The organism is Haloarcula rubra, from assembly GCF_019599465.1.
Taxonomy (GTDB): domain Archaea; phylum Halobacteriota; class Halobacteria; order Halobacteriales; family Haloarculaceae; genus Haloarcula; species Haloarcula rubra.
Window position 1 is genome coordinate 1 of sequence record NZ_RKLR01000018.1, and the last position, 56,805, is coordinate 56,805.

48 protein-coding genes, 2 tRNA genes and 1 pseudogene (1 of these 51 only partly in view) are annotated in these 56,805 nt (G+C 67.0%); 27 read left to right on the forward strand and 24 right to left on the reverse strand.

What is annotated here, in order from left to right:
• Nucleotides 1-115, forward strand: a pseudogene (locus tag EGH21_RS21940) (IS630 family transposase); the annotation flags it as partial.
• A 31-nt stretch (nt 116-146) separates the two neighbouring features.
• Here the strand turns inward: EGH21_RS21940 and EGH21_RS21945 are convergent.
• Entirely contained in the window at nt 147-782 is a 636-nt protein-coding gene (locus tag EGH21_RS21945) for a hypothetical protein (protein ID WP_220620545.1), read from the reverse strand.
• A gap of 296 nt (nt 783-1,078) precedes the next feature.
• On the opposite strand from EGH21_RS21945, the gene EGH21_RS21950 reads away from it, so the two are divergent.
• From EGH21_RS21950 to EGH21_RS21960, 3 genes are all read left to right on the forward strand, one after another.
• Nucleotides 1,079-2,527 carry an MSCRAMM family adhesin SdrC gene (locus EGH21_RS21950; RefSeq protein WP_220620546.1) on the forward strand — a complete coding sequence of 483 codons (1,449 nt, stop codon included), beginning with the start codon at nt 1,079-1,081 and terminating at the stop codon, nt 2,525-2,527.
• Nucleotides 2,520-4,547, forward strand: a complete 2,028-nt coding sequence (locus tag EGH21_RS21955) for a UvrD-helicase domain-containing protein (RefSeq protein ID WP_220620547.1) — start codon at nt 2,520-2,522, stop codon at nt 4,545-4,547. Before EGH21_RS21950 ends, EGH21_RS21955 begins: the two co-directional genes overlap by 8 nt.
• Nucleotides 4,548-4,621: 74 nt before the next feature.
• Entirely contained in the window at nt 4,622-5,926 is a 1,305-nt protein-coding gene (locus tag EGH21_RS21960) for a hypothetical protein (RefSeq protein ID WP_220620548.1), read from the forward strand.
• Here EGH21_RS21960 and EGH21_RS21965 read toward each other — a convergent pair whose 3' ends face one another.
• The 3 genes from EGH21_RS21965 to EGH21_RS21975 all read right to left on the reverse strand — a co-directional run bounded on the left by EGH21_RS21965 (nt 5,927) and on the right by EGH21_RS21975 (nt 7,888).
• Entirely contained in the window at nt 5,927-6,082 is a 156-nt protein-coding gene (locus EGH21_RS21965; protein WP_220620549.1) for a hypothetical protein, read from the reverse strand. It abuts the gene before it with no gap.
• Between the two features lie 194 nt (nt 6,083-6,276).
• A complete protein-coding gene (locus EGH21_RS21970) occupies nt 6,277-7,332 on the reverse strand; it encodes a tyrosine-type recombinase/integrase (RefSeq protein ID WP_220620550.1) in 1,056 nt (351 codons plus the stop codon).
• Nucleotides 7,319-7,888, reverse strand: a complete 570-nt coding sequence (locus EGH21_RS21975) for a hypothetical protein (RefSeq protein ID WP_220620551.1) — start codon at nt 7,886-7,888, stop codon at nt 7,319-7,321. The genes EGH21_RS21970 and EGH21_RS21975 overlap by 14 nt, the downstream gene beginning before the upstream one ends.
• Before the next feature lie 342 nt (nt 7,889-8,230).
• Here EGH21_RS21975 and EGH21_RS21980 point away from each other — a divergent pair, with 342 nt between their 5' ends.
• The 3 genes from EGH21_RS21980 to EGH21_RS21990 are packed head-to-tail and all read left to right on the forward strand — an operon-like array spanning nt 8,231 to nt 13,783.
• The gene (locus EGH21_RS21980; RefSeq protein WP_220620552.1) at nt 8,231-9,046 is read left to right on the forward strand and encodes a hypothetical protein; all 816 of its coding nucleotides are present in this window, start codon (nt 8,231-8,233) and stop codon (nt 9,044-9,046) included.
• The gene (locus EGH21_RS21985) at nt 9,043-10,284 is read left to right on the forward strand and encodes a PD-(D/E)XK nuclease family protein (protein WP_220620553.1); all 1,242 of its coding nucleotides are present in this window, start codon (nt 9,043-9,045) and stop codon (nt 10,282-10,284) included. The genes EGH21_RS21980 and EGH21_RS21985 overlap by 4 nt, the downstream gene beginning before the upstream one ends.
• Nucleotides 10,277-13,783, forward strand: a complete 3,507-nt coding sequence (locus tag EGH21_RS21990; protein WP_220620554.1) for a UvrD-helicase domain-containing protein — start codon at nt 10,277-10,279, stop codon at nt 13,781-13,783. Before EGH21_RS21985 ends, EGH21_RS21990 begins: the two co-directional genes overlap by 8 nt.
• Nucleotides 13,784-13,824: 41 nt before the next feature.
• Here the strand turns inward: EGH21_RS21990 and EGH21_RS21995 are convergent, their stop codons facing one another.
• From EGH21_RS21995 to EGH21_RS22005, 3 genes are read right to left on the reverse strand one after another with little or no spacing between them, the layout of a single operon-like run.
• A complete protein-coding gene (locus EGH21_RS21995; RefSeq protein WP_220620555.1) occupies nt 13,825-14,871 on the reverse strand; it encodes a GldG family protein in 1,047 nt (348 codons plus the stop codon).
• Entirely contained in the window at nt 14,864-15,808 is a 945-nt protein-coding gene (locus EGH21_RS22000; RefSeq protein WP_220620556.1) for a S49 family peptidase, read from the reverse strand. The genes EGH21_RS21995 and EGH21_RS22000 overlap by 8 nt, the downstream gene beginning before the upstream one ends.
• A gap of 60 nt (nt 15,809-15,868) precedes the next feature.
• The gene (locus EGH21_RS22005) at nt 15,869-18,451 is read right to left on the reverse strand and encodes a PKD domain-containing protein (protein ID WP_220620557.1); all 2,583 of its coding nucleotides are present in this window, start codon (nt 18,449-18,451) and stop codon (nt 15,869-15,871) included.
• Between the two features lie 230 nt (nt 18,452-18,681).
• Between EGH21_RS22005 and EGH21_RS22010 the strand changes: the two genes are divergently transcribed.
• Nucleotides 18,682-20,115 (forward strand): polysaccharide deacetylase family protein, encoded by a 1,434-nt coding sequence (locus EGH21_RS22010; RefSeq protein WP_220620558.1) that lies wholly within the window; start codon nt 18,682-18,684, stop codon nt 20,113-20,115.
• Here the strand turns inward: EGH21_RS22010 and EGH21_RS22015 are convergent.
• Both EGH21_RS22015 and EGH21_RS22020 read right to left on the reverse strand, forming a co-directional pair.
• On the reverse strand, nt 20,112-22,361 hold the full coding sequence (locus EGH21_RS22015; protein WP_220620559.1) for an amino acid permease: 2,250 nt from the start codon (nt 22,359-22,361) through the stop codon (nt 20,112-20,114). The genes EGH21_RS22010 and EGH21_RS22015 overlap by 4 nt on opposite strands.
• Entirely contained in the window at nt 22,358-22,783 is a 426-nt protein-coding gene (locus tag EGH21_RS22020) for a universal stress protein (RefSeq protein WP_220620560.1), read from the reverse strand. The genes EGH21_RS22015 and EGH21_RS22020 overlap by 4 nt, the downstream gene beginning before the upstream one ends.
• Before the next feature lie 189 nt (nt 22,784-22,972).
• On the opposite strand from EGH21_RS22020, the gene trkA reads away from it, so the two are divergent.
• Genes trkA through EGH21_RS22035 form a run of 3 tightly spaced genes read left to right on the forward strand, consistent with a single transcriptional unit; the run spans nt 22,973 to nt 26,271 of the window.
• A complete protein-coding gene (trkA, locus tag EGH21_RS22025) occupies nt 22,973-24,304 on the forward strand; it encodes a Trk system potassium transporter TrkA (RefSeq protein ID WP_220620561.1) in 1,332 nt (443 codons plus the stop codon).
• A gap of 2 nt (nt 24,305-24,306) precedes the next feature.
• Nucleotides 24,307-25,878: a TrkH family potassium uptake protein gene (locus EGH21_RS22030; RefSeq protein WP_220620562.1), complete on the forward strand. Its 1,572-nt coding sequence runs from the start codon at nt 24,307-24,309 to the stop codon at nt 25,876-25,878.
• A gap of 45 nt (nt 25,879-25,923) precedes the next feature.
• A complete protein-coding gene (locus tag EGH21_RS22035; RefSeq protein WP_220620563.1) occupies nt 25,924-26,271 on the forward strand; it encodes a DUF7344 domain-containing protein in 348 nt (115 codons plus the stop codon).
• A 5-nt stretch (nt 26,272-26,276) separates the two neighbouring features.
• Here the strand turns inward: EGH21_RS22035 and EGH21_RS22040 are convergent, their stop codons facing one another.
• Nucleotides 26,277-27,812, reverse strand: a complete 1,536-nt coding sequence (locus EGH21_RS22040) for a TrkH family potassium uptake protein (RefSeq protein ID WP_220620564.1) — start codon at nt 27,810-27,812, stop codon at nt 26,277-26,279.
• Nucleotides 27,813-28,053: 241 nt separating this feature from the next.
• Between EGH21_RS22040 and phoU (EGH21_RS22045) the strand changes: the two genes are divergently transcribed.
• The gene (gene phoU, locus EGH21_RS22045; protein WP_220620565.1) at nt 28,054-28,722 is read left to right on the forward strand and encodes a phosphate signaling complex protein PhoU; all 669 of its coding nucleotides are present in this window, start codon (nt 28,054-28,056) and stop codon (nt 28,720-28,722) included.
• A gap of 103 nt (nt 28,723-28,825) precedes the next feature.
• Nucleotides 28,826-29,506 (forward strand): phosphate signaling complex protein PhoU, encoded by a 681-nt coding sequence (gene phoU / locus EGH21_RS22050; RefSeq protein ID WP_220620566.1) that lies wholly within the window; start codon nt 28,826-28,828, stop codon nt 29,504-29,506.
• On the opposite strand, the gene EGH21_RS22055 is transcribed toward phoU (EGH21_RS22050), so the two are convergent.
• A complete protein-coding gene (locus EGH21_RS22055; RefSeq protein WP_328765742.1) occupies nt 29,500-30,696 on the reverse strand; it encodes a mechanosensitive ion channel family protein in 1,197 nt (398 codons plus the stop codon). The two genes, phoU (EGH21_RS22050) and EGH21_RS22055, sit on opposite strands and share 7 nt — an antisense overlap.
• 100 nt (nt 30,697-30,796) lie before the next feature.
• Nucleotides 30,797-31,504: a DNA repair and recombination protein RadB gene (gene radB, locus EGH21_RS22060; protein ID WP_220620567.1), complete on the reverse strand. Its 708-nt coding sequence runs from the start codon at nt 31,502-31,504 to the stop codon at nt 30,797-30,799.
• 243 nt (nt 31,505-31,747) lie between these two features.
• Between radB and EGH21_RS22065 the strand changes: the two genes are divergently transcribed.
• Nucleotides 31,748-32,515, forward strand: a complete 768-nt coding sequence (locus tag EGH21_RS22065) for a hypothetical protein (RefSeq protein WP_220620568.1) — start codon at nt 31,748-31,750, stop codon at nt 32,513-32,515.
• Here EGH21_RS22065 and larC read toward each other — a convergent pair.
• The gene (gene larC / locus EGH21_RS22070) at nt 32,512-33,801 is read right to left on the reverse strand and encodes a nickel pincer cofactor biosynthesis protein LarC (RefSeq protein WP_220620569.1); all 1,290 of its coding nucleotides are present in this window, start codon (nt 33,799-33,801) and stop codon (nt 32,512-32,514) included. The two genes, EGH21_RS22065 and larC, sit on opposite strands and share 4 nt — an antisense overlap.
• Before the next feature lie 46 nt (nt 33,802-33,847).
• Complete coding sequence (locus EGH21_RS22075; protein WP_220620570.1) at nt 33,848-34,264, reverse strand: universal stress protein; 417 nt, start codon at nt 34,262-34,264, stop codon at nt 33,848-33,850.
• Between the two features lie 260 nt (nt 34,265-34,524).
• Between EGH21_RS22075 and EGH21_RS22080 the strand changes: the two genes are divergently transcribed.
• Nucleotides 34,525-36,750, forward strand: a complete 2,226-nt coding sequence (locus EGH21_RS22080) for a CDC48 family AAA ATPase (protein WP_220620571.1) — start codon at nt 34,525-34,527, stop codon at nt 36,748-36,750.
• 364 nt (nt 36,751-37,114) lie between these two features.
• Here EGH21_RS22080 and EGH21_RS22085 read toward each other — a convergent pair whose 3' ends face one another.
• The gene (locus EGH21_RS22085) at nt 37,115-38,257 is read right to left on the reverse strand and encodes a CBS domain-containing protein (RefSeq protein WP_220620572.1); all 1,143 of its coding nucleotides are present in this window, start codon (nt 38,255-38,257) and stop codon (nt 37,115-37,117) included.
• Between the two features lie 107 nt (nt 38,258-38,364).
• On the opposite strand from EGH21_RS22085, the gene EGH21_RS22090 reads away from it, so the two are divergent.
• Both EGH21_RS22090 and EGH21_RS22095 read left to right on the forward strand, forming a co-directional pair.
• Nucleotides 38,365-38,673 carry a lycopene cyclase domain-containing protein gene (locus tag EGH21_RS22090; RefSeq protein WP_220620573.1) on the forward strand — a complete coding sequence of 103 codons (309 nt, stop codon included), beginning with the start codon at nt 38,365-38,367 and terminating at the stop codon, nt 38,671-38,673.
• A gap of 190 nt (nt 38,674-38,863) precedes the next feature.
• Nucleotides 38,864-39,355, forward strand: a complete 492-nt coding sequence (locus EGH21_RS22095) for an HTH domain-containing protein (protein ID WP_220620574.1) — start codon at nt 38,864-38,866, stop codon at nt 39,353-39,355.
• A 2-nt stretch (nt 39,356-39,357) separates the two neighbouring features.
• Here the strand turns inward: EGH21_RS22095 and EGH21_RS22100 are convergent, their stop codons facing one another.
• The 3 genes from EGH21_RS22100 to EGH21_RS22105 form a co-directional block, all read right to left on the reverse strand.
• Nucleotides 39,358-39,714, reverse strand: a complete 357-nt coding sequence (locus EGH21_RS22100) for a helix-turn-helix domain-containing protein (RefSeq protein WP_220620575.1) — start codon at nt 39,712-39,714, stop codon at nt 39,358-39,360.
• Nucleotides 39,715-39,785: 71 nt separating this feature from the next.
• Complete coding sequence (locus EGH21_RS24515; RefSeq protein ID WP_268899104.1) at nt 39,786-39,914, reverse strand: hypothetical protein; 129 nt, start codon at nt 39,912-39,914, stop codon at nt 39,786-39,788.
• A tRNA-Val gene (locus tag EGH21_RS22105) sits at nt 39,878-39,952 on the reverse strand. Before EGH21_RS22105 ends, EGH21_RS24515 begins: the two co-directional genes overlap by 37 nt.
• 178 nt (nt 39,953-40,130) lie before the next feature.
• Between EGH21_RS22105 and trpD the strand changes: the two genes are divergently transcribed.
• The 4 genes from trpD to trpG are packed head-to-tail and all read left to right on the forward strand — an operon-like array spanning nt 40,131 to nt 44,015.
• On the forward strand, nt 40,131-41,126 hold the full coding sequence (gene trpD, locus EGH21_RS22110; protein ID WP_220620598.1) for an anthranilate phosphoribosyltransferase: 996 nt from the start codon (nt 40,131-40,133) through the stop codon (nt 41,124-41,126).
• On the forward strand, nt 41,123-41,770 hold the full coding sequence (locus tag EGH21_RS22115) for a phosphoribosylanthranilate isomerase (RefSeq protein ID WP_220620576.1): 648 nt from the start codon (nt 41,123-41,125) through the stop codon (nt 41,768-41,770). Before trpD ends, EGH21_RS22115 begins: the two co-directional genes overlap by 4 nt.
• Nucleotides 41,767-43,398 (forward strand): anthranilate synthase component I, encoded by a 1,632-nt coding sequence (gene trpE, locus EGH21_RS22120; protein WP_220620577.1) that lies wholly within the window; start codon nt 41,767-41,769, stop codon nt 43,396-43,398. The genes EGH21_RS22115 and trpE overlap by 4 nt, the downstream gene beginning before the upstream one ends.
• Complete coding sequence (trpG, locus tag EGH21_RS22125; protein WP_220620578.1) at nt 43,395-44,015, forward strand: anthranilate synthase component II; 621 nt, start codon at nt 43,395-43,397, stop codon at nt 44,013-44,015. The genes trpE and trpG overlap by 4 nt, the downstream gene beginning before the upstream one ends.
• On the opposite strand, the gene EGH21_RS22130 is transcribed toward trpG, so the two are convergent.
• Complete coding sequence (locus EGH21_RS22130) at nt 44,012-44,203, reverse strand: DUF8029 family protein (protein WP_220620579.1); 192 nt, start codon at nt 44,201-44,203, stop codon at nt 44,012-44,014. The genes trpG and EGH21_RS22130 overlap by 4 nt on opposite strands.
• 495 nt (nt 44,204-44,698) lie before the next feature.
• Here EGH21_RS22130 and EGH21_RS22135 point away from each other — a divergent pair, with 495 nt between their 5' ends.
• Complete coding sequence (locus EGH21_RS22135) at nt 44,699-47,839, forward strand: adenosylcobalamin-dependent ribonucleoside-diphosphate reductase (protein WP_220620580.1); 3,141 nt, start codon at nt 44,699-44,701, stop codon at nt 47,837-47,839.
• A gap of 65 nt (nt 47,840-47,904) precedes the next feature.
• Here the strand turns inward: EGH21_RS22135 and EGH21_RS22140 are convergent, their stop codons facing one another.
• Nucleotides 47,905-48,195 carry a DUF7526 family protein gene (locus EGH21_RS22140; protein WP_220620581.1) on the reverse strand — a complete coding sequence of 97 codons (291 nt, stop codon included), beginning with the start codon at nt 48,193-48,195 and terminating at the stop codon, nt 47,905-47,907.
• A gap of 39 nt (nt 48,196-48,234) precedes the next feature.
• A complete protein-coding gene (locus tag EGH21_RS22145; RefSeq protein ID WP_220620582.1) occupies nt 48,235-49,755 on the reverse strand; it encodes a molybdopterin-dependent oxidoreductase in 1,521 nt (506 codons plus the stop codon).
• An 86-nt stretch (nt 49,756-49,841) separates the two neighbouring features.
• Between EGH21_RS22145 and EGH21_RS24520 the strand changes: the two genes are divergently transcribed.
• On the forward strand, nt 49,842-49,964 hold the full coding sequence (locus EGH21_RS24520) for an HVO_2523 family zinc finger protein (RefSeq protein ID WP_268899105.1): 123 nt from the start codon (nt 49,842-49,844) through the stop codon (nt 49,962-49,964).
• A 46-nt stretch (nt 49,965-50,010) separates the two neighbouring features.
• Nucleotides 50,011-52,977 carry a hybrid sensor histidine kinase/response regulator gene (locus EGH21_RS22150; protein ID WP_220620583.1) on the forward strand — a complete coding sequence of 989 codons (2,967 nt, stop codon included), beginning with the start codon at nt 50,011-50,013 and terminating at the stop codon, nt 52,975-52,977.
• On the opposite strand, the gene EGH21_RS22155 is transcribed toward EGH21_RS22150, so the two are convergent.
• The gene (locus EGH21_RS22155; protein WP_220620584.1) at nt 52,952-53,614 is read right to left on the reverse strand and encodes a TVP38/TMEM64 family protein; all 663 of its coding nucleotides are present in this window, start codon (nt 53,612-53,614) and stop codon (nt 52,952-52,954) included. The genes EGH21_RS22150 and EGH21_RS22155 overlap by 26 nt on opposite strands.
• 74 nt (nt 53,615-53,688) lie before the next feature.
• Between EGH21_RS22155 and EGH21_RS22160 the strand changes: the two genes are divergently transcribed.
• A complete protein-coding gene (locus EGH21_RS22160) occupies nt 53,689-54,057 on the forward strand; it encodes a DUF5830 family protein (protein WP_220620585.1) in 369 nt (122 codons plus the stop codon).
• A gap of 134 nt (nt 54,058-54,191) precedes the next feature.
• On the opposite strand, the gene EGH21_RS22165 is transcribed toward EGH21_RS22160, so the two are convergent.
• On the reverse strand, nt 54,192-55,172 hold the full coding sequence (locus EGH21_RS22165; protein ID WP_220620586.1) for a DUF7115 domain-containing protein: 981 nt from the start codon (nt 55,170-55,172) through the stop codon (nt 54,192-54,194).
• 134 nt (nt 55,173-55,306) lie between these two features.
• Here EGH21_RS22165 and EGH21_RS22170 point away from each other — a divergent pair.
• Nucleotides 55,307-55,450 (forward strand) — tRNA-Met (locus EGH21_RS22170).
• A gap of 197 nt (nt 55,451-55,647) precedes the next feature.
• Here the strand turns inward: EGH21_RS22170 and EGH21_RS22175 are convergent.
• Nucleotides 55,648-56,028, reverse strand: a complete 381-nt coding sequence (locus EGH21_RS22175; RefSeq protein WP_220620587.1) for a nuclear transport factor 2 family protein — start codon at nt 56,026-56,028, stop codon at nt 55,648-55,650.
• Between the two features lie 74 nt (nt 56,029-56,102).
• Between EGH21_RS22175 and EGH21_RS22180 the strand changes: the two genes are divergently transcribed.
• Nucleotides 56,103-56,805, forward strand: partial view of a zinc-dependent alcohol dehydrogenase family protein gene (locus EGH21_RS22180; RefSeq protein WP_220620588.1) — the 5' portion only. The gene runs 338 nt beyond the window's last position; the window shows 703 of its 1,041 coding nt (coding positions 1-703); the start codon lies at nt 56,103-56,105; the stop codon falls past the right edge of the window.

Sequence of the window (56,805 nt, forward strand, 5' to 3'; positions counted from 1 at the left end):
GCAACTGCAAAAGGCTCTTAGCAACCGTTTCTTTGACTCGCTCGACGAGCTAACAGCAGCGATCGACGCCGCTCTCGACAAACTCTCTGTTCCTAAAGTGAGTAATTACTTCTAGTGTCTACTATAGAAACAGGGGACATTCGTACTCACTCATCGAAGGAAGGCTCCGATCTGTCTTTAGACGTGATCATGTTCCACGTTCGATTCGCGTCCTTCACAGTCGCCTGAACCGGATCGTCGAGGAGTCGCCGACTACGGGCGGTGAGATCATAGATCTCTCCTTCAGACGTGACTGCGCGATCCAGAAGATCGAAAAAATACAGTTCGTATAGAATTCCCTGTGTCGCATAGAGGTTCGTCCCGAACCGATCTGCCGCTTCTTGCGGGGATATCCTACTGTGGTTCTCCAGTTTCTGAAGCAGGTCATACGCCTGTTCGGTCACAACTACGATATCGTCCGGTGTAACCTCCTCGTCAGCTTCCGCCGATAACTCACGGGATAGTTCGACAGCCGACTCGACGAGCTCGCCAAACAGTTCGGATTGCCGCCGTTCGTATTTCTCCTGTTTCGAGAGGACAAACTCTCCTTTCTCCGTCGTGACGTGCATCCCGGAGTTCTCGGCCGGACCGGGTTGTTCGAGCATTCCCATCTCATTGAGCTTCGAGAGCTCTTTCGAGATGTAGTTCGGTGTCTTGTCCAGCGCTGCGGCGATGTTCTTGCGCGTTTCGCGGTCCTCGCTACAGAGGTCGAGGATCCCCCAGTCGGTATCTGAAAGCTCCATATAGCAGTCTCCTATACCCCTATTGTAATAGTTATTATGGACTGATGTAGAATACTAATTCTACACCGAACCAGAATAGGTTTACTGTAAAACTTTATAAGTAGCGAAGCCATAGCGGGGGGTAGACACGATCTGACGGGCCCAGAACGAAGGTGGCGTCGGGACGAAGTGAGCGTCCCGCGCCTTTGGGTCTCTCGTCGTGCAGCACGAGGTGAATACAGTATGCGACCCAGCTCAACGTACGCGTTAAGGCTACTAAAAGAACCGGGAAGTCACCCAACTCACGGTGGTGATCGATGAGCGAAAACGGCGACAACGCTTCTGATACTGCCGATCAGGAGCCTGACGCTGATGCCGACACCACCGATGACGAGGAGGTGACTCCCGACCAGCAACTTGCCGAGATCTGGACCAAGTACGAGACTGAACTGCGGGACTTGGACGGCGGGCAGGGAACGCGGAAAGCAATCGAGATGATCGAAGAGATGTCGGCGATCCAGGCCGACGTCGAGGTGAATGGTTCCGACAGCGGTGACCGGATCGAGTTGATCATCGAGGGGTACGTCAACCAGATCGCCGACCGAAAATCGTACCTCACTCGCACCTCGCTCAAGGAGATCTGGGAGGAGGAGGTGAGCCGTGCGAAGTCCGCAGCGAGCGTGGACGACGAGCTCCCTACGCAGTTCTGTCCTCTCATCAGGGAAACGCTGGAAAGCGTCGAGAAGAAGGTCACGCGCGACAGCGACTCGTCCGAGGCCGAGTACACGCTCGCCTTCGACGACGGCCGAGACACGAACTTCTCCGTCCCGCGTGGCAGCCTGTTCAGCGAGAAGAAGTTCTGGGAGGCATACACCAGCGCCAGCGGGCAGTACCCGCTTCGACCTGACTTGGAGGATGCGGAGTGGGGCAACTTCATCGGGTCAGTCATCGAACCACTGGAGGAGACGACCTGGGAAGACGGCCCGCGAACCACCGCGTTCTACCAGCTAGAGAATCTCGTGGCGAGCTCGGTCGCGTACGGCACCCTCTCGGACGCCGTCGAGCATGGAGGTGTGTACGTCGATGATGAGCCTCCGAATCACACGGAAGTCTGGGTACTGCGGGAGGACATCGCCCGAATCCTGCAGACCCACGACATCTCGGACCGCGCGTTGCAGATCGAGATCTCCTCCCGAGACGCGCACGCCGCAGCCGCTCGGAACGATCCCGACGACGAGGACAGCACTGGCGGCGGTGAGTCCGTCAGTTACTCAACGCACGTGAACGGGCTGTGGCAAACGTTCTGGCAGCTGGACGCCGACTCGTTCGACGAACCAGACGCGTACGTCGAGGATCCAGACGACCGCCGAGACCGTGAAGACGCGGCCATCGACGCAGCGACTGGGACGAACACAACTGGCGACAGCAATGAGGCGTCCTCCGATAGTGTGGATGAGGACAGCAACGATGATGGTGAGTCGAATGACGACGACAACGATAACGAGGTAGACCACACTCCAGGTGAAGGCCACTCCTCCGAGGCACATGACGAAGATGAACGGCGTGACGACGCTGTCGGTAGGAGTGCTGATGATCAATCTGAGGATGTCGGTGACACTATTCGACCAACAGAAACAGGAGACGGCGAGTGTACCGACCGTATAGACGAAACAGACAACGATTCGAACGACGACTACGGTATTACTGGTCGGTACGGGCCGGGTAGTGACGAAGAGGACGGAAACGGAGGTGAGTCAGATGCGTGAGGGGGACTCGCTGCCCGAGTGGTGGAGTCGTGCTGTTGCAGCTCCGGGCGAAGTGCTGTCGATGCCCGACGGCTGGGAAGATATGGCGCTCCCGCTTGACCTCGTCCGCCGGCTCCCCGAAAAGTTGCGGAACGCGGTGATTCGGGAGGGCGACGTCCATCCACCGACCGACAGCGTGCGCCTCAATGGACCGCCGGGTACCGGGAAGACTACGCAGATTGCCCTCCGGTTGGCCGTCCTCATCGACGTCGAGGGCATCGACCCGGCGGAGATGACCGTCGTGACGTATCGGGTCGATCTCGCGGACGCGGTGAAACGTAAACTCCGTGCGTGGGGCGTCGTTCCCGACGACGCCGAACTGGAGTTCTTCTGCACGATGCACGCGGCAGCGAACAGAGCGACCGGGCTGTTACAGCGCGATCCGCGAGAGGCAGTTCGTGACGGGAACCTCGGAAACGCGATGGGCTACCGCGAGCGGGCGTTCTACTGCAAGAAGCAGGACATCCAGTTCTACCCGCCGAAGAACCGGCCGTGGGAAGACACGCGCGGCCAGTTGCTGCTCGGCCTGTTCGACTACATGCGGAACAACCTACTGGACCCGACGGATGAGGCGGACGTCCGACAGTGTCCCTCTTACGACGACTTGCGAGAGAAGTGGCCTGGCGTCGATGTCCAGGCGGAGTGGGAGAAGTACCAGGACTTCAAGGCCCAGCGCGGCTGGCACGACTTCTGGGAACTCCTCGAAGCAGCGCTGGACGGCTCGTCGCTCCCGCCGACACGGGTCGTGGTCGTCGATGAGTACCACGACGCGACGCCCTTGATGGCAGCTGTCGCCGAAAAGTGGTTCGAGCACGCGGATACCGCCATTGCCGCCGGTGACCCGCTACAGGTGGTCAATCAGTACGCCGGCTCCCATCCCCGGTTCTTCACGGAGCGGTTGGACCACCTGCCGGAGATCCTGCTGGATAGAACCTACCGCGTCGGTGAGGAGCACTGGCAGTCGGCCACGCGGATGCTCCAGAAAGAATTCACGCCACCACCGGTCGAGCGCACCGGTCGGTCGGAGCTCCTGACGTACAACGCGCCGCCGATCAAACCGCCGGAAGGCCGGACCAGTGACTGGACGACGCCGAGTGAATCCACGCCCGGGTCGCCAGCGTGGCTGTACAACGAGTTCATCGCCGACACGGAGCGGTCGATCCTGTACCTCGCCCGAACGCGACGATGGGCGCGGGGCGTGTCGGTGGCGCTGGATCGCGCCGGCATCATCCACGACGGCCAGCGCGGTCCCGGCGGCTGGGGATGGGACGGCCATCGCCTCGACGTCTTCAATGCGCTGAAGAAACTGGAGCGGGTTCCGGCGACGTACGGCGACGCACACCACGGCCGCGGACTCGACGAGTACGCCACCGACGCCGCCGACGCAATCAACCTCCGGTTCACAGCCGACGAGTTCGCTGAACTTCTCGATCACGCCAACGCGCGGACGCTCACCCTGTCCCGTGACGACGCTGAGGACCTGGCTGCGGAACATCGCCGCGAGGAACGCGTGGCGACCATCCGTGACGTCGAGGAGATAGCGACGTCGGAGTTCTGGCAGGAGTACACCACTGGTGCTGCGAGCGTGAAGCGGCTCACCAAGGGCGACCTGACCGATCACGACCTGAAGGCACTCCGTCGAGCACTCCCGCGGTACGACGACGTCGTCGAAGACACGCATCACGTTCGCGTCCTCACCATCCACGCGAGCAAGGGAGCTGAGGCCACGGACATCTGCTGTTTCGATGGAATCACAGGGAAGATCGCACGCGAGATGGATCGGTCGGAGGAGACGCGCCAGAACGAAGCTCGAACGTGGTACGTCGGCCTGAGCAGAGCATCAGAGCGACTGCACCTAATGTACGACGCCTTCCCTGGATCCATCGATCATCTGCCGGGGAATCTCGCGCCGCAGGCGGCGGCGTCCGCTCGGCGGCAGGCGAGCGAAGCGATGACGGACGGGGGTGCTGACGACCGATGACAACGGAGAGGAGTGCGTCGACACGGCCTCCAGACACGTCGGCGGTCACGGGGAGTCCGGTACGCGTTGACGAGATGACTGACGAGCACGTCGTGTTGGAGCTACCTGACTCGGTGCACGACGCCGACCGTGTGATTCCACAGGACCTGATCGAGTTCGGGCAGACGGCCCGGAACTGGTTCTGCTGGGATCTGGAACAGAAGCAACCGCGTGCCCCGTTCAACGACGGCTATGCAGGGACAGTAAAGTGGGGTCGGGATTCGGTTTCGTGGGACAACCGAGTTGGTGGACGGTTCGGCGACGTGATGGAGGCGCTGAACGGAACGGTGAACGGCCACGTCGATCCGACGTGGTACTGGGGGATGACAGACAACGGAGAGGCTGTAGAGCCGCATCCATTATACCCGATGGTGATCGTGCCCCATGCAGACTTCCAGCCCGACGACGGACCTCTCATGCTCGTCGATCTGGACGACGTGATCGACGTTCAGGACGACGGGACGGGTGTGATGACCCGAGAGGTGTGGGATATCATTCAGTCACTCGGTGGATACGCGGAGTTGTCACGGTCGATGACCGGTGCGCACGTCTTCGTGAAGGGAAGAATTCCCGGCGACGTCGATGGACGGGAAATAATGGAGGACCTGAACGATGGTGGGCAAGTCGAGATTTACGGATACCCGGCCAACGGTCGAGTGATCGGAACGACGTGGCTACACATCGAGGACACACCACGGCATGCTGTTCCCGAGGCGCAGGACGTGATTGACGAGTTGGTTGATGAGTACGTCGATGACGAGGATCAGCTGAGCGATCAGGAGCAGGCTGATGCCGTGATAGAACGGTATACGTCCCAGATCCGGGGCGGCCAGAGTAGCAGTAGTCGGTCGAAGTACTACGATCTCGATCCAGTTCCGATAGCGAACACTGGACCGTTCCGGAAATATGGGAAGAACGGTCAGGGCCCGCATCCCGTCCACGGTGCGACAACGTCCCACGACAATCCCGGGCCGGACGACAAAGATAGCACGAACTTCGGTGTCGATAGTCAAAATGGGTGGAAATGCTGGGCTCACGACGACGGTGGTGGTGCGCTCCAGTTGATTGCGGTCCTCGAAGGCATCAGGGATTGCGGGAGCGCGGCGGACGTGATGCAGGATCCGGAGGATGCGCTTCGAGTTTGTTTGGCAGCGCGTGACGAGTACAGTTCTGACTTGGATGACGCAGCTCCGCCCACAGTGGCGTTGAAAGGTGTGTGTACGGTGCAGAATCTAGACTTTCCTGACGATGGGCCTCTTGATAGTGGTACGTATGAAATTGCGCGGGGACTATTCGATGCGATGAACTTCTCTTCCAGAGATGAAGAGGAAAGGTGGTAGCTATTCTTCTTCAGGAGGATTTGGCATGCTTACCCCTTCAACGCCTTCCATAGTTTCGTCATAGAACTCCAACTCGATGGTCAGATTATCCGTTTCCGGATTAACCACTGTTGCGAGAGATTTTGTCGGAGTCCCATTTGAGTCCGCAGTTGTCATATATTCACCAACTTAGAGTGAGTTGATAAGGCTTTTGAGGATATCTACTCAGACGAGACTCCGGAATAGATTCCCTGTTTGATGGGGTGCTCATAGGCGTCTACGGGAAGCCTCGGGGTAGACCCAGTAGTTCAATGTCCATTGATTGGGGTACTGATCAGACTGCGAGTCCTCAATCCGAATTCGTTACTTCATCACCGCGGTCCACGCTCACGAAACACCTTCCCGATCTGGTCCCAGTCAGTCGAGACGTACTTCATCGTCGTGTCCAGCTTCCGATGTCCGAGAACCTTGGCCAACATGTGGACGGGGATTCCATCTCCGTTGGGATCAGCAGGGTGCGTCCCGTTCGCTGAGTGGGACGCCATTGAATGGCGAAGCGTGTGTGCGGTCACGAGCCACCTCGTGTTACCGTTCGCATCTTCGGTGATCGGCTCATTGACTCCAGCCTCCTTGGCCTGTTCTTTCACGATTCGGCTGATGTAGCTCGGCCGCATCTTCGGCTTTTGCTGGGTGAGAAAGAGGTAGTCGGAGTCGGCTGCCGGCGCGTACGACTGGCGCTGCTTCTCGACCCACTCGCGCATCAGGAAGTCCAGGTTCTCGTGGTAGTAGACGTACCGGATGTAGTTCTCGTCGCCCGCGTTTGCCTTCGCCGACGTGATCCGGATCTCGCGTTTCCCGAAATCGATGTCTGCAAGTCGAATGTTGGCCAGTTCGACTGACCGAACGCCAGTCTGATACAACAACCGCATCACCAGCTCGTTGCGGATGGCCGGCGATCCGGGATGCTCGAATATCTTCTGAACGTCCTCAGGGGGGATGGCCACGACGGCGTCGTCTGTGTCACCGCGCTGTTGGAGCACCTTGACCTTCTGTGAGGTTTGCGGGTCGATGTGATTGTAGTCGGTGTCGTCCAGTGAGACGTTCTCGGCCGGGTTGGTTTCGCAGTAGTCTCGGTTGTACGCCCAGATGTAGAACACGGAGACGGTAGACAGGAGGGAGGCGACCATAGTGTCCGCCTTGTGGAGGTTTTGGTCTACGAACTCCCGTACGTCGCTTTCCTCTGCAGTCTTGGGGTTCACACCCTGTTCCTGGCAGTGGACCATCCACTGGTGGAGGCAGGAGCGTCGGGTTTGTAGCGTTGCAGACTTCCCCTTCCCCTTGAGGAAGGCGCAGTACTTGTCGTGGAGTTCCTTGTGGACTCCCGTGAGGCCTTCCGTATCCTCGTCGGCGTCATTACTGCTCGACATAGTACACGTTGTGCGGGGAGCCATCGACGATCACGGTCTTGCTCTTCACGCGACTCATCTGCTGTTCGAGGAGCGCGAGAGCTCGGGTGACGTCGTACTCCGACGCATCGACATCTTGTGCGAGCCGCCAAGGCTGTCCCTCCCAGGCACCCGACTCCGTCGGCGATTTCTCCGATAGATCCTCCGGGGAGTCCACCCTGGGAAGCTCGTCGTGGAGTGTACTCGCCAGGTCCATCAGCTCGGTGTCCTGCTGGGCGTCGGTGGCGAGGCTAATCCGTTCGATCCGCTGGTTCACGCCCCGCAGTTCTTCCTTCATTTCGGAGATCTCCGCTTCGACGCCGCTCAGATCGACGTCAACCGGCTCCGTATCTTGGTTGGGAATGTCGGGATCGATCCCTTCTCGAAACCCGATTCGTATTAGTTCGTTCTCGACAGACTGGCGGATGAGTTGCGTCAGCGAATCGTACCTGCCCGTCTCCTCGACGGCGCGCTTCCAGTCCGACTTGAGTTCGGGATCGAGCGCGATGTTGATCTGGTCTCGTCCGTTCCGGGGCATGCGCTGACGCACTCCGGCCGGCTACATAAGCGTTTATAGAACAAAGGTAGAACTTCCCATAACATGCGCCAGATGTTCGGCTGAGCCGCCGCGAATCTGACGACGACCGGGTCCGTTACGCCCGGTTCTTCGATACCGTATTCTTTCACAGCGAAGTACCCGACGAGCCGCATCTATCTCGGTCGTGTGCCTCGGCGTCGGCGAGAGAGACTGACAGTGATGGCTACCCGGAGCACGGACCGACCGGAGTGAGTCACTCGCCGGGGCGACGACCGACAGGTCTTCGTCGGCGAGGCGTCTACATCCCGGAACCGAGGCAGTCGGGTCGGTGGAGACGGGACCATGCAACGCGACCACACACGTGACGAGATACTCCCCGCACAGGTGACACTCCACGTCGGGGCGGAACTGGAACTGCTCGACCGGGCGTGCCACGCCCCACGGTCGACCGAACTCGTCGTCGCGCCGGTCGAACTGCACCAGCGGAACGTCCAGCGACGGCTCCGCGAGGCGAGAGCGCCCAAAGACGCCTTCGAGTTCGACGACCCCGTCGGGCTGAGCCGCGACGTCCTCCGAGCGAGCGACGCGTCGACGGCAGCTATCGACCGCATCGACCGCCTGACGCTCGTTCGAGCGATACTCGACGAGTCGGCGTCTGCGTCGCCGACCGTCTCCCTGCCCGTCGGCACGCCGTCCGGAGACCCCCAGTACGTCGAGCAGATTCGGACAGATGTAGAGCGAGCGACCAACTTCCACCCCGAGCGCGTCGCGGCGTGGGACGACGCGGCCGGGGAACTGGACGCACCTATCGACGCCGATACAGCGGCACTGCTGGAGACGGCACTCGACGTCGAGCGTGCCCTGAGAGCACGGACGGAGGAGGCCGTCTCAGAGACCGAACTCGTGCGTCGGGCGACGCGGGACCTCGCGGCGACGGACGGGGCGGCATGGGCGGCCGCCTACCCCGAGATACGACGGCTCTCGCTGGTGGGGCTGAGCAGCGTCTCCGCGGCGCTCGCGGACCTCCTCCACGCGCTGGTCGCGACGACGACGCTGGAGGTCCACGTCTACTTCCGGGAAGGGACCGGGGCGTACCTCGAAGGGCGGTTCCCGTCGCTGCTCGGTGTCGAGGACCCTGGTCTGGAGGTGTTCGAGTGACGGGGACGGACCGGGCCGCGCTCGCGCGGCCGCTCGACGCCCCCGACGTACCCGTCGTAGAGATGGCATCCCGGACCCGGCGGGCAGAAGCGCGAAGCGTGATGGCACTCGTCGCGGCGCTCAGAGAGCGCGGTGTCCCGGTCCGTGACCTCGCCCTCGTCGTCCGCGACCTGGACACGTACGAGGAACCGCTGTTCAGGGCGGCGATGCAGTACGGCGTCACGCCAGTGTTCTGGACACAGCTTCGCGTGACGCGAACGCGGCCGTACGCGCTCGTCGAGTCGGTCTGTGACGCGCTCGCCGCCGAGCGGGTCGACCGGCGGACGCTGCTCCGGCCGCTGGAACACCGCTGGACGCCGCCCGCGGGGGCAAGCGAGGAGTGGCCCGTCGAACCGGCGACCGTGCAGCGAGCGAGAGCGGCCCTGCCCGACGGCGCGCGGACCGTCACGGAGTGGGAAGCAGTGGTGACGGCGAGCGACGCCGACGAGCGAGTCGCGGCGTTCGTCCAGTGGCTCGACGAGGCCCCCGAACCGGACCCGGCGGCGGTCAGCTCCGTCCTCGGCAGGGTCGTCGAGGCGTACGCCGACCACGCGCTCCCCGAGACGAAGGCCGCCGACACGCCCGCACTGCTGGAGACGGAGACGGAGGCGCGTGCGGTCGTCCGGGTCCGGACCCTCGTCAAGCAACTCCGGGGGAAGTTCGCGGAGCGACTCGAGGACGGTACCGTCGACCGGTCGTGGGCCGACGTCGCCGAGTTGGCGTCGGTCGTCGCGACACAGCGGCCGGGACGCCGGGAACACTCGAACGCGCGTGCCGTGGACGTCCTCGAAGCCAACGACGTGTGGGCGCTCGACGTGCCCTACGTCGTCGCCCTCGGCCTGACGGCCGACGAGTGGCCACGGGCGACCGAGTCGACGCTCCCGCCGGAGTTCCAGGAAGCGGTCCTCCGGGGGGCCGGCGAGACGTCGACACTCGCACCGAGTGCCGCGTGGACCGACGGCCGAGACAGGGACCACTTCGCGGACACGCTCCGCGCCGCCGCGACCGGCGTGGTCCTGACGCGACACACCGAGACAACCGGCGGTGAGACCGTCCACCCGTCGCCGTTCCTCGACCGTCTCGACACAGACGCCGTACCGACGGCCCAGATACAGCGGCTTCGGAGTTCCGAACGGACGCTGCCGGAGCGGATACGTGCGCTGCTCCCCGAGACGACGGAGGACGCGACGGATGAGTGAGGAAGCCGGTACCGAGACGGACACGCCGATTCGTCTGCGGAACGCGCAGGCGGCGATTCGGGACGCGTACTTCGACCACGACTGCGGGCTGTTCACGCTCTCGTGTGTGCCCGGGGCCGGCAAGTCGACGGTCGCGTATCGCATCGCGCCGGAGGACATCCTTCGGCGCTACGTCGCCGGCGACCCGACCCCGGAACAGCACGTCGCCGTCGTCTCGTTCAACCGCGACGAGGCGGCCGACATCGTCCCGGCGCTCTGCGACCAACTCCGGACCATCGTCGAACACGACCTCTCGCCGGTCGCGTCCGAGGTGTCGCCCGCCGAGGTGGAGGTGCTGGTCCAGCGCATCCAGCGAGCGCCGTTCGTCGGAACCATCGACAGCCTCCTCCGGGGCGTGCTACGGGAGTTCGTCCACGACCTCGGTTTCGACGGGATGCCGTCCGTGGGTAACGAGGCGCTGTTGCGGCGGGTCCACGCGGACTGCTACGACCTCCTCGCGTCCGACCCGGCACACGCGGCCCGACTCGACGCGCTCGACGCGGCGTACGAACCGGGCGAGTACGTCGACGGCGTCGCGGAGATGCTCGAACAGGCCATGACCTACTGCCGCGACCGACGGCTCTCGACGGCCGCGTTCGGGCGGGAACTCGAGCGGACCCGGGCGTCGGTCTACGAGGGGCGACCCGACTCGTTCGAGGACGTCGTCGCGGCCGTCGAACGGGCCGTCGGCGACGACGCGGCCGGGGACGACGTGCGGGCGGCAGTCGACGGCGAGGACCGGGACCGACTCGTCGCCGCCGACCGGACCCTCTACGACGAGTGGGGGGCCCGCATCGAGGACTTCCGTGCGCTCCTGTCGGCGTATCGGGCGGCGTATCGGGACCTGACCCGCGAGTACGGCGTCCTCTCGCACACCGACGTGGCCTTCCTCGTCACCGCGTACTTCGACGGGAGCCTCGACGACGAGTGGGCGGACGGCGTCGACGACGACCACAGACGGCGCGTGCGCCAGCGGTACCGCGCCCGGTTGCGGAGCGTGATTATCGACGAGGCCCAGGACGTCTCCGAGATTCAACACGCGGCGCTGTCACACCTCGTGGACCCGGAGATGCGGGTCTTCGCCTGCGGCGACGTGTTGCAGTCTATCTACCGCTGGCGCCACGCCGACCCGACACTGTTCCAGTCGGCGACGACGGACGGCGAGTACCTCGGCGTCGACTGGACGACCCATCGCAACGAGACGGCGACGACGACGTATCGGTGCGTGCCCGACGTGGCCGAGGCAATCGAGTCCGTCGCCGCGCCGATGTTCGGCGACCCGGCGCGGGGCGACGTCGGCGACGTAGAGACGGCGTTCCCGTCGCTCGACCCGGCACGGGACGGGACTGACGAGACAGCGGTCCACGTCGCCTCGTTCTCGAGCACCCACCGGCCGGGGTCGGCCGAGTGGGTCCACCCCGAGGACGGCGGCGGCGAGGCCGACGTGCTGGCGACCCTTCTCGCGAAAGGGCTCGCAGACGGCACGTTCACCGACGACGACGGCGAACCGCTGGAGGTCACCGTCCTGTTCCGCCGGCGGACGCGGATGCGCGACTACGAAGCCGCGTTCGAGGCCGCCGGACTGCAGGTTCGCAACGCCGGCGAGCCCCTGTTCGCCCACCCCGCGGTCGAGGCCGTCTTCGCCGTCTGCGAGTGGCTCGTCGACCCCGGGTCCCCGGAGCGGACGCGCGAACTCGTGACCGGTGGCGGCCTCGGTCTGGCCGCACTCGCCGACGTGTTCGAGACGCAGGGGTGGGACGTCGACGCGGTACTCGGGGCCGACGCCGAACGCTCGGCGGCACAGGAGCGGACGCTCACCGGACTGCGACGACTCCGTGACCGCCGCGACACCGTCGAGATGCGACCCGCGGCGACGTACGTCGAAGACGTGGTCGAACGGCTCTCGCTCCGGTCCGACGCGAACGACTGTCTCCCCGACACCGACGACAGCCAGCGCGTCGCGGTCCTCGACGCGCTCGTGGAGACCGTCTCGGAGTGGGAGACGGACGAGCAGTACGGTCCGCAGGCCCTCGTCGACCTCGTGGCGCCGTTCCGAGCGACGCCGAGTGACGGGCCGACACGGCCCAGTGCGTCGGGGTCGGCACACGACGTGACGTTCCGGACGATACACCGGGCGAAAGGTGACGAAGCCGACGTCGTCGCCGTGGCCGACCCCGGCTTCGACCTCTGGACGCAGGGGCCGGTCCACCAGCGGTTCCTCACGCAGGGGCCGGTCGCCGGCCTCGCGCCCCCGACCGATACCGACGTCCCGACAGACGTCGACGTCCCGCCGTTCGTCGGGGGGCTGTACGCGCCCGACAGCGGCCTGACGCGGGACGTGGGCCTCCGCTGGGCGACCGCCCGGTGGGCCGACACGGTGACCGCTACGGCGGCGAGCGACGCGCTCGTCGGCCCGGACCGGTTGCAGCGAGTGGTCGCGAACGAACTGGCCGAGGCGTGGCGACTGCTGTACGTCGCGCTGACGCGTGCGCGGGACCACCTCGTCGTCCCGCTCCCGCGGTCGCTGCCGACCGACCGCACGCGCGACCGGTGGATAGAGACGCTCCGCGACGGGCTCTGCTTCGACGGTGGCACCGACTCGTACACGTTCCCGACACGGCGTGGCGAGCTAGCCGTCGGCGTCAACGACGTGGACGCGCTCGCGACCCGAGCGCGTGACTCGGGGCCGGCGCCGGTTGCCGACGTCGCCGTGACGCCGCCCCGCCGTGCTCGCCTCGAGTCGTGGGTGCCGCGGTTCCTCAACCCCAGCACGATGTACCCGCTCACCGAGGACCCCGGCGCGCACGTTCTCGCCCACCTGCTCGGGGAGCCACTCCACACGACGGCGAACGAGGTGGCCGAGGACCTCCCGCTCCACTTCGACGCACTGGGCCCCGAGGAGGTCGGGACGTGTCTGCACGACGCGGTGACGCGACTCGTCGCGAGCGACGTCCCCGAGAGCGACCTCCGGGCCATGGACAGCGCAGTCCGTGGCGTGTTCGACGACGTGGTCCGCGAGACGGCACCCGCCGTCGGCGACGCCGAACGGGCCGGTCTGTGGCGCTTCTTCGGCGACGTCGTGGCGGATCTCCTCGCGTCGAGCCTCTGGGAACGGCTCCAGCGCGCCGAGTGCGTCCGCGTGGAACACCCGGTCGACGGCCTCGTCGAAGTCGGCGACGTCGAGGTAGAGGTACACGGCGAAGCCGACTTCGTCCTCGACATGCCCTCCGGCGAGCGGTACGTCACCGACGTGAAAATCGCGCTCGCGGCGCCGACTGCGGAGACGCGGCGGCGCTACGACCTGCAGGTGTCGGCGTACGCGTACCTCTTCGAACGGGAGACCGGGGCCGCGGAGTCGGTCCGGCCGACTATCGAGACGCTCGGCATCGCGTCCGAGACGGTCACACCGTCGTGGCCCCCGGAAATCGTCGAGCGGCGCGTCGAGCGCCTGCTGGAGTGACCCGGGCCGCCGATGCAGACAGCCACGTCGGCTTCGACCGCTCAGGTCGAGGGCGTCGGCGTCTCGTTGGTCGGCGTGACCGTCCCGTTCCCGGTCGGACCGTCGTTCGTGCCGCCGCCGTCGCCGTCCGTCTCGGTCGCCCCCGGGAGGCGCTCGGGTGCATCCCCCGACACGAGGAACGAGAGGAGGTTCCCGACGAACACCTCGTTGTCGGCGTCGTACACCTCCGACCGTTCGAGCAGCGTGGTGTCGGCGACGAACACGAGGTTCTCCGTGCGGGCGACGGTGGGGTACTGGCCGGCGCGGCGGGAGTCGAGCGTCCGCGTCCCCGGGACGGACTGGTACACCACCTCGGCGTCGCTGGTTCGGCGGACGACGACGTAGCCGCCGGCGTCGAACGTGACCGTCTCGGCGCCCTCGGTCAGCGGGTCGTCGCCCCGCGGCGAACTGTAGATACTCTTGAAGTTGTTGTCGTTGGCCGAATCCTCGACGTTGAACAGCGGTTCCGCGCCGATGCGGACGCCGTAGGACTCGGTCAAGTTGTTCGCTCCGAAGGAGACGGTGGTGGCTCCTCCACCGAACAGGCCCGTCGAGACGCGCGACTGGGTCGGTTCGGCGAAGACGACCACGTGGCCGCCCTCGGCGGTGAAGTTGCGGATGACCGCCCGTTCGCCGGCGGAGAACCCCTCGGTCGGCTGGACGACCAGGAGGCCCGACCGGCCCGCGAGCGTCTGGTTGTACTGCTGGTCGCTGTCGACGGCGTCGGAGAACGTCACCGTGTGGCCGGCCCGGAACGCGGCTTCGACGGCGGGTTCGAGGTCCGACTCCTCGAACTGGTTGCCGTGGTCGGCGTCGACGAGGATGCGAGCGTCCCCGCGCTCGACGGCGATGCGCCCCGTCTCGGGGTCGACCTCGGGGTTGACGCGGTCCGGTTGGAACTGGGCCGGGGACTGGCCTTCGATGCCAACGCCGTCGGGTGTCCCGACCGTCCCGCCGACGGCGAGACCGAGCAGCGCCGTCCCGCCGACGAGCAGGACGGCGACCACGATGTACGTCGCGACCAGCGTGACGACGCGGCCCTCAGTCATAGACGTACACCTCCCCGTCGGAGGCGTTCCCCGCAGGGACGCCCCAGACGGCGTAGTACTCGACCGGGCGCTGGAACTCCTGCTCTCGGGTGTCGTCGGGCCGGTCGACGTACACCACGTCGCCCTCGACCCGTTCGACGCTCCCGCCCAGGACGAACACCTGCACGGGGCGCTGCGTGTCGGCGTAGACGACGTCGTACTGGTCGCCCTCGATGTCCGGGGAGAGCGCGGCGGCGCGTTCGATGGCCGTCCCGACGTCGCCGATGCGGTCGGCGAACCCGTTCTGGACCGCGCGCGTGCCGAGGTACGTGCGGCCACTGGCCACCTCTGACCGACTCAGCGTGAGTTCGTCGCCGCGGTGGCGCAGCACCGTCCCGACGAACGCTCGCTGGAGCGTCTCGATGTCCTGCCGGAGGCTGTCGATGCTTATCTGGGCCTTGTCGGGCCCGGAGCGGACGAACTGCTCTTGCTGTCGAGCGGTGTCTTCGATAGCGCTCCGGGGAGCCTGTACGATGACGCCGATGCTCCCGACGTTCGAACTCGGCTTGACGACTATCTCGTCGGCCGGCGAGATACCGAAGTAGCCGCCGGACGCGGCGGTCCCTTCGACGTAGGCGACCACCGGCATCTCGCTTGCGGTCCGGTTGACCGCCAGGTAGAACTCCTCGCTGGCGTCGACGGGACCGCCGGGGCTGTCGATGCGGAGGACGACCGCGGCGACGGAGTCGTTGCCCCGTATCTGTCTGAGTCGCTGCGTGACGGCGGCGACGTTGGCGTCGGTGGTCCCGCCGCGCAAGGTGACGACGGCGACGTGCTCTCGGTCACCGCCCGCGCTCGCAGTCACGTCCCAGACGACCGGACCCAGAACGACCGCTGTCACGACGGCGGCGGTGACGACGACCACGTACGCTGCCGTGGTAGCTGGTGACAATTTCATGTACGATGACACTATCTGGCGTAGGTGCCACCGGACGAATAGCTTTGGGGAGTGGCGAAATCAGCGACGACGAGCGAGCAAGCCGGCCACGAGGAGTGCCACCAGCGTGACAGCCACGCCGAGTCCGGGGCCGGACCCACCGGTCGTCTGGCCGTCGGTCCGTCCCTCGGCGTCCGTCCCGGCGGCCGAGGACGGCGTGGCGGAACCACCGGACGCCGGCGTGGACGCATCGCCGACGGTGACAGTCGCCGACGCGTCGCCGGCCCGGACCGTCTGGTCACCGGCCGACTCGAACCGACGGACGAACGTCGTCTCGGTCGTCTCGCCGGCCGCCAGCGTGACGGTCCGGTTCGTCGTCGTGCCCGCGCCGTCGAGTCGCACCGTCTCGGTCCCCTCCCGACGGCCTTCGTTGGCCACCGTGACGGTGACTTCGACCGGGTCACCGACGCCGGCCTCGGAGACGTTGGTCCGGACGTCCGTCACCGAGAGCGCCGGGACCGGCACGCCGACGGTGAGTTCGGCGGGCGCCGTGGTCGTGACGTTGTAGACGTGCCGGCCACCACTGGTCTCGACGAGCGTCGTGTTCAGAGCGGTCACCGCGCCCTCCTCGACTCGGTACGCCGTCACCGATTCGGGGTCGGCGTCGCCGAGCGTGGCCCCGGCGACGCTGAACGTCGCCGTCACCGTGGCGTCGGCGGCGGTGTCCGTCGCCAGCGTGCCGACCGGCCTGACGCCGACGACGACGCGCGTCGTGTTGTTCGGCCCGGCCACGCGGAGGATAGCGGGCGTCGCGCTCGGCGCGACGCTGAGTCGTTCGTAGGTCAGGCCGTCGTCCGCCGCCCGGGGCGTGACGCCGACGGGGGTGTCGTCGGTCGCGGCGACGCTGACGATGGCGCTCCGGCCGTCCGGTCGGTCGATGCCGACGGTCGGACCGCTCGGTTCCGGCGGCGCAGCGGAACCGCCGCCCCCGCCACCACCGCCGCCTCCACCACCGCCCGCCTCACGCTCGTCGGCGTCTCGGTCCCCGCCGGAGTCGCTCCCGCCGTCGTCGCCGTCGCTCTGACCCGAGTCCCCACCGCTCGACCGTGGCTGCACCGTCACGGTCGTCGAGTCGGTATCGCTCCGGTCGGCCTCGTCGGTGACGGTGAACTCGAAGGTGAGTGTCGTCTCGTCGTCGACCGAGGGGGCGTCGAACGACGGCGACCGAGTCGAGGCGTCGTCGAGCGTCACGGACGGCCCGCCGACCTGTGTCCACGCGTACGACGCGTCGGCCGCGTCGTCGGCCGACCCGTCGAGTGTCACGGTACGGCCCTCGACGACCGACCGGTCTGCACCGGCCTCCGCGACGGGGGTCGGGGTTCCCTCGGCGGTGATAGTGACCCTGTCCGTGCTGGTCTGCCGGCCGTCACTGACGGTCAACTCGAAGGTGAGCGGCGTCGGGCCGTCGGTCTGTGGAACCTCGAACGCCGGCGTCGCGCTGTCGGCGTCGTCGAGTTCGACGCTCGGCCCCTCGACCTGCGTCCACTCGTAGTCGAGTTCGTCGCCGTCCGGGTCGGTCGACTCCGTCCCCGTCAGTTCGACCGTCGTGCCGGGGTCGCTGCGTCTGTCGGACCCGGCGACGGCCGTCGGCGCGGCGTTCGTATCCTCGACGGTCACCACGACGGTGTCGGTGACCGCCTCGGCGGTCCCGTCGCTGACGGCCATCTGGAAGGTCAGCCGTCGCGTGTCGTCCCCGGCCGGCGCTTCGAACTCCGGCGTGGCCGTCCGCTCGTCGGTCAGCGTGACGTTCGGCCCGTCGACCTGTCGCCACGCGAACGCGAGGTCGTCGCCGTCCGGGTCCGACGATCCGGTCCCGTTCAACTCGACGGTGGTCTCGGGCGCGACGGAGCGGTCGTCACCCGCTCTCGCCGTCGGCGGTCGGTTGGGCCGTTCGACGGTCACGGCGACGCGGTCCGTGTCCGTGGTCCCGTTCGTGTCGGCGACGGTCAACTCGAACGCGAGCGTCGCCGCGTCGGTCACGTCGGGGGCGGCGAACTCCGGCGTCGCCGTCCCGTTGTCGGCAAGCGTGACCGACGGGCCGCTCACCTGCGTCCACCGGTACGTGAGGTCGGCGTCGTCCGGCGCGGTCGACCCGCTCCCGTCCAGTTCGACGCTCGTCCCCGGTGTGACCGTCCGGTTCTCGCCCGCGTCGGCCGTCACCGCGACCGCCCCACTCACGTCGACATCGTCGACCGTCCGGTCGGTGACTCGTTCGCCGGTGTCCTGATAGATGCCAGACCCGGTCGCGGCGACCTCGTAGCTCCCGCCGCCGGCCGTCTCCGGCACGCCGAGCGACAACTCGACCGTGTGTTCGTCCCCGTCCTGCCAGAGCCACGCGGTGCCGTAACTCGCGTCGCTGTCGCCGTCGTCCACCACCTCGACCGTCCAGTCCGCCGGCACGGTGACGTTGATGGCGGGCGCGTCGACGTCCTCTACTTCGACGGTCACGGTGAGTCCCACCGACCCGCCCGGGGCGACGCTGTCGGCCGCCAGCGACTGTTCGACCGTGACGGCGTCGTCCGGTGCCGCGACTGCCGTCGGGACGGCGACGACGGCGACGAGTGCGAGAGCGACTGCGACGAGGCGGCGTCGTGACACGGTCATCACGCCGCCCGGCCCCGTCGCAGTAGGTGGTCGCTCGTCGACACGGTGAGAGCGGGTGAACGCCGGGGCGGAGCCATCGGTGTCAGTAGGCCGGGCTTCACGCCGGTTTGTTATGGCCGCATTGTCCGGGTAAGGACCGCTTTCCCGTCTCCGTTGTACACACCTTGTAGCACGGGCCGCGAGACAAAGCTCGCTATAACAATAGCCGAATCGCCGTTAGTCGAGGGCGAATGACCGATACCCCGCCGGTTTCGCGCCGAGCCGTACTGAAGCAGGGGGCCGTCGCCCTCGCGCTCGCCACCGGTGGTCGAACCCTGGGACGGGCGCGCGCCCAGCAGCGCCACCCGTTGCTCACGACGGATTTCGAGAGCACGGACCGCTACGCCGACCCGGACGACCGTCTCGACGACTTCGAGGACCTAGACCCGTGGAGCGAGGACGAGGGGTCGCTGAGCGCCGACACGAACGAAGTCTACCGCGGGTCCCAGTCCGCGCGGCTCTCGACGCCCGCGAACAGCGACGCGGATGGCCTCGCCATCAGCAGGGAGTTCGACGAGTTGGACCTCTCGGACCGCGACCTCTCTCTCGCGCTCCGTCTCGGGGACCCGGACACCGAGCAACTCGTCGTCGAGGTGGAAGACGAGGACGGCGACTACGTCGAGATGAACCGCCGGACCATCTCGCCGACGTACGGGTGGTTCCGCATCGACCTCGGGGTTACCGACGAGTCCGGCGACCCGGACCTCTCGTCGGTCGAAGAGATACGGATTCGTTTCAACCGGGACTCCGACGCCCCCATGCTCGTCTGGCTGGACGACCTCGGGACGACGCCGCGGGTCGACGGCGGCCGGGTCGTCCTCGCGTTCGACGACGGCGGTATCACGCAGTACACCCGTGCGCTCCCGATTCTGGAGTCGTACGGCTTCCCCGCCGTCACGTGTGTCAACACCGGACGAGTCGACAGGGACGACTACCTCGGCGAGTCCGAGATGCGCGAGATGCGGGCCGCCGGCTGGGAGATCGGGAGCCACACCGTCGACCACCGGGACCTCCCGGAACTCCCGAACGACGAAGCGAGGCGACAGGTCGCCGACGCCAAACAGTGGCTCCTCGACCGCGGATTCGAGGTCGGGTCGTCGATATTCACCTACCCGTGGAGCGGCACCTCGCCGCGCATCCGCAACATCGTCAGCGACTACCACTATCTGGCGTTCACCGACGGCAGTATGCCACACGGCGCACGGTTGACCGGGCCGCTCACCGTGGGCCGCGTGTTCGGCGAGAACCGCGACCGGGTCGAGACGACGCTGGACCTCGCCGAGAAGTACGGGCAGACGGTCGTCCTGGCCTACCATCAGGTCGGAGCGGGCGGCTGGATATCGGAGTCGGCCTTCCGGGAGACCATGAACGGCATCGCCGAACGCGGGCTGGACGTCATCAGACCCTCGACGATGCTGACGGAGTTGCTCGACCCGCCGGTGACCGAAATCGAACCGCTGTCGGTCCCCCGCGTCGTCGCCCGCGACGGCGACATCGGACTCGCGGACGTCCAGCGGGCCGTCCACTGGAACGAACAGGACGCCTACGTCCCACGGACGAACGGCGAGAAGATGGACGACGAGACGCTGGCGGAGATACTCGAGATGTGGGAGAACGGCCGCTAGAACAGGCGTTCGAGCAGGCCGCGCTCGCGGTGTTTCTCCGCCAGTAGCACCGAACAGTCCACGTCGTCGACGAGGTCCATGACCAGCGACCCGGAGACCAGTCGGCGGAGCAGTCCCTCCTCCGTCGCACCGACGAGCAACAGCGTCGCGTCCTCGGCGGCCGTCGCGATAGCGGATTCGACGTCGCCCTGTTCGACGCGTATCTGGGCGTCGTCGAGGCCGTGGTCGGCCGTCCACGTCCGGAGGAACGCCTCGGCGTCCTCCGGGTCGTCGTCGGTGACGTTGAGCACCGTCACGTCCGAGTCGTACTCCGCCTGGAGCATCTGTGCCACCGACGCCGAGAGGTCCGAGTCCGGCCCACCGGCGGTCGGGAGCAGGATGTGCGACGGGTCGAACCCGCGGTCGCGCAGGACGAGGAAGTCACAGGGGACCGCCTCGGTGAGTTCGTCCATCGCGGACTCGGCGCGGCCGGGCGACCCGTGCGCGTCGGGCCCCCACCCCATCACGACGAGGTTCGCCGTGTGAGTCCGGGCCGCGTCGAAGATGGCCTCGAAGGACTTGTGGGAGATGATGGTGTGGGTCTCGACGTCGACGCCGAACGTCTCGGCGTCCTCGCGGGCCCGGTTCAGGAGGTGTTCGGACGTCTCGTCTATCTCGTCGGCCCGTTCGGCGGCGCTCGCCAGCGCCGTCTGGTCGGGGACGGTGACGATGTGCGTGGCGACGACGGTGCCGCCGCGCTGTTTGGCCAGCGCGCTGGCAAGCGTGATGAGGTCCTTCTCGTGTTCGGGGTTGGCCAGCGGCACCATCACGCGGTACTGGCCGCCGTCCGGTTGGACGCCCGCGGCGGCGCTGACGGCCGCGTCGGGCAGTTCGTCGGAGCGGGAGAGGATGTGTTCCGAGAGAATGCCCTGTTTCTCGGTCCGCGTGCGGGCGTACAGGACGTACCACAGTATCGCCGCGCCGGCGATGCCGAAGGAGAGCAACAGCGCGTCCGACGCGACGAACGCCAGCAGCGCGAACGAGAGGACGCCGCCGACGATGGGGAGCAGTGGGAACAGCGGGACGATGAAGTCGGGCGCGTACTCCTCGGGGTTCACGTAGCGCATCACGATGAGCGCGCCGTTCAACAGGCCGTAGATGATGAGGTGCAGCCCCGAGGCGGCACCGGAGAGCAGCGTCAGGTCCCCGATGACGATGAACAGCAGGATGAGGCCGCCCGTGATGCCGATAGCGCGGTACGGCGTGCCAAAGCGGGGGTGAATCTCGTTGAGCGCCGGCGTGACGATGCGGTCACGGCCCATCGCGAAGTTGATGCGCGAGGACGCGAGGATGGAGGCGTTGGCCGAGGAGGCGGTGGCGAGCAGACCACCGAACAGGAGCGCGCCGCCCATGGCGGCCCCCTGCAGGTACTGGCCTACCTCGACGACGGCGATGGGGGCCGTCTCGCCGGGCGCGAGGTTCTCGTAGAGCCCCGCGATGAACCCCTGCGGGACGGCCGCGCTCATGATGACCAGCACCAGCGCGTAGATGACTGTCACGAGGACGACGCTCCCGATGACCGCCCGCGGGAGGTTCTTCCCGGGGTCCTGTATCTCCTCGGCGACGCTCGTAATCTGGACGAAGCCCAGATAGGAGACGAAGATGAGCCCCGTCGTCTCAAGCGTCGTGACGACGCTCCGGGCCTCCGGGAGGTTCTCGGGGGCGGCCCGTAGCGTGCCGAGCAACGTGAACACGGCGAGGATGGCCACCAGCAGGATGACGATGGCGTTCTGCAGGCGACCCGTCTCCTTGGCGCCGACGTAGTTGATGAAGACGAACAGCGCCGCGCCGGCCAGCGCCACGAGTTTGACGGCGGATATCGACACCGGGCCGAATCCGACGGTGCCGGAGAGTCCGAAGATGCGAGCGATGTAGCGGCCGAACCCGACCATGTAGAACGCGCTCGCGAAGGCCAGTCCGAGCCAGTTGGCCCATCCGGCGACAGAGCCGAAGAGCGGCCCGAGCGCGTGGTTGACGTAGTAGTACGCCCCGCCGGAGCGTGGCATCGCCGTCCCGAGTTCGCTGGCAGACAGCGCCGTGAACATGGCGATGACGCCACCGAGGACGAACGCGACGGAGGCCATCGACCCGGCCTTGATGATGGCGTCGCCGGGGAGGACGAAGATACCCGCCCCTATCATCGTCCCGACGCCGATGGTCAGCGCGGCCAGTGGGCCGAGGTCCTTCGCGAGTTCCTCGTCGGTCATGTCCCGCCCTCGCCGTCTTGGTCGGCCGGGAGGACGACGACCGGCCGGTCGTTCTCCGTCACCATCCGAAGTGCGACGTCGCCCGTCGCTAACTGGACGAGTCGGTTCCCGCCCCGCGGCGTGACGACGACGGCGGAGGCGTCGACGTCCTCGGCGGCGTCGAATATCGTCTCGACGACGTCGGTGCCGTAGTAGATGTCCGTCTCGACGTCGCCGAGGACGGCCCGCGCCGCCTCGAACATCTCCTCGGCCTCCAACTCGCGCTGTTCGACCCCTGCCTTGTCCGGCGCGCCGCCGGCCTTCTCGACGACGTGGACGAAGACGGCCTCGCCGTAGGACTGCCGCGCGAGCGCGCGAGCGGACGCCTCCGCGTCGTCCTCGCTCGCGACGGGGACGACGACCCGGTCCAGCAGGTCAGCCATGGCACCGTCCCCCCGTAGCTCCCCCGTGCTGTCGGCGGTCTGACGACGTAACCGTGGCTGGCCAATGCATATCCCTTCCCAGTCGCGCAGAACCCTTAACCCTCACGTCTGTCCGGAGTCCGTGAGATGGAAATACACTTCACCCGGCCCGCTGAACGGGCCGGGTATGCACGACGCGGAGGGTCGCAGATGTACGTCGTAATCGTCGGCGCCGGTGAAGTCGGGTCGGCCATCGCCGAGAGTCTGGCCGACACGCACGAAGTGGCCGTCATCGACATCGACGGCGACCGGGTCGAGGAACTCGTCTACGACGTCGACGTACTGGGCGTCGAGGGCGACGGCGCGGACCTCTCGACGCTGGAGGACGCCAACGTCGAACGGGCCGACATCCTCATCGCCAGCACCGACGACGACGAGACGAACATCGTGACCTGCGGTACCGCGATGACGATGACGGACACGTTCACCATCTCACGGGTCAAGAGCGCGAAGTTCCTCCGGACGTGGGAGCAGTCCACCCGGGCCTTCGGCGTCGACCACATGGTCGCGACGAACCTCCTGACGGCCGAAGCCATCACGCGGGTGGTCGGTCTGCCGGCCGCCCAGGACGTCGAGACGTTCGCCGACGGCCTCGTCCAGATGGCCGAGTTCGAGATAGCCGAGACGAGCCCCGTCGCCGACCAGACGGTGCAGGAAGCCGACCGCTACGAGTCGCTCACCTTCGCCGCCATCCTCCGCGACGACGACGTCGTCATCCCGCGCGGGGGGACGGTGCTGGAACCGGGCGACGACGTCATCGTCATCGGCAGTCAGGAGAGCGTCCACACCTTCGCTCACGAGATAGCGCCCGACGTCGACGGCGCGCGGAACGTCCTCGTCGTCGGCGGGAGCGACGTCGGCTACCACACCGCCCGGCTACTGCAAGAGCGGGGTCTGAAACCCCGCCTCGTCGAGCAGGACCACGACCGCGCCCGCGAACTCGCCGAGGAACTCGACGGGACCACGGTCCTGGAGAGCGACGCGACCGACCGGGAGTTCCTCGAACGCGAACACGTCGCCGACGTCGACATCGTGGTCGCGGCGCTGGACAACGACGAGAAGAACCTGTTGGCGAGTCTGCTCGCGAAGCGCCTCGGAGCGAACCGGGCCGTGGCCGTCGTCGACTCCGGCGCGTACGTCCCGCTGTTCGAGGCCGTCGGCGTCGACGTGGCCGTCAACCCGCGCGAGGCGACGGCCGAGGAGATAACGCGGTTCACCCGCGAGCACCAGGCCGAGAACGTCGCCATCATCGAGTCCGACCGCGCCGAAGTGCTGGAGATAGAGGTCGGGCCCGAGAGCGTCCTCGCGGACCGTCCCATCCGGGACTCCGTCGGTGACCTCCCGGACGGCGTCGTCATCGGCGCCATCACGAGAGACGGCGGACTCGTCATCCCGCGTGGTGACACCGTCATCCAGCAGGGCGACCACGTCGTCCTGTTCGTCGCCGCCGAGTCGCTCGACGACGCCAGCGCCGTCCTCTGAGCATGGTCGGGTTGTCGGCGGACACGCCAACCGTCCGCGTAGAGTGGCGCGCGGCCGTCTCGCTGGTCGGTACCGTCGTGAAGTACCTCTCGGTGGCGATGCTCGCGCCGATGCTGCTGGCGCTGTACTACGGCGACGACGTGGGCGTCTTCGGCGTCACCATCGTCCTGACCGTCTTCGCCGGCATCGCGCTCGAACGCCTCGATACCGACCCGGACCTCGGGGCACGGGAGGCGTTCCTGATGGTGTCGCTCACGTGGCTCGCGGTCACCGTCGTCGGGGCGGTGCCGTACGTGCTGGCGGGGATGGGCACCGAGTCGACGCTCGCCAATCCCGTCAACGCCCTCTTCGAGTCCATGTCCGGGTTCACGACGACGGGAGCGACCGTGATGGGAAGTATCGGGTTCGAGCGCCACTCCCACGCGCTGTTGCTGTGGCGGCAGTTGACCCAGTGGCTCGGCGGGATGGGCATCGTCGTCCTCGCCGTCGCCATCCTCCCGGAACTCTCCGTCGGGGGCGCACAGTTGATGGACGCCGAGGCGCCCGGCCCCGGCATCGAGAAACTCACGCCGCGCATCGCCGAGACGGCCCGTGCGCTGTGGCTCGCGTATCTGGGCTTCACCGCGTTGGAGTTCCTGCTGTTGTACGGGGCGCACCTCGCCGGGTTCGCGCCGAACATGGACCTGTACAACGCTATCGCACACCCGCTGACGACGATGCCGACCGGCGGGTTCTCGCCGGCCGCCCGTTCCATCGAGGCGTTCTCGGCGGCGGTGCAGTGGATACTCGTCCCGTTCATGGTCGTCGCCGGCACCAACTTCGCGCTCATCTGGCGGGCCACACAGGGGAACCTCGGCGTGTTCCGCGAGGACAGCGAGTTCCGGTTCTACGCGGGCGTGATGGGCGCGCTGTCGGCCGTCGTCGCCGGCCTCCTGTTCGCTGGTCTCGGTCCCGGCCTGTCGTCGATTCCGGAACAGGTCCTCCCCATCGGCGGGAGCGTGGAACGGTCGGTCCGGCACGCGGTGTTCCAAATCGTCTCCATCGTCACGACGACGGGGTACGCCTCGATGGACTTCAACACGTGGAGCGACGTCACGAAGTACCTCCTCCTGTTCGGGATGTTCGTCGGTGGGTCCGCCGGGTCCACGGGCGGTGCTATCAAGGTGGTCCGGTGGCTGGTCATCCTGAAGTCGCTCCGGCGGGAACTGTTCACGACGATTCATCCGGAGGCCGTCTCGCCGGTCAGACTCGGGGGACGCGTCCTCGACGAACGAGCACTCCGTGGCATCTACGCCTTCACACTGCTGTATCTGGTCGTCTTCTTCGTCAGCGTCGCCGTCGTCTTCGTCGACTGCGCCCGCGTCGGCTACTCGCTGTCCGCCCTCGAAGTGATGTCCGCCGTCGCCGCGACGCTCGGCAACGTCGGGCCCGGGTTCGGCGCCGTCGGACCGATGAACGGTTACACGGACTTCGCGTGGACGAGTAAGGTGTACATGATTCTCCTGATGTGGGCCGGACGGCTAGAGATTCTGCCGGTGTTCGTCCTGTTGACGCGGGCCTACTGGCGTTCTTGATTTTTGCGGCAACATTTATTAGGAGTGTCGATAAATTGTGACTTTATGTTGGGGGCATCGTCGGTGTTCGAACTGTTAGCAGCGGACTACCGGCGGCAGATACTGCTCACCCTCTGTGATTCGGAGACGGTCGCGCTCCCCGAGGCGATTCTGACGCGCGGCACCAGTGCCGAGCGCCGGCCAGCGGTGGCCAGTGACGGAACGACGGCGATCGACTCGGCGGTCGCCATCGAACTGTACCACAACCACGTCCCGAAACTGGCGGCCGCTGGCGTCGTCGAGTGGGACCGCGACACCGGCGTCGTCTCTCGCGGCCCGGCGTTCGAGCAGATAGAGCCCGTCGTCTGTCTCCTCGCCGAGAACGAAGAGTGCGTCCCCGGCGACCTGTTCTGAGGGGGTCAGCGCCGCCAGAACGAGCGCGTGAACACGACCAGTACCGTTATTATCTCCAGTCGCCCGGCCCACATCAGGAGAATCATCACCACTTTCGTCGTGTCGGGCAACATCAGATACGACCCGAACGGCCCCAGTCGGCCGAACGCCGGGCCGATGTTGCCGATAGCCGCCAGACTCGCACCGATGGCCTCCATCGGCGTGAGTGCGATACCGACGCGAGCGGCGTCGAGGACGATGAACACCGCCGCCACGCCGAACAACAGCAGGTACAGGAGCGTGAAGCCGACGACGCCCCGAATCGCCTCCTCGTCGACGACGACGTCGCCGAGTTTGACCGGCGAGACGGCGTCCGGATGGCTCGCGTGGAACAGTTCCCGCCGGAGCGTCTTCAGGACGATGAGCCACCGGACCACCTTGACACCGCCGCCCGTCGACCCGGCGGACCCGCCGACGAACATCACCAGTAGCAAGACGAGTTGGCCGTGGGCCTCCCACTGTGCGAAGTCGCTGGTGGCGTACCCGGTCGAGTTCATCAGCGACCCGACCTGAAACGCCGCCTGCCGCAGGGCGTTCTCCAGTGCACCCTCCGTGGTCCCACCGACGGCGAGCGTCGGGGCCGCACCCGAGAACAGGAGGCCGAACAGGACGGCGGTGAAGACGGCCGTCGCGCCCGCGTAGGCGCGGAACTCGGTGTCCTCGAAGACGGTGCCCACCTCGCCGTCGAAGAGGTACCAGAACAGCGCGAAGTTGGTGCCGGCGACGACCATGAACGGGATGACGACCCACTGCACCGCCGCCGAGAACGCGGCGATACTCTCGGCCTTCGTCGAGAACCCGCCGGTCGGCAGCGTCGAGAAGGCGTGGGCGATAGCGTTGTACAGGTCCATGTTCGGCGCGTAGCCGGTCAGGTGCAGGCCGTAGAGGAGGACGGCCAGCAACACCGTGAACGCGAAGTACGCCTGCCAGAGGATGCGTGCCGTCTCGCTGATGCGCGGCGTGAGTTTCTCCAGCGTCGGTCCGGGTGCCTCCTCGCTGATGAGTTGCGCACCGTTGACAGCCAGTTCGGGCAGGATGGCGACCATCAGGACGATGATACCCATCCCGCCGAGCCACTGGGTCACCTGCCGCCACATCATGACGGCGTGCGAGTGGGCGCCGACGCCGATTTCGCCCATCACGGTCGCACCGGTGGTCGAGAAGCCGGACATGGACTCGAAGAGAGCGTTCACCGGGTCCGCGAGCGTCGACTCGGTGCCCATCCCCGCCAGCACGTACGGCACCGCCCCGACGACGGTGACCGCGAGCCACGTGAGCGCGACGAACAGGAGCGCCTCCCGTTCGCGGAGTTCGGTCCCGGGGTCCAGTCGTTCGACGGCCAGTCCGAGCAGGACAGTGCCGACGATAGAGACGCCGAAGACGCCCGCGTCCTCGCCGTAGACGAGCGCGACGACGAGGGGGACGAGCATCGCCACCGAGAGGTACTTCACGACGGTGCCGGTGAGCGCGACGCTCTTGCGCCAGTCGACGATGGTGTTCATCTGTCGGCTCCAGTAGCGCCGACGCGCGAACGCTCTGTCCCTGTGTGACGCCGTCGCGCCGACCCCACACGTCGGCCCGACAGCGCCGCGACGCCCGTAACACCGGTCATCAGTCTCATCGTGTGGTGACGAGGGGAGCCTATTAAAACCGCCAGAGTCGACAGTGGTCCGAGCCACGGTCGACCGCGGCGACCCCCACCACCGACACGCTAAACCGACGCGCACACGACATCTCGAACGGATGCCCCGCGACGCCTTCGAGGACAGGCTCACTCGCCTCCGGGCCGACGTGGCCGCGCTCGGCACCGACGTCGTCGGCCGACTCGACCGCGCCACGACGGCCTACGAGCGGCGTGACCCGGACGTGGGGCGGGCCGTGGCGACGACGGACGACGCCGTCAACGAGCGGTATCTCGCGCTCGAACGGGAGTGCATCGACCTGCTGGCGCTGTACCAACCGGTCGCCTCGGACCTCCGCGTGGTCGTCGCGTCGTTCAAGATACTCACCGACGTCGAACGGGTCGCCGACCTCGCGGCCAACCTCGGTGGGTACGTCGAGGCGATGGAGTCTGACACCATCCCGAACGTCCCCATCGCGGACATCGCCGACATGGCGCTGGCCCAACTCGACGGCGCGCTGACTGCCTACGAGGACGGTGACGCCGAGCGCTGTCGCGAGGTGGCGGCCGCCGACACCGACTTGGACCAGCGCTGTGGGGCCGCCGCCGACGACCTCGTCCGGACGCTCGCCCGTCACTCCCCGGCCGACGGGGACACCGAGGCGCTGCTGGCCGACACCAAGCGGTACCTCCTGGCGGTGCGAGACTTAGAGCGGGCCGGCGACCACGCCGTCAACGTCGCCGCCCGCACGCTGTACATGGTGGAGGGGAGTCACGAACTCGTCTACTGACCGCGTCGCCCGTCACGGCGATTACCGGGAGCTACGTAGCTCTCGGGAGGTGTATATTGAGAGAAGGGAAAGGCTGATACGCCCGGCCGGGGGAGTCCCGACCATGCCACGCGAATCGTATCAGGAGCTTCTCGAATCGCTCCGCGAGGACGTCCTCTACATGTCGGAAGTCGTCCTCGACCGGTTGCGACTGGGGCTGAGTGCCCTCGAACAGAAAGACGAAGAGATGGCCTGGCAGGTCATCGACGGCGACGACGAGGTCAACCAGCTCTATCTCGACCTCGAACAGGACTGTATCGACCTGCTAGCCCTCCAGCAACCGGTCGCCTCGGACCTCCGGTTCATCGCCGCGTCGTTCAAGATTATCACCGACCTCGAACGCATCGGTGACCTCGCGACCAACCTCGGCGAGTACTCGCTGGAGGCCGAACGCGACGTGTACCCGGAGGTCGACATTCAGGAGGTCGCAGAAGTCGTCATCGAGATGGTCGAGAACGCGATGGACGCCTACGACCGCGAGGACTCCGACCTCTGTTACACCATCGCCGACACCGACGACGAGGTCGACGAGCGCTGTGAGACGGCCTCGGAGACGGTCGTCCGCGACCTCATCGAACGCGAGATAGACGCCGACTCGACTGACTCCGACATCGAGCAACTGATGGCCGACGTCTCGCGGTTGCTGCTGACGATTCGGGACATCGAGCGGGTCGGCGACCACGCCGTCAACATCGCCGCCCGCACCCTGTACATGGTCGAGAACGACGACGACCTCATCTACTGACTGCGCTCGAACTGCTCGGCGGTCGGTGTCGGGGACTCGGCTCCGTCGCCCTCGGCGACCTGCAACCCACCGGACTCCTCGCGACCGAGGAGTTCGCGCTGCGGGTACGGAATCTTGATGCCCGCCTCGTCTAGGGCCCGTTTCACCTCGCGGACGACGGCGGCCTTCGTCATCGCTCGTTTGGCGGCGCTCGGGTGGTCTATCCAGAACCGACACTCCAGCACGACGGCCGAGTCGCCGAACGACTTCGGGACGACCTGTGGCGTCGGGTTCGAGAGGACCCCAGAGACGTCGTCGAGAACGTCGCCGAGGACGGCCTCGGCCGCCTCGACGTCGGCGTCGTAGTCGACGCCCACGTCCACCGACAGGCGGAGGCGTTCGAGACTCGTCCGGTTGGTCACCGTCGCGTTCGAGACGACGTCGTTCGGGATGACTATCTCCTCGCCGGCAGCGTTGCGCATCCGCGTGTTGATTATCGTGATGTCCGTGACGATGCCCTCGTCGCCGTCGATGGCCACCCAGTCGCCGATTTCGAACGGTCGGGCGAACATCAGCACGAACCCGGCGATGAGCGACCCGATGGTCGACCGGGCGGCCGTCCCGACGACGATGCCGAGGAAGCCAGCGCCGACGGCCAGACTCCCCAGCGGAACGCCCCAGACGGTCAGCGTGGCGAGGCCCGCCGCCAGCAACACGGCTATCTGGAGGACCCGGAAGACGATGCCCTGCTGGTGCTGGTTCAGGGCGTCGGACTCCTCGGCGTACTGTTCGATGGCCGTCTCCAGGACGTCGATACCGGCCAGCGTGCCACCGACGAGCACGATGGTCGCGAGCCCCTGTGCCAGCGTCGGAATCAGCCCGGCCATCGTCGCCACCGCGACGGCCGCGAGGTCGACGAACCCCCAGACGACCAGCACCGCGAGCACGGCACCCAACGCCACCGCGAACTGGAGGCTTCGCACCACCGCAGTGACGGGCAACTGCCAGTCGAACTCCGGTGGCTCGAACGGCACCCTGTCGCTCCCGAACACGAGGTACTTCACCGAGCGGTGGACGGCCACGACGACACGCGGCGCGAGGACGATAGCCGTCACGAGCGCTGCGAGCAACAGCACGACTGTCGCCGCCACCCGAGCCTCCGTGGTGACGAACCCCTCCAGAAACGCCCTGAAATCGGCGACGTAGTTCACGACTATCCGCACCAGCGTCCCTCTGGGTTAAAAATCCGTCCGTCACGGTATCAGTCGCTGAAAGCGGGTCGGCGACGAGCGTCTCGACGCTGGCGTCCGCTCAGCGCGGCGTCTCGACCGCGTCGTCGCCGACGAGGCCGTCGTCGGTGATGCTGAACTGGACGGTGTCGCCGGCGGGTTTCGCGCGGTGTTTCTCCAGCGTGGCACGGCGGTTGCCGCCCCGGAAGCGGTCCAGTCGGAGGATGGCGCCCGACCAGTGGTTCAGCGTGTGGCCGCCCAGCGCCGTCGACCGGTCGCTGTCGGGGTCGGTGAACACCTGATTCGTGAACATGACCGCGATGTCGTGTTTGCGGGCCAGCGAGAGGAGGTGCGTTATCTGTCTGGCCACGTCGCGGAGCGTCTCGCCGCCGTCCTCGTCGTCGCGCCGCAGTCGGTAGAAGCCCGTGGCGCTGTCCAGCACGACCAGTTCGATTTCGGCCGCGAACTCGGCGGCGTCCTGTACGGCCTCGGTCTGCTCGTCGTAGTCGTACACCTCCGAGACGATGAGGCGGCCGGCGAGGTCGTCGACCGTCTGGTTCGGCCCGGCGCGCCCGCGAGCGATCTGTTCCATCCGGTCGGGCGAGAGCCCCTCCGTGTCGATGTAGAGGGCGGCGTCGCCACCGGCGGCGACGTCGAGCGCCGCGGACAGCGCGAGGTTCGTCTTCCCGGCCGCCGGCGGCCCGTACACCTGCGTGACGGCGCCGCGCTCCAGTCCCCCTCCCAACAACTCGTCCAGCGGGTCACAGCCGGTCGAGACGTGGTCGCTCACGGTGCAGTCTTCGACGCGTTCGGATAAAAACGCTCTCACCTGTGTGCAGTCGAGATATCGGTCCGACGCGCCCTCGGCGGCGTCGGGGTCGGGCCGGTCGCTGGTAGCGAAGGGCGATACGGCCGGCCCGTCGCAGACGCGACGAAAGCCGGCCCCTCGTCAGTGCGTCACGGTGCCACCCGTACCGGCCGGACAACCCCACGACCCAGCACTCGTAAGTGGTTACCGACCCAAGTCCAGTGCGTGATAGTCGTCGCGACGGGTGACTTCGAGGTGTACCACGGCGTGGTCACGGAGCTACGGGACCGCGGCGTGACCTTCACCACCATCGAACCCGACGACGACTGGCCCGAGGAGACCGAGGTGGCAGTGGTCGCGGCGGGCGAGGACGTCGAGGTCCCGGAGGACGTCGACGTCGTCCACGCCGACCCGGACCGGCCCCGACGGGCCGTGGAGGCCGCCATCGAGACGCTCCGCGGCGAGACCGGCCGGACCGTCGTCGGCATCGACCCCGGCGACAGACCCGGTATCGCGGTCCTACACGGCGAGATGGTCGTCGCCACGTTCCAGGTGCCGGCCGCCGACGCCGCCGACGTCGTCGGCCGAGAGGTCGAGGACGCCGTCGACCCCCTCGTCCGCGTCGGCGACGGCGCACGACTGGTCGGGTCCCGCGTCATCGACGACATCGAGGACGTGCCGGTCGAACTGGTCGACGAGACGGGGACGACGCCGTATCTGGGCAGCGGCGCCCGCGGGATGGGGGACGTGCTCGCGGCGGTGAACATCGCTCGACTGGAGGGCGAGGAGATAGTCAGCCGCGATGTCGAACCGACGCCCGGCGAACTCCAGCGCATCAAGGACCGCTCGCGCGAGGCCAGCGACACCAACCGGGCCATCGACGCCGAACTCGCCCGGCGAGTCGCGGACGGCGACCTCACCATCGAGGACGCGCTGGCGGAACACCGCGGCGAGGACACCGACCGCGACGGTCCGGACCCGACCGAACGCTAGTTTTCGTCCTGCTGGACCCGCTGTTCTGCCCGCCGGAGTACCTCGCGGACCGGCAGCCCCGTCGACTCGGCGACGGCCGCCGCGTCGTCGAACTCCGCGCTCACGTCGTAGACGTGGCCGTCGACGTCGCTCGCGACCTTCACCGCCACCGCGTACTCCTCGCCGTCGACGGTCACCGTCGCCGTCTCGAAGGTCCGGTCGGCGACCCAGCGGTGGCCGGCGCCGTGTTCTCGCACGCCCAGTGTCCCCGTCTCCTCGGCGAGTCGGCGGGCGACCCGGTCGGCGTCCTCGGGCTTGCAGACGACCTTCACGAGGTGACCGGGTCGGGACTTCTTCATCGTCGCCGGCAGGACCGAAACGTCCCGCGCGCCCACGTCCCCGAGCGAGCGCTGGAGGTCGCCGAGCAGTTCCGGCGGCGCGTCGTCGAGGTTCGTCTCGAGGACGGTGATGTCGTCTCGACGGAGGCGACTCTCGCCCTGCCCGACCATCGCTCGGAGGACGTTCGGGCGGTCCTCGAAGGTCCACCCGCCGGCCCCGTACCCAGAGCTATCGACGGTCAGCGTCGGCAGTCGGTCGACGCCCTCGGCGACGTGAGCGAGGATAGCCGCGCCCGTCGGGGTGAGGAGTTCGGCGTCGAGGGGGCCGCCCTGGAGCGACCAGTCGGCCCGTTCGGCTATCTCGACGACGGCCGGCGTCGGCACCGGGTAGGTCCCGTGGCTCATCTCGACGGTGCCGCCGCCGGTCGCCAGCGGCGTCGTCACCACGCGGTCGACGCCGAGGTCGTCCAGCAGGAGCGCCGCGCCCACGACGTCCGCGATGGCGTCGTCGGCCCCGACCTCGTGGAAGTGCGTGTCGTCGAGGTCGGTGCCGTGGACCGACGCCTCGGCCGCGCCGAGAACCTCGAAGGTGGCGAGCGCGTCGGCCTCGACGGCGTCTGGCAGGTCCATCGCCTCGACGATGTCGACCACCTCGGCGTAGCTTCGAGTGGGGCCGTGGCCTTCGGCGTGCGTGTGGTCGTCGTGGTCGTGGCTGTGGTCGTGTGAGTGGCCCGCGTCGTGGTCGTGGCTGTGGCCGTCGTCCTCGTCGGCGTCGTCCGCGTCGGTCAAAAGGACCTCGACGCGCGTGGCACCGATGCCGTTGCGGTCGACCGTCGAGACGGCGTACTCGACGTCGAGTGCGGCTTCGACGGGGGCGAGGACGGTCCGGTCGGCACCGGCGGCGAGGAGCGCACCGAGAAGCATGTCGCCGGCGGCGCCCATCCGACCGTCGAAGGCGAGTGTTCGCATGGTCGGACCCTCGCACCCGCCGGAGAAAAGGCCTGCTACAGCGGCCTCAGGAGCGCCGGACGATGTGGACGTCGTAGGCGTCCTCTTCCGCCAGTTCGGCGATGGGGACCACGACGTCCTCCGTGTCCGCGCTCCCGAGGAAGACGACGCTCGCGTCTACGTCCCGGGCGACCTGTCGGACCGTCTCGGAGAGTTCGTTCGCCGAGTACGCGCTCACGTCCTCGTAGTTGAGTTCGGCGTCGTCGGTCGATTCCTCTATCTTCCGCCGGAGGTCCGAGGCGGCCGTCTCGGCGGCGAAGTCCTCGTGGGGGTCGACCCGGCGGCGGCGCTGGGCGTAGTCCGACCCCGTCGGGACGAGACTGACGGCGACGACGTCGACGTCCATCGCGGCGGCGTAGGTCACCGCACGGTCGAGTGCGGCCTCTGCGAGCGACGACCCGTCGAAGGGGACGAGAAATACCATACCGGCGCTATCGCGCCCAGCCTTATCAAACGCGGCGGTGGCGGCAGTCGGTGTAGCGTATCGACCGGCGACCGAGCGGCGAGCGGACGGGCGGACCGGGACGAGGGTCGGGCCGAACGCGTCGAGAACGCGGCGCCGTCGGGCGTCGGCTGACGCGTGGTAGCAGTTCACATATAAACCCGTCGCTGTCGCGTCCTGCCCGCCGGTAGCATAAAGCATATCTCTCGTGCTACCCGAGTTCTCCCTAGCTCGACTCTACTATGAACGAAGTGCAACTGGAAGTGGCGAAGGCGTACCCGAACGACTCGGGACGCGGCATCGCCCGCCTCGACCCCGACACGTTGCTGCATCTCAAACTCTCGCCCGGAGACATCATCGAAATCGAGGGGAGCGACACGACGGCCGCGAAGGTGTGGCGTGCCGACCGGCAGGACTGGAACACCGACACGGTGCGTATCGACGGCTTCACGCGGCAGAACGCCGACGTGGGCATCGGCGAGCGGGTGACCATCCGCAAGGCCGAGGCCGAGAAGGCCGACAAACTGGTGCTCGCACCGCCGGAGGAGGCGTCGGTGCAGTTCGGCTCCGACGCCGCCGGCATGGTCAAGCGCCAGATTCTGAAGCGGCCGGTCGTCGAGCGCGACATCGTCCCGGTGATGTCCTCGACGAACCACCCGTTCATGCGCTCGCCCGGACAGGCCATCCCGCTCATCGCCGTCGAGACGGAACCCGAGGGCGTCTGTCTCATCACCGAGGACACCGAGGTCGAACTCCGCGAGGAACCCATCTCGGGCTTCGAGAAGACCGGCGGCGGCATCACCTACGAGGACATCGGCGGTCTCCAGAACGAGATTCAGCGGGTCCGCGAGATGGTGGAACTGCCGATGAAACACCCCCAGATATTCAAGAAACTCGGCATCGAGCCGCCACAGGGGGTCCTGCTCCACGGCCCGCCGGGCACGGGCAAGACCCTGCTCGCGAAGGCCGTCGCCAACGAGACCTCCGCCAGTTTCTTCTCTATCGCCGGGCCGGAGATAATCTCGAAGTACTACGGGGAGTCCGAACAGCAACTCCGGGAGATATTCGAGGACGCCAGCGAGGAAGCGCCCGCCATCATCTTCATCGACGAACTGGACTCCATCGCGCCCAAACGCGAGGACGTCACCGGCGAGGTCGAGCGCCGGGTCGTCGCCCAGTTGCTGACGATGATGGACGGCCTCGAATCGCGGGGCCAGGTCATCGTCATCGCCGCGACCAACCGCGTCGACTCGGTCGACCCCGCGCTTCGCCGCCCGGGCCGCTTCGACCGCGAGATAGAGATCGGCGTCCCCGACGAGGTGGGCCGGGAGGAGATACTCCAGATACACACCCGCGGGATGCCCCTCTCGGACGACGTCAACCTCGCGAAGATGGCGACCGACACCCACGGCTTCGTCGGCGCCGACATCGAGAGTCTCACGAAGGAGGCCGCGATGAAGGCACTGCGGCGGTACCTCCCCGAAATCGACCTGGACGAGGAGGACATCCCGCCGAGCCTCATCGACCGCATGATAATCAAGCGCGAGGACTTCAAGGGGGCGCTCAACGAGGTCAGCCCCAGCGCGATGCGGGAAGTGCTCGTCGAGTTGCCGAAGGTGTCGTGGGACAGCGTCGGCGGCCTCGACAGCGCCAAAGAGCAGGTCCAGGAGGCCGTCGAGTGGCCGATGAACTCGCCCGAGAAGTTCGAGCGCATGGGCGTCACGCCACCCTCGGGCGTCCTGCTGTACGGCCCGCCGGGGACCGGGAAGACGCTGATGGCGAAGGCCGTCGCCAACGAGACGGACGCCAACTTCATCTCGGTGCGTGGCCCGCAGCTGCTCAGCAAGTGGGTCGGCGAGAGCGAGAAGGCCATCCGCCAGACGTTCCGGAAGGCCCGACAGGTGGCTCCGACGGTCATCTTCTTCGACGAACTCGACTCGCTCGCGCCGGGCCGGGGTGGCGACATGGGCTCGAACGTCTCCGAACGCGTCGTCAACCAGCTGCTGACCGAACTCGACGGGCTGGAGGAGATGGAGGACGTGATGGTCATCGGCGCGACCAACCGCCCGGACATGATAGACCCGGCGCTCATCCGCTCGGGCCGGTTCGACCGCCTCGTCATGATCGGCGAACCCGACGTCGAGGGCCGCGAGCAGATACTGAAGATTCACACCGACGACACGCCGCTGGCACCCGACGTCAGCCTGCGTGAACTCGCCGAGCGCTCCGACGGGTTCGTCGGCTCCGACCTCGAGTCCATCGCCCGCGAGGCCGCTATCGAGGCCCTGCGCGAGGCCGACGACGCCGAGGAAGTGGAGATGCGGCACTTCCGGCAGGCCATGGACAGCGTCCGACCGACGATTACGGACGACATCCGCGAGTACTACGAGCAGATGCAAGAGGAGTTCAAGGGCGGGTCCAGCCCGCAGCGACAGGCCGGCAGCGGCGGTCGCATCGGCTTCCAGTAGCGCGCACCGCCTTTTCACCGCTGGCGAGTCACGGCAGTTGACTGGCGACGTCCGTCACACCGCGAGCGGCTTCGCTGTCTCACCGACGGACCGGAGGGGTTATACGCCACAGTGTGCGAGGTGGACGTAGGCGGCACGGTCGGACAGCAACCTTTCGACCCGCCGTGGTTTCCACCGCGGGCCACGCTGTCCGTCCTACCCCGTCTCTCTAACATCGACGAGCGACGGCGTTCGCCGGGTGTGGGCCGTAGACGAGTCCTTCTGAGCCGCTGGACCCAGCGGAACGGGCCGAGAAATTACGCCGACCGACGGCGACCGGTCGACGGCGTGACCGGACGAGAAAGAGCGTACCGTGGTGACGCCGCTACAGTTCGCCCAGTTTCCGGAGGAGTTGACCGCGGTACTCCTCGTCGGCCTGCACGCCCTTCAGTTCGAGGACGTTCCGCTCTAGCTTATCGAGCGCGACGTTGAACGCCGTCGAGGCGCCGTACCCCTCGCCGGAACCGGCGGCCTGCCCCTTGTTGGTCCGGAGGCGAATCTGGCACTGGATGAGCGGCGTGCCGCGGAGTTTTTCCTTGTGTTCGTGGAACCGGACGTGGGCGTGCTGGACCTGCATCGCCTGGTACTTGTCGGCGACGTCGCCGATGTCGGCCCGGATGTCCTCGCGACTGATGGTGTCCAGCAGTGAGATGTTGGTAATCTGGACGTCCATGTGGTCCTCCTCGGTGTAGGTCAGTGCCCGGAGGACGTCCGTCTTGGTGAGGATGCCGACGACGTGGCTGTCGTCGTCGTCCGCGGTCACCGCCAGTCCGGCGAAGTCGTTCTCCAGCATCCGCTCGACGGCGTCGCGCACCGAGTCGCCGAGGTTGGCCGTCTCGACGGGGCTGTTCATCACGTCGTAGACCGGCAGGTCGAGGACCCGTTCGATTTCGCCCGAGCGGTCGCCCCGCGTGGCCTTGTTCATGTCCCTGACGACGACGTCGACGATGTCGTGTCGGGTGACCATCCCCGTGAGAGACTCGGTGTCGTCTAGCACCGGCAGTCGGGAGATGCCGTGCTTCCGGAGGAGGTTGACTACCTGCCCGACGTTGGTGTCCTCCCGGATGGTGATGACGTCCTCGGTGTATATCTGGTCGATAGTCAGCGCATCCAGGTTCTCGAGGACCGCTTCGAGGATGTCGTCCTCGGTGACGATGCCCCAGAGGTCGTCCCCCTGGAACACCGGGGCAATCTTCGTCCCGCCCTCGACCAGGACGCGCGCGACCTCGCGCACGTCGTCGGTTCGCTCGACTTTCGGCGCCGAGCGAGTCATCGCCCCCGCCTTCGCGTCGTCCTCGACGTGGGACTGGACCAACTGCTTCTGCGTGATGACGCCAGCGTACGCACCGTCCTCGGTGACGATGATGCCCTTCGGGTTCTCCCGTTCGAAGATGGAACGGACCTTCCCGAGGCGCTTGTTGGCGTCGACCTCGACGAACTCTCTGGTGGCGATGTCAGCAATGTCCATCGTGCTTCACGTCCGCAGATTCTACGTGAAGGGTTATCAAGGTTGGTTTACTTCCCGAGTCGCGAGAGGTGGGCCAAACTTTAGGAACCCCGGGCCGTCTGTCAGATATGCTTCCCGACATCGGTGTGTTTGGCCCCTACACGTATCTGGTGACGGAGGTGGTCTGGGGGACCGTCGCGCTGGTGTTGCTGTGGCGGGCCGACGCCCTCCGTCTCGCCGGCCGGACCATCGTCGTGCTCTACCCGGTCGCGTACGTCTGGGACTGGTACACCCTCGAAGTGGGCGTGTTCGCCATCCGACTTCGGACCGGCGTCGACCTGCTTGGCATCCCTATCGAGGAACACATCTTCATGGTCGTCGTCCCGGCACTCGTGTTGGGTATCCACGAGAACCTCCGTCGCCGCGACGAGTCCTGAGGTCGTATCACACACCGTAGATGTGGACTTCCGGTCGTTAGCCTATCCACGAGACGAGTCAACGCTGGTAACTATCGAGATTCGGGCCCGACGACGTCGTGCGGTTATTAGGAGTATATATTCTCCCGAGACGTGCATACACTTCCCACAGAACGTATATGTGGCTTCGACTTCATGATTTCACACAGACATGAGTCAGGACACGCCGACGCCCCGAATCGAACTGTACGTCCGGTCGCTGCTCCCGGACGGGGCCCACGAGCGACAGGAAGCCGTCATCGACCACCTCGACCGACTCGACCGTGAGGACGAAATCGCCGGGTACAACGTCGTCGTCTGGGGGAAGCAGATAGCTCCCGAGTCGGCCGCCGCCAACACCGAAGAGGGGAAGTACATCCTCAACCGCGTCGCCGAGTTCCGACAGTGGGCGCTCTCGAGCAACGTCTCGCTGGAGTCGTTCTACCAGACCAGCGAGGTCGAGTCGGAGGTCACCGACGGCGCGTACGACGCGATGGTCCTCCCGGTCATGGGACTGGCCGAGTACCACGACGGCGAACTCGCACACGTCGCGCCCTGCACGGACGGCGACGTCGTCCACACGATTATGGACCGGGTCGAGCGCCTCGAGAACGGTGCACCACCGGCGCTCGAACAGACCGCCGCCGACGTGAGTATCGTCTGACCTTACGCCTCCGTTCTGAGCGTCTCGACGTACGGCCCGACGGCCTCGGCGTCGGCCAGTTCGTCCAGTACCACGTCGGCGTCCACCGCCAGCACGTAGGCGGGTCGACCTTTGCCCGTCGCGGACGTCGTCTGGTCTTTCTCCAGTAGCCCGTCGTCGGCCAGCGACCGCAGCGCCGAGATGACTTCCTGCCGCTCGACGCCGCCGAAGGGGTCCCGGCTCAGGTCGTCGAGGTGAGCCTTCGCCGCCTGCGTCACGTCGTAGGAGTGCGCCGGCGTCTCGTCCGCCAGCGACAGTTCCACGACTGACAGGAGCACGAACTGTTCGAACGACCGCGTCGACCGGAGAGTCTCCTCCATATATGTCGCTACGCTGGCTCGTCTAAGAAACTACTGGAACGTTCCCGTGCGTGGGATATCGGGGGGTTGCCTCACGGTTCTACGTGGGCGAGGCTATCCACGTCGCGTCGGTCGACGAGCGCCGGAACGCGTTGCTCGGCGGTGAGCGTCGCGAGAACGGAGATGGGTTCGGGCGGATTTGAACCGCCGGCCTCCTCCATGTCAAGGAGGTGTCATAACCGACCTAGACCACGAACCCTCGCTGCCTCGTACACTTCCCTGTTGCCGGGGGGTATAATTGAAGGTTTCGAATTCCGGACCCGAACGTCGTCTGTTGATTGTGCCCACACGTCTCCGAGACGGTGGTCGGCCCGATAGCCTTAAGTCAGTGTACGGATTTGTACATCACAACACGAAATAGCTCATTGGTGAATGTCATGCAGGAGTACATCGAACGCGTCACAGACGGCGAGGACTTGACACAGGACGAGGCACGCGAGGTCGCGACGCTCGTCTTCGAGGAAGCGACGGAGGCCCAAATCGGCGCGCTGTTGACCGCGCTCCGGGCGAAAGGCGAGACGGAGAGCGAGATTGCCGGGTTCGCAGAGGGGATGCGTGACGCCGCCCGGACCATCGAACCGGACCGCGAGGGACTGGTCGACACCTGCGGGACCGGCGGCGACGACTACGACACCATCAACGTCTCCACGACGAGCGCCATCGTCGCGGCGGGTGCGGGCGTCCCAATCGCGAAACACGGGAACTACTCGGTGTCGTCGTCCTCGGGTAGCGCGGACGTGCTGGAAGTGGCCGGCGTCGACGTCGACGCCGAACCGCCGGCCGTCGAGGAACGCATCGAACGCGACGGCATCGGCTTCATGCTCGCCCCCGTCTTCCACCCCGCGATGAAGGCCGTCATCGGGCCGCGAAAGGAACTCGGGATGCGAACCGTCTTCAACATCCTCGGACCGCTGACGAACCCCGCCGACGCCGACGCGCAGGTGCTGGGCGTCTACGACCCGGACCTCGTTCCGGTCATGGCCGAGGCGCTGGCCCGACTCGACGTCGAGCGAGCGCTCGTCGTCCACGGGAGTGGGATGGACGAAATCGCCATCCACGGCGAGACGACCGTCGCCGAGGTGACCGGCGACTCCATCTCGGAGTACAGCATCACACCCGAAGACATCGGACTGGAGACCCACGACATCGAGGCCGTCGCCGGCGGGTCTCCCGAGGAGAACGCCGAGGACCTGCGCGGCATCGTCTCCGGCGAGGTCACCGGCGCGAAACGCGACATCATCCTCGCGAACGCCGGCGCGGCCATCTACGTCGCCGGCGTCGCCGAGACGCACACGGAGGGCGTCGAACTCGCCCGAGAGGCCATCGACTCGGGCGCGGCCGCCGAGAAGCTAGAGGACCTCGTCGGCGCATGACGCGAGTCAAGATGTGTGGCGTAACCACCCCCGAGGACCGCGACGCCGTCGTCGCGGCGGGGGCCGACGCCGTCGGCGTCATCCACGGCGTCCCCGTGGACACGCCCCGAGAGGTCGACGAGGACACCGCCGCGGCCCTCGTCGACGGGGTCCCACCGCTGGTGACCAGCGTCCTCGTGACGATGCCGACGACGGTGCAGGAGGCCGTCGTCCGCGTCGACGAAGTCGACCCCGACGCCGTACAGGTCCACGACGGCCTCACGCCGCCGGAACTGGGCGCGCTCTCTCGGCGCGTCACACAGCAGATTATCGCGGTCGTGGACGCCGAGGCCGACGCCCTCGCCGACTACGCCGCCCACGCCGACGCCCTCCTCGTGGACTCCGTCGACGACGAAGGTGCGGGCGGCACCGGCGAGACCCACGACTGGGAGCGGACCCGCGAACTGGTCGATAGCGTCGACTTGCCGGTGATTCTCGCGGGCGGCCTCACGCCCGCGAACGTCGCCGAGGCCGTCGAGACGGTGCGGCCGTTCGCCGTCGACACGGCGAGCGGCGTGGAGTCGAGCGGCGGCGTGAAAGACCACGACGCCGTCGAGCGGTTCGTCGCGGCCGTGGCAAGCGCCGACGCGGAGGTGTCGGCGTGACCCTCGATATCTCTCGCGAGGCGTTCGTCGAGTACGCCGAGGCCGACCGGCCGGTGGTCGTCCGGGCCGCGGCCGAACTCGACGTCGACGTCGAACCGCTGGCGGCGTACGCGGCCCTGTCGGGTCGCACCAGCGACGTCGAGTCGAGCGACTACACATTCCTCTTAGAGAGCGCCGAGAAAGTCGCCTCCAGCGACCCCGACGGCGCGTTCGCCCCGGAGACCGACGACCGACACGCCCGCTTCTCCTTCGTCGGCTACGACCCGCGAGCGGTCGTGACGGTGACCGGCGAGGAGAGCGACGTCGAGGTGTTCGACGACCGCTACGCCGACCTCGTGACCACCGACGGCGGCGACGTGGTCGACGACCTGCGGGCGGCGATGCCGGACGTGGAACTGCGCGGGTTCCCCGAGATGGACCGCCAGCACCTCGAAGGTGGCCTCGTGGGCTTCCTCTCCTACGATGCCGTCTACGACCTGTGGCTGGACGAGGTCGGACTGGACCGGCCGGACTCGCGGTTCCCGGACGCCCAGTTCGTCCTGACGACGGCGACGCTCCGGTTCGACCACGTCGAGGAGAGCGTCGAACTGGTGTTCACCCCCGCTGTGCGCGTGGGCGAGGACGCCGGCGCGCGATACGACGAACTCGTCGCCGAGGCCGAGCGTGTCGAAGCGGCGCTCTCGGGGGCCGACGACCTCTCGACCGGCGGGTTCACCCGCGAGGCCGAGGTGGCCGGTCCGCAGGACGAGTACGAAGACGCCGTCGAACGCGCGAAAGAGTACGTCCTCTCGGGCGACATCTATCAGGGCGTCATCTCCCGGACTCGCGAACTGTACGGCGACGTCGACCCACTCGGTCTGTACGAGGCGCTCCGCGAGGTCAACCCCTCGCCGTACATGTACCTGCTCGGGTACGACGACCTGAGCATCGTCGGCGCGAGTCCCGAGACGCTGGTCTCGGTGGCCGGCGACCGCGTCGTCTCGAACCCCATCGCGGGCACCTGCTCGCGGGGGAACTCGCCCGTCGAGGACCGGCGACTGGCCGGCGAGATGCTCGCCGACGGGAAGGAACGGGCCGAACACACGATGCTCGTCGACCTCGCGCGAAACGACGTCCGGCGGGTCGCCGAGGCCGGGTCGGTGCGGGTAGAGGAGTTCATGAACGTCCTGAAGTACAGCCACGTCCAGCACATCGAGTCGACGGTCACGGGGACGCTGGCCGAGGACTGCGACGCCTTCGACGCCGCGCGAGCGACGTTCCCCGCGGGCACGCTCTCGGGCGCGCCGAAGATTCGCGCCATGGAGATAATCGACGAACTCGAACGCTCACCTCGGGGCCCGTACGGCGGCGGCGTCGGCTACTTCGACTGGGACGGCGACACCGACTTCGCCATCGTCATCCGGTCGGCCACTATCGAAGACGGCGTCTCGCTCCCGGACGCCGCGCCGGACGCCGACGAGCGCTACGACCGCGTGACGGTACAGGCCGGCGCCGGCATCGTCGCCGACTCCGACCCGGAGAGCGAGTACGTCGAGACCGAACAGAAGATGGACGGCGTGCTGGCGGCCGTAGAGCGCATCGAGACGCCCACCGGTGCCGTCGTCGGCGACGCGGAGGGAGACAGATGAGCGCACGGGAACCGGCCACGGACGACGCGCTCTCCGACCTGCGGGTGCTGTTCGTCGACAACTTCGACTCCTTCACCTACAACCTCGTCGAGTACGTCTCCGAACACGCCGAGACGGAGGTCGTCCGCAACACGGCCACACTGGAGGAAGTGCGAGCGTTCGACCCCGACGCCATCGTCCTCTCGCCGGGGCCGGGACACCCGAAGAACGACCGGGACGTCGGCGTGACGATGGACGTCCTCCGGGAACTGAGTCCCGAGATTCCGACGCTGGGCGTCTGTCTCGGCCTCGAAGCGGCGGTGTACGCCTACGGTGGCACCGTCGGCCGCGCCCCCGAACCGATTCACGGGAAGGCGTTCCCCATCGACCACGACGGGGAGGGCGTCTTCCGCGGCTTAGAACAGGGGTTCCAAGGTGGCCGCTATCACTCGCTGGTCGCCGACGAGGTGCCCGACGCGTTCGACGTGACGGCCACGACGACGACGGAGGACGGAACCGAACTCGTGATGGGCGTCCGTCACCGCGAGTACCCTATCGAAGCGGTGCAGTTCCACCCCGAGTCAGTGCTGACCGCGGTGGGCCACGACGTCATCCGGAACTTCCTCGACGGCGTCTAGAACGCGACGTTGAAGCCGAGGATGCCCAGTACCCACAGCACCGTCACGGCGACGATAGCGAGGATGACCAGTCGCCACGCGACTTTCATCACGAACCGTCCCACGAGCAACACGAGTGCGATGAGGACCAGTCCGACGAGCAACGACGGCGGCGACCCGAGCGGCCCTAGCTGCAACAGCGAGAGCATACGGGAGGGAACGCGAGACGGACACATATACTTCGTGGCTAGTTGGTAACTGGCCCGCACCGCAAGACGGCACCGTTGTTACCCGAGAATCGCCAGACTGCGTAGCGTCTGACGCACAATATTCCCCGAAAATATAGGCGGAAAGAAATTCGAATCTCCACCCGAAACCCCCGCCGATTTCTACTGGATTTCGGGTCGCAGTCCTGCGGTTGGTGGTGGGAACATTTTACTTTCACTGCGGTCTACTCACCATTAAGGAGTGACCGACGTTGCTAGTGGTCGTACACGGCCGCGCCGTGCGCGTCGTCGGAACGGACCGACAACCACCGTAGTACCGACTCTCTGATAGCTACGGAATCTGATAGAAGTTGGAGAAAGCAAGGGTTATACGCCATCCATGAATACGTATTCGCCGCCAGAAATGACAGGAACTCGGTCAGCAGTCGAGAGGGGTATCGACCGGCAGACGGACGCTGTCGGGGGGAGGTCCGACGTATGAGCGACGCAGAGCTCTCCGCCGACGAACTCACGCTGCCTATCAAGCGTACCGACGGGGATACCATCGAGGAGCGACTGACGGGCAACGCCTACAACAACATTCTGCCTGCTCGCTATCTGCGGAAAGACGCGAACGGCGACCTCGTCGAGGACCCGGAAGACCTCTTCGAACGGGTCGCGAAGAACATCGCGCTCGCCGAGGCCGTCTTCGAGGCCGAGAAGCGCGACGTCGAGGTCACGGTCACGCCCGACCAACTCAAGCCCGACCACCCGCGCCGCGACGAACTCGCCGCCGAGGTGTTCGGCAAGGGGACTACCGCCGACGACGACGCCGAGACGACGCTCTCGGTGTACAACGTCAACAAGTTCGCCTACGAGACGGTCGTCCCGGAACTCCCCGAGGACGTGCGCGAGCACGTCGAGGAGACGGCCGGCGCGTTCCGAGAGCAGATGGAACAGCTCTCCTTCATGCCGAACTCGCCGACGCTGATGAACGCCGGCGACGAACTGCAGCAGCTCTCGGCCTGTTTCGTCGACTCGCCGGCCGACGACATCGACGACATCCACCAGACCGCCAAGGAGGCGGCACAGGTGTTCCAGTCCGGCGGTGGCATGGGCTACGCGTTCTGGAAGCTCCGCCCGTACGGCGACCCCGTCGGCTCCACCGGCGGCATCGCCTCCGGGCCCATCACGTTCATGCGGACCTACGACCAGATGTGCGAGACCATCGCACAGGGCGGGGCCCGCCGCGGTGCCCAGATGGGCGTCATGCGCGTCTCCCACCCCGACGTCATCCAGTTCATCCACGCCAAGAACAAGGACGTCTCGCTGGCCGAGACGCTCCGCCTGAACGACCCCGACGACTTCACGCACAACTCTTTCGCCGAGGCACTGGAGGAGGCCCGCGAACTCATCGACGAGGACGGCAAAGTCCCGAAACACCTCCGGAACGCCGTCGAGGGCCACCTCTCGAACTTCAACATCTCCGTCGGCATCACCGACGACTTCATGGACGCCCTCCAGAACGGCGAGGAGTTCACCTTCACCAACCCGCGCACCGAGGAACCCCACGTCGCCACCGCCGAGACCAAGGAACTGTACGAGATGTTCGACCTCGGCGAGTACGTCGAGGTCGGCGAGGAACTGTCCATCCCCGCCGAGAAGCTCTGGGAACGCATCGTCGAGGGCGCCCACGAGAACGGCGAACCGGGCGTCATCTACCTCGAACGCGTCAACAAGCAGCACTCCTTCGACGTCGAGGAGCACCCCGAGCACCAGATTCTCGCGACCAACCCCTGTGGCGAACAGCCACTGGAGGAGTACGAGGCCTGTAACCTCGGGCACATCAACCTCTCGACGCTGGCGGACTTCGACGCGCCGGACTACCGCATCTGGGCCGAGGAACACGCCGACGAGTACGACACACAGGAGGCCGCCATCTCGGCGTTCTTAGACGAGGCGCTGGACGTGGACGAACTCGACCAGCGCATCGAACTCGGCACCCGCTTCCTCGAGAACGTCGTCACGATGTCGGACTTCCCGGTCGAGAAGATAGAGCAGAAGGTCCGAGAGATGCGCAAGATCGGCCTGGGCATCATGGGACTGGCCCAGCTGTACATCCAGCTCGGCGTCGAGTACGGCTCCCCCGAGGCGAACGAGATCGCCCGCCAGGTGATGCGCCACATCAACCACGGCTCGAAGCAGGCCAGCCGCGAACTCGCAGAGGACCGCGGCACCTTCGAGGAGTGGGACAACTCGAAGTACGCGAACCCCACGGAGTACCGCGAGTGGTTCGAGAAGCAGACCGGCGAGGACGCCGACGACTGGGCCGACGGCTTCCCCATCCGCAACCACAACACGACGACCATCGCGCCCACCGGCACCACCTCGATGATAGGCAACACCACCGGCGGGTGTGAGCCCATCTACAACGTCGCCTACTACAAGAACGTCTCCGACGACGTGCAGGGCGACGAGATGCTCGTCGAGTTCGACGACTACTTCCTCCGCGCGCTGGAGGACAACGACATCGACGTCGAGGCCGTCAAGCAGGAGGCCCAGGAGCAGATGGCCAACAACGAGTTCGACGGCGTCGACGGGCTGACGACGGTGCCCGACGCCATCGGCGAACTGTTCGTCACGACCGGCGACCTCTCCGCACAGGACCACGCCGGCGTGCAGGTCGCCTGTCAGGAGGGCGTCGACTCCGCCATCTCGAAGACGGTGAACGCCCCGAACGACTCCACCGTCGAGGACGCCGCCGAAGTGTTCGAGTACATCTACGAACACGGCGGCAAGGGCGTCACCTACTACCGCGACGGCACCCGCTCGAAGCAGGTGCTGACCACCCGTGCCCAGAACACCGAATTCTCGGACATGGACACCGAGGAACTGGTCGCCCAGCTCGAGGAGATGTTCGGCGGCATCGAGGGCTTCCTCGAGGACGAGGCTGTCCAGGCCGCCTTAGACGAGTCCGTCGAGGGGATGCTCTCTGTCGCGGACGGCGAGCAGTCCGACTTCGCCCGCAAGCGCTCGCGGCCGGACGTGCTCCACGGCGTCACCCAGCGCATCGACACCGGCTACGGGAAACTGTACGTCAACATCAACGAGGACCCCGAGGCCGAGCGCCCCTTCGAGCTGTTCGCCAACATCGGCAACAGCGGTGGCTTCACCGCCTCCTTCACCGAGGCGCTGGCGAAGACCATCTCGACGGCGCTGCGGTCGGGCGTCGACCCAGAGGAGATAGCCGACGAACTGCAGGGCATCCGTTCGCCGAAGGTCGCCTGGGACAAGGGCGAGCAGATTCAGTCGATCCCGGACGCCATCGGCACGGCCCTGCGCCGCTACCTCGACGGCGACGTCGACAAGGCCTACCCCCAGCAGGTCACGCTGGAGGAGACGGCCGAGGACGAGGAGAAAGAGCGTGACGCCGCCACCCAGACGGACGGCGGTCCGGCGGCCCAGCCCAGCGGAACCCAGACCGTCGACGGTCCGAACGCCGACGCCGGCACGGCCGGCGACCAGCAGGAACTCATCGACGCCGGCGAGAGCCCCGAGTGTCCCGACTGTGGGTCGCTCTCGCTGTACTACTCGGAGGGCTGCAAGACCTGCGAGTCCTGTGGCTGGTCCGAGTGCTGAGGTAGCGACGGCCAGACGGAGCGTGTGACACCGGAGCCCGTTTTTCATCCGCCCGACGCGGTTCGTTATCGGAACTCGACCACGTCGTAGACGCCGGTCACGCCAGTCTCCTCGACGCTCGCGGTCACGTCGTCGCCCTCTTCGGCGGCCGTGTCGGCGACGAGTGTCACCGGTTCGATGGGCGTCCGCCGGAAGAAGGCGACGACCCGTTCGAGCCACGACGGGCGGCCGCCCTTCCGACAGACGAGGACGTATCGGGAGTCGGCCAACGAGCGCAGGTCGGGGTCTAACTCGTAGTCGTCGAGGTCCTCGGGCGGGACGACGTGGACGACCTCGCCCGTAATCGTCTCGGTCATACCGGAGAGACGGTACCCTGACGGATGTGTGTTGTCCGTTCAGGCGAACTCGCGACTGACCCACCCCGAGGGACCACTCGGAACGGGGTCCGTCTCCTCGGCGGTCTGGACGTCGCCCGCGTCGTCGACCATCCGCACGACGGCGGTGTGGCCGCCGGCGGGTGGGTCGTAGGTAAACTCCCACTGGCGCCACGCGTCCTCGGCGGCCCCGTCGCCGTCGACGGCCGGGAGCGGGTCCGAGAGGGTCGCGTCGGCCCACGTCTCGCCGCCGTCGGTGGAGACTTCGACGCGGGCGACGCCGCGCAGGCCGCCGTAGGCGTGGCCCGCCAGTCGGCGGCGGCCGTCGGCCACCAGTTCGGCGTGGTGGAGTTTGGCGACGGGTTTGACCGGGCCGGTACCCTGCCACCCGCGTTTCTCCCAGTAGCCTTCGGCCTCGCGTTCGAGGACCTCGATTTCGGTCAGCCACTTGACGTTGACCTCGCCCCAGTGGCCCGGGACGAGCGCCCGGACCGGGTAGCCGTGCCCGCGTGGGAGGACGTTGCCGTTCATCCCGTACACGAGGAGGCCGCCGCGGAGCGCCTCGATGGGGAACTCCTCGTAGTAGTCGTCGGTGGCCCGGAGCATCACACACTCACACCCGCTCTGGACGCCCGCCTCGTCGAGCAACTGGTCGACGGGGACGCCGGTCCACAGCGCCGTGTCCATCTTCTTGCCGTTGAGGGAATCGCCGACACAGCGGAGCGTCGAGAAGCGATTCTCGGCGTCCATTCCCTGCAACTCGTCGTAGTCCAGCGTGACCTCCTGTTCGACGGCGCCCGTCACCGAGAGCGACCAGTCGCCGGCGTCGACCTGCGGGTCGATAGAGTTGATGTCCACCTCGAAGAACGTCTCGCTGACCAGCGAGTCGAGGCCGTCGACGTCCAGCGAGGCGTCGCTCGCGGCGTCGAGTTTCGTCTGTGCGTCCTCTAGGTCGGCCCCCGCGGCGGTGATAGGTGGGGCGTCGGCCGCCGTCGTGGTGGGCGACCGCTGCCCGCCGAGTCGGTAGCCGAGGACGCCCGCACCGAGCGCGACGCCGACAGTCGAGAGCGCTCGCCGACGTTTCGAGGAGATGGGCGTGGCGTCGGCCCCGAACGCGTCGAGCGCCTGTGCGAGGGCGACGACGCCGGCCGCCGGGAGCGCCGCGCCCGCCGAGAGGACGAGTTCGCCCGTGAGGGCGACGGCGACGGCCCACGTGACGACGGCCGTCCCGACGCTCGGGAGGAGGCGGTTGTTGGCCGCCTCGCCGGCGAGGATGGCCGCCCGGGCCGCCAACGCGACGAACAGGCCCGCGACGGCGATGGCCGCGAGCAGGTTCAGTCGCTGGCCGAGGCTCCCCAGCGTCGTGATGGCGAACGAGACTATCGCACCGGGCATGGTCCGTGCGAGTGCCCGCTCTATCGGGGAGGCGAGAAAGGCCGGCGCGGCCCCCGTCAGGGCGTACGAGCCAGCGAGGCCGGCCACCCCGGCGGCGACGCTGACCAGCACCCGTCCACCCCTCGTGTCGAGAACGTCGTCGGTCATACTCGCTCGGAGGCACTACCCGACAAAAGGCGTTGTTCCAATTTCGACCCCAAAGAGCGAAGCGTCGGGAGTCCGTCCCATCGCGTATGAGCGACGAGTCAGGCGGCCGTCCCTGTCCGATGTGCGACCGTGCGATGTACCATCGGCACTGTAAGTACGTCTGTCCACAGCACGGCGTCGTCTACGACTGCGCTGACACGTTCTACTGATAGACTGCTGGCGGCTTTATTACGATGGAACCGCAGACGTAGTACAATGAGTAGCGATGGCGAAATTCGCGTGCTCCACGTCGACGACGAACCGGAGTTCGGGGATGTCGCCGCGATGCATCTGGAACGGGTAGACGGGAACGTCGACGTCGCCACCGAACAGGACGCCTGTGACGCGCTCGACCGGCTCCGGTCGGAACCGTTCGACTGCGTGGTGAGCGACCACGACATGCCGGACATGGACGGACTGGAGCTTCTGAAGGCGGTCCGCGAGGAGTTCCCCGAGTTGCCGTTCATCCTCTTCACCGGGAAGGGCAACGAGGAGATAGCGAGCGACGCCATCTCGGCCGGCGTGACCGAGTACCTCCAGAAGGACGTCGGCACGGACCAGTACACCGTGCTGGCCAACCGAATCAGACGCGCCGTGGGGGAGACCCGCGCGAAGGCGGCGCTCGAAGAGTCGGAGCGACAGCTCTCGACGCTCATCTCGAACCTCCCGGGGATGGTCTATCGTGCACGGAACGAACCCGGGTGGCCCATGGAGTTCGTCAGCGACGGCGCCGAGGAACTGGTCGGCTACGAGTCGGCGACCATCGAGTCCGGCGAGGTGTCGTGGGGTGACCTCATCGTGGACGCGGAGACGGACCGCCTCTGGGAGCAGGTCCAGACCTGTCTCGCCGCGGACGAACCGTTCGAAGTCACCTACCGGGTCGAGACGGCCGACGGCGAGACGCGATGGCTCTGGGAGCGCGGCCGGGTCGTCGACACCGACGACGAGGGCGTCGAACTACTCGAAGGGTTCGTCACGGACATCACCGCCCGCAAGCAGCGCGAGCGCGAACTGGAACAGGAGCGACAGTTCACCGAGACGCTCGTCGACGCTATCGACGACGTGTTCTACCTCGTCGGCCCCGAAGGGGAACTGCTCCGGTGGAACGACACCGTCCTCGACGTGACCGGGTACACGAACGCAGAGCTCGCCTCGATGAACGCGTTCGACCTGTTCCCCGAGGCGTACCACGACGTGCTGGTGGAACGGCTCGAAGAGACCGTCGCGGAGGGGCAGTCGACGCTCGAACTGCCCGTGGAGACGAAAGGCGGCGAGTTGCTTCTCCACGAGTTGCGCGGGTCGCTCATCGAGGACCCCCACGGTGACGTCCTCGGTATCGCCGGAATCGCACGCGACATCACCGAGCGCAAGGCCCGCGAACGCAAACTCGAACGGTACGAGACCCTCGTCGAGAACGTCGGTGACCCGATGTTCGTCCTCGACGAGCGAGGACACATCCAGATGGCGAACCGCATCATGGCGGAGTACCTCGGCGCCGACCGGGACGAGATAGTGGGCACGCCGGCCAGCGAGTACATCGCCGCCGAAGACCACGAGGAGGGGCTCCGGGACATACGGGACCTCCTGTCGGACCCGGACCGGACGTGGGCCAGTCACGAGATGACGGTCACCACCACCGACGGGGAGACGCGGCAGGCCGAGAACAAGGTCGCCGTCCTCACCGACTCGGACGGGGAGTTCACGGGGTCGGTCGGCGTCGTCCGCGACATCACCGAGCGCAAGGCCCGCGAACGCAAACTCGAACAGTACGAGACTCTCGTCGAGAACGTCGGCGACGCGATGTACGTCCTCGACAGCGACGGGACGATACGGATGGCCAACGACGCCATGGCGGACCACCTCGGCTACGATCGCGAGGAAATCGTCGGCGCCGAACCGACACAGTTCATGCTACCGGAAGACGTGCAGACGGCGACCGAAATCATCGAGCGACTGTACGCGGACCCGGACCGGACGTGGGCGACGTTCGAGATGTGCACCGTCGACGCCGACGGCAACCGGACGGTCAACGAGAACAAGGTCGCACCGCTGGTGAGCGACGAAGGGGAGTTCGTCGGGTCCGTCGGCGTCATCCGCGACGTCACGGAGCGAATCGAGCGTGAGCGGGAACTCGAACGCTACGAGACTATCGTCGAGGCCGTCGACGACCCGGTCTACACGCTCGACGACGAGGGCGTGTTCACGTTCGTCAACGAGGCCATCGAACCGATGACCGGATACAGCCCCGACGACCTCGTCGGCCAGCACATCGGCGTCATCATGACCGACGAGGGACTGGACCGCGGCGAGCAGGTCGTGCAGGACCTGCTGACCGACGAGGAGGCCGACAGCGCCACGCTGGAGATGGACGTCGTGACGCGGGACGGAGCGACGATTCCGTCGGAGAACAACATGGCGCTACTGCCGGCCCCCGACGGCGAGTTCGCGGGGACGGCCGGCGTCGTCCGCGATATCGCAGAGCGGAAGGAGCGCGAAGAGCGCCTCGCCGAGTTCGCGTCCGTCGTCAGCCACGACCTCAGGAACCCGCTCAACGTCGTACAGGGGCGCATCGCGCTGGCCGAGGAGACCGGCGACATCGACCATCTCGGCGACGCGGCGGGGGCGGCCGACCGGATGGAGCGCCTCATCGAGGACCTGCTCTCGCTGGCCAGACAGGGCCAGACCGTCGGCAGCACGGAGCGCGTCGACGTCGGGACCGCCGCCGAGCAGGCGTGGGCCAACGTCGATACCGACGGCGCGGCGCTGGAGTGTCCCGACACGACGACGGTGGAAGCAGACCCCGCCCGGCTTCGCGAACTGCTGGAGAACCTCTTTCGGAACAGTATCGAACACAGCGACGCGAGCGGTCGGTCCGAGGACGCTGCCGACCGGACCACCGGGGGCGGCGAGTCGGCGACGACAGCCGTGACCGTGACCGTCGACACGATGACAGAGGGGGCGTCGACCACCGGGTTCGTCGTCGCCGACGACGGCCCCGGAATCCCGGCGTCGAAACGCGAGCAGATTTTCGAACGCGGCTACACGACCAGCGAGAGCGGGACCGGGTTCGGCCTCGCTATCGTCGAGGACATCGCCACCGCACACGGGTGGACGGTCGACGCGACCGAGAGCGAGGCCGGCGGGGCACGCTTCGAGTTCAGGACGACTCCGGCCGACCGCTGAAGTGCCGGTAGGTCGGGCCGGCGAGCACCAGCACCGCCATGGCTCCGAACAGGGCGAGGAGGTGGGGCAGGGCCTCGATAGACAGGCCGGTCAGCGTGAGCGAGCGCATCGACGCGCCGGCTATCACCTCGACCGCGACCCACGGAATCTCGCCGAGGAACGTGCCGACGACGAACGCCCGGGTCGAGACGTCGGCGAAGCCAGCGCCGTAGGACACCGGGTCCGCCGGGACCGGTGAGAGACGGGCGGCGAGGACCCCCCGCGTCTCGCCGGTCACCGACATGATTCGCTGGCCGGACTCGCCCAGCCACCCGAACATCCCGCCCTGTTCGCCCGCCTTCTGTGCGAAGCGATAGGGGATGAGGCAGGTGACGAGCGCACCCATCAGCGCGACTGGGAACCCCCACTCGACGCCGAGGACGAACCCGACGAACGCCGACAGCGGCATCGTCGGCCACGCGAACAGCGGCCGGACGAGGTAGAGGAAGACGATGAGGCCCGCCAGATACACGGGGTGGTCCGCCAGATGCATCGCTGCCTCGATGATGCGGGCCGGCGAGAGAACCAGTGCGGCCACGGCGACGACGGCGACGAGTGCGGCCGACCCCATCACCTGCCGCTTCACCAGACGGTCCATCTACCCGAGACAGGGACAGCGAGCGGCAAACCTCTTGTGGTAAGCGTTAATCCGGTGGCGGACGAGGTGCCGGCGTGGACGACGCCGACAGCGACCCCGTCGAACTCGGGGTGGAACTGCTCGCCCACCTCGAACACGAGGAACTCTCGGTAGCCGAGGCCATGGACCGCATCGAGACGGTGACGACCAACCCCGGCGTCCAGCGCGAGATTCTCGACACCGCGGCGATGCGCGGCGTCATCGACCGCGAGGAGGGCCTCGTTCGCCCGCGCTCGCGGGGCACCTTCGTCAGTTTCGAGGGCGACGTGGTGGTCCGTGAGGGGGAGTTCTCCTGTGAGCGCTGTGGCGCGAGCATCTCGACGGGCCACTTCGTGCAGTTCGACGGCGGCGAGTTGGGACCGTTCGGGTCGACGTGTATCAGGAAAGTGTTGGGGCGGGAGTAGCGAGGGAGTCGGTCCTCGGAGACGAGCGGGGAGCGAAGCGACCGCGAGCAACGAGTCTGTCGGGCGCGCGAGAACCCGAGCAAACGAAGGACGCGCCGAAGCACGGCGGCTCTCGCGAGGGGTGAGAGTGCCCCTCAGCGGCCCTGTCGGAGCTCTTTGATGAGCGTCTTGATGGTCTGTTCCTGCCGTTCGATGCGTTCGTTCTGGCGTTCGACGGCGGCCGTGAGTTCGGCAATCTGCTGTTCGAGGGCCTCGATGTCGCCACCACGGTCCGACGCCGCGGCCTGCTGGACCGGCGACTCGGTCGTCTGCTCGGCGTCGGCCGTCGACGACTGTTGCTGTGTCGCGGCCGCGGCGGACTGGGTGGGTCGCTGCTCGGATCGGTCCTCCTCGGAGCTCTCGTCGTCGTCGCCGACGAGTGGGTCGATACCGGATTCGAGGCCGAGGCCGCCGCCGGCGTCGCTCCCGCCCTCCGGTTCGGTGCCGACCTTCGCGTTCAGGTCGGCCAGCGAGGACACGTCGTGGAAGGCGAAGAGCGCCTCCTGCAGGGTCTTGCGGACTTTCGGAGCCTGCTGGGCCGGGGCCTTGATACGTTCGGGCCGGTCGTTCACGCCGAGGACGATGGCCGTGGCGACGCTCCCCTCCTCGAAGTCGAGGCCGGTGACGTCCTCGAAGGCGTAGGCCTCGTAGTCGGCGTCCCACGTGACGTTGCCCAGATGTTTCAGCAGTTGGGTGTCGGTGACGACCAGCGTGAGTTCACTGAACCGGAAGACGCCGGTGACGCTCTCGTCGGCGTCGATACCGTTCGAGACGCGGAGTGTGCCCTCCAGCAAGCGTTCGAGGACGGTCCCCGCGCGGTCGTTCGGGACGCCGAAGTCACGCTTCTCGTCGGTGTAGTACAGCGTGAACTTGGTCTTGCGCCGGCCTTCGGATATCGTCAGTCGCTCGAAGTCGTGGGGGTGTGCGGCGACCTTCTCGTCGCTGAGTAACCCCTCGCCGCGGTAGACGAGCGTCCGGGTCGGCGTGAAACACACTGCGTCCTCGTCACCGAGGTTGACGCCGGCCTGGATCTCCTCGTCCCCGAGTTCCTGCCGGACGAGGTCGGGAATCTCCATGCAGGGTGCATACTAGCGTGATGGCTTAAATCCGTGGGTCCCCCGAGGTGCCGGCCGCCATGGGAGAGCCCCACAGCCCGGGGGCAGATGAGAACCTTCAAGACGGCAAGCGGCCAACGACCGAGTGCACCCGCGCCCGGGTGGCTTAGCTGGACATAGCGCCGCACTCATAGGGTCTTACGACTCATGCGGTACCAACCGGCATGACCCGAGGGGTGCTCGTCACACCCCGGACCTGGGTTATGCGGAGATCGAGGGTTCGGAGCCCTCCCCGGGCATACTTTATCCGTCGCTCGCGTCGGCGAGCGACCGCTCTCAGTCTGCGAAGTGGTGGGCGGAGAGCCCGTAGGTCCTGCGCGAACGCCAGTGAGCGCAGGGCAGGCGAGAGTTTGCTCTCGCCGTGGTTCGGCCCCTCCCCGGGCATTCTCCAACTACCGCGACCGTCTGTGAGCGGGAGCGCCGTGAGACGGCGTCCCTAGAGGTCCGTCGCGACGCTGACGTGCATCCCGACGAACCGCCAGTCGCCGTCGCGGTGTTCGAGCGTCCCGCTCCAGCGAGTGTAGTACTCGTGGTGGGCGTCGCCCTCGTCCCACGACAGCGCCACGACGTCGCTGAACCACGCCACGCTGTCGCGCTGTGTGACCCGGAGGTCGTGGCTCTCGACGGTCCAGTCGGACGTCGACGCCGTCTGGTCGCGGAGGCCTTCCTGAATCGCGTCGGACCCGACGAGGCGCTCGGAGATGCCGAACTTCACGATGGGGTCGTCGGCCGGCCGGTCGTCGGCGAAGAAGGTGTCCAACGGCGCGCCGTGGCGTAGCGAGTCGTAGTAGTCGTGGATCGTCGCTCGGGCGTCCATGTGGGGGACTTGCGCTCGACGGCCCTTATCCCTGCGGGGCGAACGGTTTTCCACGGGTGGGCCGAACGGCGGGTATGCGCGCAGCCATCTTTCGCGGTCCCGGCGAGATAACCGTCGAAGAGGTCCCGAAGCCCGAAGTCGAGTCGCCGACGGACGCCGTCGTTCGCGTGACGCACACGGCGGTCTGTGGCTCCGACCTGTGGTTCTACCGCGGCGAGAGCGACCGTGAGGAGGGGTCCCGCGTGGGTCACGAACCCATGGGTATCGTGGAGACGATCGGCGAGGACGTGCGCTCGGTCGAACCCGGCGACCGGGTGTTCGCACCCTTCCTCCAGAGTTGTGGCCGGTGTGAGTTCTGTCGGAAGGGGCTCCACACGTCCTGCGTGAACGGCGACCGGTGGAACGACGAGAACGGCGGCGGGCAGGGTGAGTACGTCCGCGCGACGGAGGCCGACGGCACCCTCGTCCGGGTGCCGGACCGGCACGCCGACGACGAGGACACGCTGGAAGCGTTGCTTCCGCTGACCGACGTGATGGGGACCGGCCACCACGCGGCCGTGAGCGCGGGCGTCGACGAGGGGGATACCTGCATCGTCGTCGGCGACGGCGCGGTCGGTCTCTGTGGCGTCCTCGCCGCGCGTCGACTCGGTGCCGAGCGAATCGTCGCGATGGGGCACCACGAGGACCGACTGGAACTGGCCCGGGCGTTCGGCGCCACCGAGACAATCAGCGCCCGCGGTGAGGAAGCCGTCGAACAGGCCCGAGAGACGACCTACG

What these genes read in the sequence shown, in the direction of transcription:
- EGH21_RS21945 (WP_220620545.1), bottom strand. Translation starts at nt 782, where the DNA reads ATGGAGCTTTCAGATACCGACTGGGGGATCCTCGACCTCTGTAGCGAG.
- EGH21_RS21950 (WP_220620546.1), top strand. Translation starts at nt 1,079, where the DNA reads ATGAGCGAAAACGGCGACAACGCTTCTGATACTGCCGATCAGGAGCCT.
- EGH21_RS21955 (WP_220620547.1), top strand. Translation starts at nt 2,520, where the DNA reads ATGCGTGAGGGGGACTCGCTGCCCGAGTGGTGGAGTCGTGCTGTTGCA.
- EGH21_RS21960 (WP_220620548.1), top strand. Translation starts at nt 4,622, where the DNA reads ATGACTGACGAGCACGTCGTGTTGGAGCTACCTGACTCGGTGCACGAC.
- EGH21_RS21965 (WP_220620549.1), bottom strand. Translation starts at nt 6,082, where the DNA reads ATGACAACTGCGGACTCAAATGGGACTCCGACAAAATCTCTCGCAACA.
- EGH21_RS21970 (WP_220620550.1), bottom strand. Translation starts at nt 7,332, where the DNA reads ATGTCGAGCAGTAATGACGCCGACGAGGATACGGAAGGCCTCACGGGA.
- EGH21_RS21975 (WP_220620551.1), bottom strand. Translation starts at nt 7,888, where the DNA reads ATGCCCCGGAACGGACGAGACCAGATCAACATCGCGCTCGATCCCGAA.
- EGH21_RS21980 (WP_220620552.1), top strand. Translation starts at nt 8,231, where the DNA reads ATGCAACGCGACCACACACGTGACGAGATACTCCCCGCACAGGTGACA.
- EGH21_RS21990 (WP_220620554.1), top strand. Translation starts at nt 10,277, where the DNA reads ATGAGTGAGGAAGCCGGTACCGAGACGGACACGCCGATTCGTCTGCGG.
- EGH21_RS21995 (WP_220620555.1), bottom strand. Translation starts at nt 14,871, where the DNA reads ATGACTGAGGGCCGCGTCGTCACGCTGGTCGCGACGTACATCGTGGTC.
- EGH21_RS22000 (WP_220620556.1), bottom strand. Translation starts at nt 15,808, where the DNA reads ATGAAATTGTCACCAGCTACCACGGCAGCGTACGTGGTCGTCGTCACC.
- EGH21_RS22005 (WP_220620557.1), bottom strand. Translation starts at nt 18,451, where the DNA reads ATGACCGTGTCACGACGCCGCCTCGTCGCAGTCGCTCTCGCACTCGTC.
- EGH21_RS22010 (WP_220620558.1), top strand. Translation starts at nt 18,682, where the DNA reads ATGACCGATACCCCGCCGGTTTCGCGCCGAGCCGTACTGAAGCAGGGG.
- EGH21_RS22015 (WP_220620559.1), bottom strand. Translation starts at nt 22,361, where the DNA reads ATGACCGACGAGGAACTCGCGAAGGACCTCGGCCCACTGGCCGCGCTG.
- EGH21_RS22020 (WP_220620560.1), bottom strand. Translation starts at nt 22,783, where the DNA reads ATGGCTGACCTGCTGGACCGGGTCGTCGTCCCCGTCGCGAGCGAGGAC.
- trkA (WP_220620561.1), top strand. Translation starts at nt 22,973, where the DNA reads ATGTACGTCGTAATCGTCGGCGCCGGTGAAGTCGGGTCGGCCATCGCC.
- EGH21_RS22030 (WP_220620562.1), top strand. Translation starts at nt 24,307, where the DNA reads ATGGTCGGGTTGTCGGCGGACACGCCAACCGTCCGCGTAGAGTGGCGC.
- EGH21_RS22035 (WP_220620563.1), top strand. Translation starts at nt 25,924, where the DNA reads ATGTTGGGGGCATCGTCGGTGTTCGAACTGTTAGCAGCGGACTACCGG.
- EGH21_RS22040 (WP_220620564.1), bottom strand. Translation starts at nt 27,812, where the DNA reads ATGAACACCATCGTCGACTGGCGCAAGAGCGTCGCGCTCACCGGCACC.
- phoU (WP_220620565.1), top strand. Translation starts at nt 28,054, where the DNA reads ATGCCCCGCGACGCCTTCGAGGACAGGCTCACTCGCCTCCGGGCCGAC.
- phoU (WP_220620566.1), top strand. Translation starts at nt 28,826, where the DNA reads ATGCCACGCGAATCGTATCAGGAGCTTCTCGAATCGCTCCGCGAGGAC.
- larC (WP_220620569.1), bottom strand. Translation starts at nt 33,801, where the DNA reads ATGCGAACACTCGCCTTCGACGGTCGGATGGGCGCCGCCGGCGACATG.
- EGH21_RS22075 (WP_220620570.1), bottom strand. Translation starts at nt 34,264, where the DNA reads ATGGTATTTCTCGTCCCCTTCGACGGGTCGTCGCTCGCAGAGGCCGCA.
- EGH21_RS22080 (WP_220620571.1), top strand. Translation starts at nt 34,525, where the DNA reads ATGAACGAAGTGCAACTGGAAGTGGCGAAGGCGTACCCGAACGACTCG.
- EGH21_RS22085 (WP_220620572.1), bottom strand. Translation starts at nt 38,257, where the DNA reads ATGGACATTGCTGACATCGCCACCAGAGAGTTCGTCGAGGTCGACGCC.
- EGH21_RS22090 (WP_220620573.1), top strand. Translation starts at nt 38,365, where the DNA reads ATGCTTCCCGACATCGGTGTGTTTGGCCCCTACACGTATCTGGTGACG.
- EGH21_RS22095 (WP_220620574.1), top strand. Translation starts at nt 38,864, where the DNA reads ATGAGTCAGGACACGCCGACGCCCCGAATCGAACTGTACGTCCGGTCG.
- EGH21_RS22100 (WP_220620575.1), bottom strand. Translation starts at nt 39,714, where the DNA reads ATGGAGGAGACTCTCCGGTCGACGCGGTCGTTCGAACAGTTCGTGCTC.
- EGH21_RS24515 (WP_268899104.1), bottom strand. Translation starts at nt 39,914, where the DNA reads ATGGAGGAGGCCGGCGGTTCAAATCCGCCCGAACCCATCTCCGTTCTC.
- trpD (WP_220620598.1), top strand. Translation starts at nt 40,131, where the DNA reads ATGCAGGAGTACATCGAACGCGTCACAGACGGCGAGGACTTGACACAG.
- EGH21_RS22115 (WP_220620576.1), top strand. Translation starts at nt 41,123, where the DNA reads ATGACGCGAGTCAAGATGTGTGGCGTAACCACCCCCGAGGACCGCGAC.
- trpG (WP_220620578.1), top strand. Translation starts at nt 43,395, where the DNA reads ATGAGCGCACGGGAACCGGCCACGGACGACGCGCTCTCCGACCTGCGG.
- EGH21_RS22130 (WP_220620579.1), bottom strand. Translation starts at nt 44,203, where the DNA reads ATGCTCTCGCTGTTGCAGCTAGGGCCGCTCGGGTCGCCGCCGTCGTTG.
- EGH21_RS22135 (WP_220620580.1), top strand. Translation starts at nt 44,699, where the DNA reads ATGAGCGACGCAGAGCTCTCCGCCGACGAACTCACGCTGCCTATCAAG.
- EGH21_RS22140 (WP_220620581.1), bottom strand. Translation starts at nt 48,195, where the DNA reads ATGACCGAGACGATTACGGGCGAGGTCGTCCACGTCGTCCCGCCCGAG.
- EGH21_RS22145 (WP_220620582.1), bottom strand. Translation starts at nt 49,755, where the DNA reads ATGACCGACGACGTTCTCGACACGAGGGGTGGACGGGTGCTGGTCAGC.
- EGH21_RS24520 (WP_268899105.1), top strand. Translation starts at nt 49,842, where the DNA reads ATGAGCGACGAGTCAGGCGGCCGTCCCTGTCCGATGTGCGACCGTGCG.
- EGH21_RS22150 (WP_220620583.1), top strand. Translation starts at nt 50,011, where the DNA reads ATGAGTAGCGATGGCGAAATTCGCGTGCTCCACGTCGACGACGAACCG.
- EGH21_RS22155 (WP_220620584.1), bottom strand. Translation starts at nt 53,614, where the DNA reads ATGGACCGTCTGGTGAAGCGGCAGGTGATGGGGTCGGCCGCACTCGTC.
- EGH21_RS22165 (WP_220620586.1), bottom strand. Translation starts at nt 55,172, where the DNA reads ATGGAGATTCCCGACCTCGTCCGGCAGGAACTCGGGGACGAGGAGATC.
- EGH21_RS22175 (WP_220620587.1), bottom strand. Translation starts at nt 56,028, where the DNA reads ATGGACGCCCGAGCGACGATCCACGACTACTACGACTCGCTACGCCAC.